We start from the raw sequence: 42,499 nt of genomic DNA, 5'->3' as shown, positions 1-42,499 counted from the left end.
GATCCCTCAGAGACGATGAGGTAGATAGGTCCGAGGTGGAAGCGTGGTGACACGTGGAGCTGACGGATACTAATCGATCGAGGACTTAACTATAACCCATCTAATCTGATTTCGTTGTTTGTGGATCTCTTATTTAGTTTTTAAGGTATAAAAAAAGTTATACCACAAATAATATGTCTGGTAGCAATAGCGGAGAGGTCACACCTGTTCCCATGCCGAACACAGCAGTTAAGCTCTCCAGCGCCGATGGTAGTTGGGGCATTGCCCCTGCAAGAGTAGGACGCCGCCAGGCAAATTTTTTGTATAATATTCTGTTAGTTGTTAAACTAAAATAAATATTTCTGATTGTTCCACAGTAGCTCAGTGGTAGAGCTATCGGCTGTTAACCGATCGGTCGTAGGTTCGAATCCTACCTGTGGAGCCATTTTTATGCTTCCATAGCTCAGCAGGTAGAGCACTTCCATGGTAAGGAAGGGGTCAGCAGTTCGAGTCTGCTTGGAAGCTTTGCCTTTAAACCTTGATGTAAAGAGATTCCCCTGATGATTCCGGGAGTCGCTTTATTCTTCGATTTTTACTAATTCGCCGACATTCTAACGGCAGAAGCTTGTTTTTCATTGATTTTTTGATGGTTCATCTTGCTTTGTAATTTTTCTATTTTAAAACCTGACTTTTGCAGTTAAAATGAAGTAAAAACAGCCTTGAACCCCTATGATTACTGGTTCTTTGGCTGTTTTTGTTTGTCAAAAAGTTGTAGTGTAAATCACCCTTTGGCCGCTCCTAAAATTTTTTATTTCTCCTAAAAAGTTTGACCAACACAGATGGTAAGAAGGTATTGATTATGCTATAACTCTTATAAGCGGTGTAATTCCGGGGTTTGGTCTAGTAAAAGATATTGACAATCACATTCAGCAAGATCGAATCGTTAAGGTATTACAAATGTTAAACGATAAAGATATTGATTTAGAACAATAGTTTAAAAAGATACAAAATGAACAAAATGATGAAAAGCCTTTTTATCTCCTTACTAAACTATGACAAAATGTGTAAAAAGTGGTGCTATATAAATCAAAAACAGAAATTCATCTTTCACTTCAGATTGGAAACAAAACTTTTAGGAGAACCGACTACATATACCCAAAAGAAAACGTTTGCTTTTTGGTTGTTTATGACTGAATTTGATGTTATTATCTTGACTTCTGCAGTAAAGTGAGTAAAAGAACGGCTGTACCCCTTGTTATGATTGGGATTATGGCCGTTTCACTTTGTCAAAAAGTTGTAGTGTAGAATCATCCATTTTTGGTGCATCCTAAATTTTTTTACTTATCCTTATAAAATGCACTTATGACAAGGGTTATACATCATTATTTTTAAATATTGAAGAAGTTCATCTTTTTAAAATTCATCATATATTTCTTTAGAATCTAATGTAAGTGCTATACCACGATTAACCATAAAAACCAGATTAATACTGCTTTAACCGCCAATAATATGACAAAAATAAAATGAAAAACACCAGGCAATATCATAGCGACAATGCTTCAGACTTACCTATTTGGAAAATGTGCTGCAAAACTAGGACTACATACATCCTCAAGAAAACGTTTGCTTTTTTGATTGATTTTGACTGAATTTGATGGCATAACCCGATTAAATATCTTTGCTTATGCTGCTTTACGAAAATTAAACATACCCTTAATAACTTGTTAACAGAGTTCTGCTATACTTATTTGTAATACATACAAGGAGGGAATTATCTTGCGCAAAGTGTATAAACCTGTTTTAATTCTTGTAATTGTAACAATGGTGATAGGAAGTTTTTCTGCAAAGGCATCAACTGTTTCAGCTTCAGGGAAAACATCTGGGGCAGATTTAGATGTCGGTTTAAAGGTGATGACATATAATTTGCGATATTTAAATGACAGCGACCCTTCCCCACATACTTGGGCTGAAAGACTTCCTGCCATAAAAAAGCTCATACGTAAAGAAAAACCGGGCATTTTTGGGACGCAGGAAGTTCTATATCAACAGTTGAAAGATTTGGAAGGTAGTTTACCAAAATATGAATGGATTGGTTTAGGGCGTGAAGGCGGAAGCAAGGGTGAATACTCGGCAATTTTTTATAACGAAAAACGTTATACCCCTTTAGAATATGATCACTTTTGGTTATCAGATACACCAAATGTGGTAGGTTCCAAAACATGGGGAAATTCAATAACACGTATGGTTACATGGGCAAAATTCGTCGATAAAAAAAGTAAGCAAAAATTCTATGTGGTGAACACTCATTTTGACCATGAATCTGCAAATGCTAGAGAAAAGAGTGCGGAATTAATTTTAGAAAAAGTAAATGAGTTTGATTCGGGACTTCCAATAGTATTAACGGGGGATTTCAATGCGGGTCCTGAAAGTGTTCCACACCAAACCTTAACAAGTGAGGGAGCATTTGATGATTTGTGGGAAGCTGCCGAGGTTAAAATAAATGCTGACCTTGGAACTGCCAATGGTTTTGAAGATCCGAATGGCGGTGGTCCGGAAAACCGAATTGATTGGATTCTTGCCAAAGGTGGTATTTCCGGACACTCAATTGAAATCTTAAATTATCGTAAAAATGGTCAATTCCCAAGCGATCATTATCCGGTTATAGCGAATATGACAATGTCACACTAGATACATATAATAGTAAAGTCTCCAATTAACGGAAGAAACAGGTGCTCTTAAGATTGGTACAGGTGGACTAGCTTGTACCGGTCTTTTTTGACTTCATGTCGGAATTCTACCATTTCTTTATCAGTTCAGTTGTAAAGGTTAATGGCCTAGATAATATGAGTGTATCGAAAGAACATTTTCACGAATTTTATGACCTTGTAAGGGCATCTGGTGTGACAGAGTTTGAAAAAATCAAATGGACGCTGCAGAACGGGCAGAAAGAAATCATGAACAGTTTTGGATTTGATCTAAACAATTGAAGGTATTAATAATCAAACAAAGATCTTAAAACAAAATCCATTTAGCCTTAAACGATTTGATCGATTTCGGCCGTGGGTATTATTACATCGCCAATATAAACAATTAGATGTCCGGGTTTAATAAGGAGTGAGCAAGGCGCTCACCCCAGCATTTAATTCTTCAAGTTCACTCACAGAAGCCAGTTCACCTATTATTTGTTAAGATTTCAAGAACGTTCGAGACAAAGATATCTTGATCAATTTCCAGGGCAATACGTGCACAATTTGGTCCAAAACAATTACTCGACTCTGGCCGGAAGTCAGCGATACTTTCCCCGTACGCAATGTCACCTTTGTGCCTCACTCTAACCTCTCGCTTTTTGTACCCATACAAACCATTGATGTCGAGAGCTGCCATCAAAGCGGCCAAATCGTGTTGTGGTGTTCCGGTTATACTTGGATCTCGTTGTTGATAATATTCATAATAGAAATCTAAGATCGGTTTGATTATCTTTTCTAAAGGTGAATCTGCACGAGTATCGATGAGATTGACAATCCCTGGGGTCAATATAGCATTCTTTGTCACGTTTAAAGGAACGATCGTTAGGTTAACTAGATTTTGACAAACGTAATCAGCGGCAATTGGATCACCGAAAAAGTTTGCTTCTGCTACTTCAGACGCATTGCCAGGTTCGAGGAATGCCCCACCCATTACATAGGTTGCTTTTACATCTTCCATCACTTCGGGACTTAAATAATGGGCGATGGCCAGAGAGGTACATCGTCCGACATTAACGATTATTACCTCATTCCGGTTTTCCTTGATCAACTGGAACAATTTACTGAAATTCGTCCGATTTGCATAGCGTTCCTCTGGAATTGGCGGATCGATCGGCCCCAGTCCTTCTATTCCATGAACTTCAGGAAAAAAGACAGGTTCTTCACCACTCAGGGGACGAGTGGCACCAGCAATAACAGGAATATCTGTACGGCCTGCCAGTTCCAATAAGTACTCGACATTCCTAAACGTTTTTTCCCGATCGACGTTACCGTAGCCACTTACAACACCAATCAGATCTATCTCAGGATTCTTCAGCGCGTAAGTCAATGCAATGGTATCGTCTATACCTGTATCGGCAAATAAGATTATTTTTGTCATTTTTTTCACCCCAACTTAGCTTATGAAAAAAAGACAGGCATGCTTGTATGTTTGTCCGAAGAACGTCTTCAAAAGAGCGGAAAATGGTTAAATGTAGTTGTCTCGCTAATGTGTTCCAGAACCAGAACCTAAAACGATAAATCTTTTTTATACAAACTAAACAGAACCCTTTCCATTTGTCGTACGGTCTTATCAATGTATTTAAAAGAATAGCTATGGATTTCAGCGGCGAATTTTGAAGTTTTTACATTGCCAATACCTTGTCTAACAACCGTTGATTTTCATGTCCATCCTCAATTAATGGCAGGTCTGGATCCAAATTGTGATAAGCAATGTATTCATAAACCTTGTCAATGAACGGAAAAAACGCGGGATAATAAGCACTGGCCTCTGTTGATAAATGCGATGGTATTTCATTAGCTGCTGGTGCGTCGACTACAATCAATTGTTCATTGGCTTTTCCATAGCATAATTGTTTATCACCAGTTAGCGTGATTGTTCCGGCACTGCCATATATTCGTAAAGAAGTGCCAAACCCATGTGTTATGCCGGATAATAATTGAATAGAGAAAGTGGCATGACGAGTTGTTTTTCCATGGATGAAAAATGCATCATCTGCGTTCCTTGTCTCTCCTGCACCTTGTGGGACATGGGTATGGACAAATCCGTTCATTTCCGTCATTTCATCGCCTGACAGCCATCTGATGCAATCAATCATGTGAGACCCAAGAGCTCCTAGCATCCCGCCGAAATTTTCCTTGCGCCCCATCCAGCCAATTATGTTGGAAGAGAGTCTTACATATTGCGGACTGGTTATATGATATTCATAATGAAGGGGCTCGCCAATTTTGTTTTCCTGGATCAGCTTTTTTATCTTTTGACGAACAGGCAAGTATCTCCATTCAAAATCAACGAATACCTCGGTCTGACATTCTTTGGAGAGCTCCACTAATGCCTGAGATTCCCGGCTATTCATGGTAAAGGGCTTCTCGCATACAACATGTATCCTTTTTAACAATGCATAGCGCACCATCTCATAATGGTGGATTGGTAGGGAGCTGACGAAACAAATATCCAGCTCTTCCCGAGCCAGCATTTCCTTCCAATCTTTGTAATGTTTCGGAGGGTTATTCCAGTTGTTTAATTCCTTTGGAAGCTGATGACGTGTAATAGTGCTGACAGCAGTTACCTCTATAGCTGGGTGTGTTTCGATAATTTGGGCTTGTACCCTTAGCCCAAATCCGCCTCCAATAATTCCGATTTTCACATGTATCACACTTTCGTTTTAGTTAGTACTTCTCCATCACCGGATGACCTAATTAAATCTGCACAATTAAAAATCCCATATATAATATTCGCTATATCAGTCACGAATCCTTTTTGTTTCAATTTGTTTATGTCATAATCAGGAACATTTCAATTAAATAAACAAAAAAAATCTCATCATATACATTTAAACATTTTTCTATTATGCCGATATAAGTAATGTATCATCAGGGAGGATGATTGTGCCATGGCATTAACGTTAGGAAGAAAAGCCGGTGAAAAAGTGTTTATCATAGATGAACACGGCAGGGAAATTGAGATTGAAGTGATGAAAGCAGAGGGGAACATTAAAAATGCTCTCAGACTGCGAATCACAGCTCCACAGGAATTTAAAGTTGTTCGTGGAGAGGTTTATGACGGTAGTAGCTCCTAATCTAGGGGATATTATAAACTCTAGCAAGTCACAAGGATAGGTCTTGCTAGTAAAACAATTAAACAAGGAGGTAGATTGATTATGATTATCAATCACAACATTGCGGCACTTAACACACATCGTCAATTAAGTGCAAACAATGGTGCAGTACAAAATTCTTTGGAGAAGCTTTCTTCAGGTCTTAAGATCAACAAAGCTGGCGACGATGCAGCAGGTTTGGCAATCTCTGAAAAAATGCGTGGGCAGATTCGCGGGTTGGAAATGGCGTCTAAAAACGCTCAAGACGGTATTTCTCTGATTCAAACTGCTGAAGGTGCTTTGAATGAAACACATTCTATCTTACAAAGAATGCGTGAATTAGCAGTACAGTCTTCAAACGACACGAATACAGATACAGACCGTGCTGAGCTTCAAAAAGAAGCAAATCAATTGGCTGAAGAGTTGACTCGGATTGCTGACAATACAGAATTTAATACGCAAAAATTATTAGATGGTAATTTTAAAGCAACTTTTCATATTGGTGCAAACGAAGGTCAAAACTTAAAAATTGATGTTGCTGCAATGGGGGCTAATGCTTTAGGTGTTGAAGGTAAACTAACAGAAGATACTATTGAGGCTGCTGGCGATGGCGAAAAGCCTGAACTAGTTATAGGTGGCGAGGAGTTTACTGGAAAAGTACTTAAAAATGGTGAATCCGTAGTTGCTGTTGAGGTAGAGGGTAAATATTATTCGATTTCTGATGTGGAAGTTGATAAGCCAGGGACTCCCGGAGGAGAAGACACCGATGGAAATCCTGTGGCAGCAGAGCCTGCAACATTTAAATTTAAAGACGGTGCAGTTGAATTAAAATTAGCAGATGGTGATGCTTATGGAAGCATCGATATTTCAACTCAAGAAACAGCAGATGCTGCAATCACTAAGTTTCAAACAGCGATTGATACGGTCTCAGCAGAACGATCTAAACTTGGTGCAGTACAAAACCGCCTAGAACATACAATTAACAACCTAGGCGCATCTGCAGAAAACCTAACTGCTGCAGAATCACGTATTCGTGACGTTGATTATGACTTAGCTGCCGCTTAGCAGCGACAGTCACAGTCGTCCTAACTGGTAACGGTTAGTGATTATGATCGGGTGAATTGCTGGAAAACCCTATAGAACTTTCTTCCCCACAACGCAGCTGGAAACAGCAAACGTGAAGGGTCGAAAAGAAGAAAGATTTGGGCAATCAGCAGCCAAGCGCCTGTGGCGAAAGCCTGGCGAAGGTCCAACGACTAGGATAGACCACCTAACCCCCAAGAAGATATGGTGATGAAATCCGTAGGGATCTGACAGCGCCGCAAAATCTGTCAGCAACCGAAGTGCCCGACCCCTACTAGATGCTAGAGGGTGAAGATATAGTCTAGTCATTTATGAAAGTAAATGTTCGCACGATGGCGAAAGAGATGATGGAGTTCACAAAGAACAACATCCTAACTCAGGCGGCACAAGCAATGTTGGCTCAAGCAAACCAGCAGCCACAGGGCGTTTTACAATTGCTTCGCTAATTGTTGTTTATACAATAGACTCTGGCTATTTGGAAGCTGGAGTCTTTTTGCATTTCTAAAAATCTTAAAATAGTAAAGTGGAGGAAGTACAATAAAGACAGCAGAAACGAAAGGCAATCTATGAATTTATTAATACCTACTGGTAGAGCTGATTTAGATTAAAGCATAGCTTGTTATAGCGACTAAAATGATGATGGATGAAAAAGAGGTCAATCTTTATAATACATAGTATAGGGATTAAAGGATTAAACTTTCCAGGAGGTGAGTTAATGTTAATAACTCTTGAGGAATTGAAAGATAGTAAAGATCATTGGTTTGAAATTGAACTTTTGAATTGGAATGGTGCACAATACCAACGAATAAAAAGTGAGGAGTGTAATTCATTTCAAGAAGTTCTTAGGTTCATCAATAATTTAGAAAGTGAAGGGAAAATGGCCTATTATGAATTAACTTTAGATTTTAATAACAAAAGGGTTAGAAATGTTCGTAATCTGAATGATTTATTGTCATCTATAACGAAAACCAGATCTATGATGATGAATTAACTTGTTAGGGAATAAAGGTGTTTTGAAGCTACTTAGTTGATATGGAAGGACATCTAATTTGGTAATGGATTGGAGCATAACTGAGTGAATTGCTGGAACTTCCTAAAGTGTTTTGCACTGCAACATATCCGGAAACGGTGACGAAAGTCTGTTGAAGGTCCTACAACTAGAATGTACTGCCTAAAGCTAAGCTTTAGCCATTGCAATGAGATTCGTAGGGTGATAACAAAATCATTCGAGGTGCCCAGCCCCTTTGAAACCAAAGGGTGAAGATATAGTCTATTCTATGATTGAAAGGGATAGCGGCAAAGCAAGCCAACCAACAACCACAAGAAGTTTTGCAACTTCTTCGATAAAATAGTAAAAATAAAGAAGCCCTCGGCAAATGCCGAGGGCTGTTACGTTAAAGAATTTATAATGTGTTTTTGCATCAGCACATTCTCATTCCATTCATCTACATTTATTTCCTGGCCCACACGCAGACTGTCAAAGAAATCATGACTTTCCATTATGTTGTTATACAATAATTGGTTTATTTTTCGGTTTAAGTACAACTCAAAAAGATTCTGGGTCAGACCATAACCAGTAGAAAATTTATGCAATAATTTATGCTGTTGGCTTTTAGCAAGTGTTTTCATTAATATTTCTTTAACATATTTATTTGCGGATAGAATATCCATGTTATTGACCTTATGGGATACCATTGACTCACCTTCTTTCATGGTCTTATTCTACCTTGATTGTACTATCAATTGCAAAGTCGCTTTGGAACACTGTCATTTGAAGTATAATGGTCTTATTATACAGGTTGTTGAATACAGACAGATAACTCTAACCTTTTAGATATTTTGTAGCATCCTTCAATAATTCCAAGGATATCTAAATGAAGACTACTATATCCCAAATGTCAATTCAGTTAACTTACTAGATGTTAATCCAGTTACTTCCTTTAAAAATAATAGTTTTTCCAGATTTTCTTTGGTAATAATGACTTGATAGGGTCTAGTAAAGTGTTGTTGTGGTACATTAGGATAATTCAAATAAAAAGTGCCTGTTTTATATTCTTTAATTAAAGCATCTAATTTGTGGAGGGCAAGATTAATTTCTAATGTCGGTCTTTCAAGATGAATATTCTCTGATAAATATAATGTTGTTCGTTTGGATTTTACTGCGAAAGTAATATGAAATTGGTTAATTGTTTTTCTAAACATACTGTTATGTATATAGGGATGTACCAAATGCAAAAAATAATAAATCTGGAATTGATTATACAAGATAAGTCGATTTTGTTTGTCGGTTTTGAAAGCTAATGAATATTTTCTTAAAAGAAGATTTGCAAGGAACTTATTCTCATTTTCAGTAAAACTCTCAGTTGACAATATAATTTTTTTCGGTTTATTGTTCTTTTGTTTTAAATGCCCATCATCCATATACCACCATGCTAGGCTCTCTGTTGAAAGGTATTCCTCAAGTAATTGAAAAGGGATTTGTTTTGTTAAATTTGGATACCAGGACTTCCACAAATATGTAATTAGGTCTGAAGTTCTTGACTGAGTATAATAGGACGTACTGAATCCAGTCTCTAGTCTTGAATCATATACTTTTTTATATTTCGGAGGATTTAATGGAATATAGTTTTTCAAGTTTTTATAGCAATAGAGATTCCACTCGTAATCCTTATCGCAATGGGTATACTGGAAACGTGGTTTTCTCCCCTTTTGCTGTGTTATGCTACCATCTCCAAGTAGCTTGCCGATAATCCTTGCTTTAAAGGAATGGGATGTGTCTTCCCAGGAGTATTTCATGAAAACAACTCCGATATAAGAATATTTTTTCGATTATATCATAAAAGTAGTAATAGGGTTAGTTATTCTTTTATTGGAATTTACAGGTTCTTTATTTTAACTTTTTAATTTTGTTAGTTTAAAACCCAACAAAAAATATTCCAAGGAAAGGATGCCAATTAGTTTCTTGAATAAATGGTGGGAAATTGATTGGGAGGCCTTATTTTATATGGAAGAAATGTGGGGTGAAGGGGCCGATAGTCAGCCCCACTCTCATCAAGAACATACCGCAGCCAGCACCTTCTGCATCGTATAAACACTATCATCATTCTTAAATTCCTTATCAATCACTGGCTGCTCAGCACCAGAAATCCATATTTTCAATTCAGCGTCCAAGTCGAAATGACCAGCTGTTTCGACACTAAAATGGGAAATGCTCCGGTATGGGATGGAATGGTATTCTGTCCTTTTGCCGGTGACTCCCTGCTTGTCAATCAGGATAAGCCGTTTGTCTGTGAAAACGATCAAATCCCGAATCAGCTTGAAAGCCACATCAATTTCTTCATTATCCGCGAGTAATTTGCCGATATCTTTTCGTACAGCTTCCTTATTTGCTGTCGATGCATTCCCGATAATACCGCTTAAAAAGCCCATCATAACCCCTCCGAGTCTTATAGATTAAAAAATTCTAATATTATCGTACCATTTGTTTACGAATAGGAAAGCTGTGACCTTCATATCCATCATCATAAGGTCCAAGATTATCCTCTATTAATTTCACTGTCCTTCCGTTCCGATCCTGTAAAGCACCAATGAATAAGCGGCAAATCCTAATTAATCCCACCCGAATAAAATAGTTTTCTCCGCTGCGTCACATCAAGATGCTTCAACGTTTCTCCCTTAAAGCGAATCCAAGTTTCATCGTCGCAAACGTTTTGCGAACAATTACCCATCCATTGTAGCTTGTTAATCCAAGCGCTGTTAACTGTACAGATTCGATGAGGAATTTAACTGTCTCACTCTAATTAATAGTAACGTAAAGAGGACGAGATCGTTTAGATACTAAATTCAGCGGCGACTATAACAACGGAAAATAAAACTCAACAGCAATATGTGCACTATAGAAAAAGAACTTGAAAAAATAGATAATGATAAAAGTCTGAGCCACGGTATGAAAGAAGCTTTAAAAGCAACAGTCAAAAGAACAGAAGGGATTAAATAGGGGGAGAGCTCGCCCCCCCCTGATTACCTTTTAAGCAGCAGCTTGTTTCTCTTTTTCTTTTTTAAAGATTCCCATGAATCCTGCAATACCGATAAGCACTGCCGAAATAAGGTAAAACATTGAAATACTTATAAGTCCGCCTACTGCTGATATTAGTAAAAGTATTCCTCCAGCTTTTGCTTTTGATTTGACTACTACTGAACCTACTATAGCTAACGCGGAGAATAAAAATGCTGCCCAACCCAATCCAGTTACTTCACTTGTGCCGTCACTACTGAAGGCAGCATCAACACCTCCAATGAATAATGCTAAAATAGCAGCAAAGAATCCAATTATGCCGCCAATAAGTCCTAAAACGAATTCTGTAGTTCTATTCATGTTACCCCTCCTTTCCTGATACAATTTTACTATATAAACGAAAAGTAGCGCTACCCTTTCGACATAATTAGACAATTAATTTACCCTATTCAGATAATCCGGGCGATACCAAGGCAACTAGTCTCGTACCAATAACATTTGTGATGAAGTGAATACAGAAAAACGTTGAATTTACATTCTCTGCTGTTCAAATAAAAACAAATATTTCTGATTTCGTTTTTGCTATTTATAAAAAATCAAGATAAACCGATATATTTAATTATAGGTCTATAGAACTGGATGTTTTGTGAAAAATCATAAAAACAGCAAATGAGATGTAGGTTTTAAGACCTTTATACGTGGAATGCCAAAAAGCTTTTATTTTGATGGCGAAAAATATTAACTGAAAATTTAAATGGAGGGCTAAGAGTAAAGTGGATAAGACATCAATAATTGGGGTCATATTAGGGATTATTGCAATTGGAACAGGAATGGTATTAAAAGGTGTCAGCCCCATCGCCTTATTAAACCCAGCAGCTTTATTGATAATCTTTTTAGGGACAGCTGCATCTGTATGCGTCGCATTTCCAATGAGTACCATTAAAAAGGTGCCTTCCTATTTTAAAATACTGTTTAAGGAAGCGGATCGTACGGATATGAAAGAAGTTATTGAAATGTTTTCAAACTGGGCAGACCTTACCCGAAGAGAAGGCATATTGTCATTGGAAAAACAGATGGATAGCGTAAAAGACCCTTTTCTATTATCAGGACTACAATTTATTGTAGATGGAAAATCACCTGATTTTATCCGAGAGGTGATGTTGGAGAAAATCAGTGCAATGGAGGAAAGACATCAAAGAGGGATAACCGTGTTTTCACAAGCTGGTACATACGCACCTACCCTGGGAGTGCTCGGAGCGGTCATTGGTTTAATTGCAGCTCTTAGCAATCTAAATGATATAGAGGCTTTAGGTCATGCTATTTCCGCGGCTTTCATCGCAACGTTATTTGGTATTTTTTCAGGCTATGTTCTCTGGCATCCTTTTGCAAATAAATTAAAGGAAAAATCTAAAGATGAGGCTGAAGTGAAACTAATTATGATAGAGGGAATTTTAGCGATAACCAACGGCGAATCAAAACAAGTAGTAAACGATAAGCTTGGTTCTTACTTATCACAAAAAGAGTTAGCGAAGATAGATCTGGAGGAAGCCGATGCAGCAGAAGAAACGGAGTAAAAATAGGGAACATAAAGTTGATGAATCATGGCTGTTACCCTATTCCGATTTATTAACACTTCTATTGGCGCTATTTATTGTCCTATTTGCCATGAGTGAGATAGACGCTGAAAAATATGAACAGCTTACCAGGGTTTTTAAAAGTGAATTTTCCGGCGGTACAGGGTTCCTTGACGATAGTGGTGCTCCAGCAGAGGTTCCAGGTGAAGCGGATAAGGATGCAAAAGAAACGAAAACGAAAGGGAATAGCAAAAATGAATGGACTCAATTAAAGGAGCTCCAAACAAAAGTTGATGACTATATTGCAAATAATAATTTGGAAAAAGTATTGGAGACGCAATTAACAGGGGAAGGGCTCTTAATCACGATACGAAACGATGTTACATTCGATTCGGGAAGTGCCATTGTTAAAAAAGATGGAAGGAAAATTGCAGCAGAAGTATCAAAGCTTTTGATTGCCGATCCGCCTCGTGAAGTTGTGATCAGTGGCCATGCAGATGATCGTCCCATTAACAATAGTGAATTCAGATCCAATTGGGAATTAAGTGTTATGCGTGCAGTCAATTTCATGAGCCTTATTCTGAAGAACAACAGCCTTGACCCAACTATGTTTAGTGCAAAGGGATTTGGTGAGCATCAACCGATTGTACCTAATTCAAGCGAAGAAAATCGGGCAAAAAATAGAAGGGTAGAAGTTCTTGTATTACCTAATACTGAAATTGATGTAAAGGACAGTGAAAAAGCTGATGAATAAAAAACTGGAGGTTAAAGGAGGGGATCGTGTTGTCAGTAACAATGGAGAAAAACTTAGCCATAACAGAGCTGCTTAATAGTTCTTTTTTGTCCATAAAAAATGTCGTTCCTGTAGATCACGAGATAAAGAAGCCGCGGCGATTGGAACATCCCTTACGGCTGCAATTTGGTGTACTGATCGGTATTACTGGTGATGTAAAGGGCAAATTAGTAATGGCAGGGGATTCAGGTCTTTTTAGCATGATCGGAGAAAAAATGTTTGGTATGCCACTAGAAGGTGAAATGCTTTCCTCCTTCAGTGGGGAATTAGGGAATATGATTGCCGGCGGGATGGCTACGATTGTCGTTGAGAAGGGGCTTCAGATTGATATTACCTCCCCAACAATCCTGCAAGGCGACACTATGTTAACCGGATATAAATTGGCCCTTCAAGTAACCACCGCATTTGACAAGATGGGGGAATTGGATATTAACCTATTACTGGATTGATGAACGAACTTTTACAAAGTGATCTTGCCGCTGCTATGTTACGATAAAGGCTGAAGAAGCTAATACAGAGGGAATATATATTCACCAATTAGGTTCGAAATCTTCTAACTGAGCATAAGAGCGGAAAGGGAAATCGAATTGATTAAAAAAATGGATATTACCAACCCTGATTTGGCAGAAAAGGTATTAAACGTTCAATTACCTTCCTACAGGGTAGAAGCAGAACTAATTGATTATGATGATATACCTCCATTAAAAGATACAGTTACTACGTTACAACAATGCGGAGAAACTTTTTATGGGTACTATTTGGATGGGGAATTAGCCGGGGTTATAGCCATAAAGATTGAACAAGGTGTAATGGATATACATCGGTTAATCGTACATCCTAACCATTTTAGAAAGGGAATTGCCAAGAGGCTGCTGCATTTCATTGAAGGTAAGGACGGGGTTGAAATAATAAAGGTTACGACTGGGTCCAGAAATTCCCCCGCAATAAATTTTTATGAAAAAAATGGGTTTTACAGTGTTGGCGTAATCAGAGTAAATCAGTATCTATCCCTCGCTTCCTTTGAAAAGAGAATTTAATTTTCACTTCAGTAAATTGGATTGATCCAGGTATAGGTTATAAGTAGAGTCCCTTTAGATGGGACTTCACTTTTAAAACCTCTGCGTTTCGAAAGTGTAAATACGACCTACGTCTTTCGTACTTTTTTGCACCAAAAATTTCCTATTCAAAAAATAGCCCCATGTGCGATAATGAATCGCTCTAACCTCCGTTCAAAACTTGATTTTAAGTTTCTCCATGCTTCAAAAGAGAGGACTTATTCCATAGTAGATAGTCCAAATCAATATTTTTACCAAATAAATACTCACCTTCATAATACCTTTTTAAACTTTCCTGTTTCCGCTGAAATAAACTTTTAAAGTTGAAACCAATGCAACACCAACATGGCAGTATTAATTGTGATCGAAAAAAGTCCAGTACAATAATTGGGTTTTTGTTTATAAATTGGACGCAATGAATGGATTGTCAAGTAAACGTAACACGCTTGTCATGTTTTTAAATAAACGATTCAAATCTTCTATAAATAGGTTTAGGTCAACCTTTCATTATTACAAAACCATTTCATAATTAGAAAACCACGAAAAATATTGGAAACTTTGCCTATCTGGTTGTTTTAAGAATGTGTCCAGATGGGTACATTCAAAAAAACACCTAAAGAAAGGAGAATGATGGCGTGGCTGTGCAAAAAAGTACGGATAGTTGCAGTCTTGCCGAGGTTATTGACCGAATCCTTGACAAAGGTATTGTTATTGATGCATTTGCAAGAGTCTCTCTGGTAGGTATTGAAATTATTACTGTGGAAGCCCGCGTAGTTATTGCCAGTGTCGATACCTGGCTAAGATATGCAAATGCCGTTGGGCTGCTTCGTGACGATGTGGAGGAGGAATCCCTTCCGCAACAACAGAATGAAAGGACACCACAATTTAGTGTTTAGCATGGATGGTAGAAATACGGGTTCATGATGTTTTCTATAAAGTGGAGAGACATACTTCAATTACCGGCAAAAGAAATGAAATGAGTAAGTAAGCCACATTTGAAAGGGTGATTTGTTGGCGGAAACAAATTCTGATAATCAAAGGTTAAAAAGAGCAACCATTGTCGGGGGATTAGCTGCCGGTACCGCTTCATTTATGATTCCCGTGATTCGGGAGAAAGCAAAGGAAGGGGTGAAAAAGGCAGCGTTTAATACCGCCAAAACAGTCATCAAACATGCCCCTTCTGAATTAAGAGAGAAGGTCAAGGATGAGGCAAAAGAGAAGGTGGCTGAGAAATTTCAGGACAGAGTCAAGCAACAGGTTCGATCCAAGATGAATGAAGCTTCTGGAAAACTGGCCGAAGCGAAGGAAAAGAACGCCAACAAGGTGCACGAAAAGGCTAAGAAGGCAAGTTATAAGTTACAAGACGTTTTGTTAGGTATTCGTGAAAAGGTGAAAAAGGCAAAAGAAACCGGCGAAGCATTCCAGGCAAATATATCATCCAATGATAAAAATGGTAGCAAAACGATTAAAGGGATTAACGACATCAAGAGTGTGAATCAAATTAACAGCTATACGGACGTAAAGACTTCAGAGAATATTAAAACATTAAAAGATAGGAAGACAATGAGTTCTTAACCGAATAATCAAAAGGAGGTTATTTTAAATGGCTGTGCAAAAGAGTACCGATAGTTCCAGTCTAGCAGAGGTGATTGATCGTATCTTGGACAAAGGAATCGTCATTGATGCGTTTGCGAGGGTCTCCGTTGTAGGTATTGAAATATTAACGGTAGAAGCAAGAGTAGTGATCGCCAGTGTCGATACATGGTTGCGTTACGCAGAAGCTGTCGGATTGTTACGGGATGAGGTGGAGGAACAAGGTTTGCCATCCCAATCCAACGAAAGAGACAAAGCATTCAGCATTTAGCTTTACGAACTTTAAGTTTAAAAATGACCATGACTACCTTTATACATGGAGGAAGACGATGGAAATCAAGGAAATCATGAATGTTGTGAAGGACTTTTTTACTGAAAATGTTGCCCCTCCACATAAAATTACTTCCCTGGAGAAAACCGATGATGAAGGGTGGAGGGTCATCATTGAAGTTATTGAGGAAAGGGAGTACATGAAGAAATATGCCAAAGACGAGATGCTAGGCATTTATGACGTACTAGTAAACAAGGAAAAAGAAGTGACTTCCTTTACAAGAAAGAATATTCGTTATCGTAGTGCCATCCAACAAGAAGAATAGGAATAGGGAGGTGACCGCCAGGAGGGATATTGAAAAATGACTTTTTTAAAGGAAAACATTATCCGGGAAACGACAGCTTTTTTTCAGGATGACGGCTTGGAGAACTTAATGTCACGCTCGCTAGATTACCTTGTTGCTGGTTATCCGGTTCATTTTACAGGTCCATCTGGAGCCGGAAAGACATCACTCGCGCTTGCTGTTGCCAAAAAACGAAAACGCCCTGTCATGTTGATGCATGGCAATCATGTATTATCAAATGAAGATCTAATTGGTGCGTTTACAGGTTATTCGAGCAAGAAGGTTGTCGATAATTATATTCATTCTGTTTACAAGAAAGAGGAGAATGTCAAAGAATTATGGCGTAATGGCAGATTACTTGAAGCCGTGAAAAAAGGTTATACATTAATTTACGACGAATTTACCCGTTCCAGGCCGTCAACCAATAATTTGTTTCTTTCTATACTGGAGGAAGGCGTTCTTCCATTATACGGAACGAAATATACAGAACCCTTTGTACGTGTCCATCCAGAATTTAACGTCATATTCACTAGTAATCCAGCTGAATATGCGGGAGTCTATCCGACACAGGATGCTTTATTGGATCGGCTGATAACTATTCCGCTCGGTTATAAAGATAATGAAACAGAAGCTGCTATTGTTCAGCGTAAAACAGGAGTTTCCGAAAACGAAGCGAAGGCTATTACTGCATTTGTTTCTCAACTTAGGAAGATTTGCAGTGGGGACGACAGCACTGGGCCAAGTCTCAGGGCTTCCATGATGATTGCACGGCTTGTCGAGGAAGCGGACATTTCAGTGGATGGTAGCGACAAGGAATTCCAGCAGTTATGCAGAGATATTTTATGGTATCCCGTTAGCCGTTGCCTCGCTCAAAAGGGTTTTGACGAAAAAGCGGATGACCTGATTATTAAGGAATGCAGGAAAGTGTCCGTTAAAGAAGAATAGCAAGGAGGGAGAATGGTGAGTCAATCACATGAAATGGGAATTTATATTTTTTGCGGTGTGCAAACGGAAGAAGATGAATGGTTTGGTGAAGTGGTTATTGAAGGAGAAAAACACCCTACGTTCACCATTCACTATAAGGATGCAGCCATAGTCGCGGCGAAAGTTCCCATGAAAATCTATCATCCGAATAAAGAAAACTTGCTGATGCATCAAGAGATTATTTCCTCTGTGATGGAGCAAAAGGATACCGTCATTCCGATTAGTTTTGGCAATGTATTTAAGACAGAAAAAGACGTAGAAGCATTGCTTAAGAATCTTTATCCGCAGTTTGAAAAATTGTTTCCGGAAATTAAAGGGAAGTTCGAGCTCGGCTTAAAAGTCATCGGGAAAAGAGAATGGCTTGAGACGGAAATTAACAAGCATCCTGAAGTAGAAGGGATGTCCAAAAAGGTACGTGGGAAATCGGAGGCTGCTGGATTTTATGATCGTATCAGGCTTGGCGGGATGGCCCAGAAGTTCTTTTCAAAGATACAGGATGACATACGGACTGATATCCTTGAGCCGTTGGAAACCGATGCTGAAGCGGCCAGGCAAAATGAGCCGACAAGTGAGCGAATGCTTTTGAATGCATCCTTTTTAGTTGATAAAGACAATGAGGAACCATTCGACAGAAAAGTGAATGAACTGCACGAAAAATGGAAGGACAGGGTAGAGTTTAACTATTCCGGTCCGTGGCCTGCCTATAACTTTATTAATCTTAGGTTGAAGGTAGAGGAGACCTAATGCTGCATAAATTGGCTACTGCACCGATAAATATTGTCATTAAAGTTGCCGAGAAAGTGCAAGAAGAGGCAGACAAGGAACTTTATAATCTCCCCGCGATTCAGCAAAAGCTGATTCAACTGCAAATGATGTATGAATTAAATGATATTTCTGAAGCGGTTTACAAAGAGCAGGAAGATGAGTTGATAGCCCGATATGAGATTGCTAAGCAACGGGAGATGGAACAATGGGAGAATTTAACGAAGCAGCAGAGGTGAAGGAAAATGGCTGAACTCGTTTATTTATACGGGGTTATCCCCGCTAAAGAGTTAGAGAAAGAAGCGTTTCCGGTCGTTAAGGGACTGGATCAACAACATAAGGTGTACCCGTTAGCAGTAAACAATACGCTGGCAGTTGTTTGCCATCTTGATGATCAGGACTATTCAGAGGAGTCCATCAAGGAAAAGATGAACAATGATATGGAATGGCTGCGGGAAAAGGCCTTTCATCACCATGAAATGCTGATTGCACTCAATGAACGATATAATGTCATTCCAATGAAATTCTGTACCATCTTTGCTAATGAAGAAAATTTGCGGGAAACTATTGAAAAAAACGAGGAGAAACTTTTACGCTCATTTTCATTAATTGATGGAAGCGAAGAATGGAATCTGAAAATTTACTGTGATGATACTGTGTTGAAAAGCTACATCAGTGCGAACAATGCAAATATAGAAGCAAAAAAAGAAGAAATCAGCCAGTTCCCTCCAGGGAAGCAGTACTTTGCGAAAAGGAAGATAGAGCAAATGGTAGATAAAGAGCTGGAAAAGGAAAAAGATAAGGTTTGTGAAAATGCTCATGCACAACTTCGTCAATTTTCTCTGCACGAGACAATAAAGAAAAATTGGAACAAGGACGTAACGGGCAGGGAAGATAATATGAGTTGGAATAGTGTTTACCTTGTCCCGGTTTCACATGTTACAGGTTTTTTGCAGAAAATCAATGAATTAAAAGATACGTGGGCTAATCTAGGTTGGAAATTCGAAGCAACCGGTCCATGGCCTGCTTATCATTTTGCTGGTTTATCTTGAAAGTGAGGGGGACAGCTGATGTCTACTCAGAGGGAAGGCCACGCCAACAAGGATATTTCACTGATTGATATTTTGGATGTCATTCTTGATAAAGGGGTGGCAATTAAGGGAGATTTAATGATTTCAATTGCCGGGATTGATTTGGTCTATCTTGATTTACGTGTCCTGATCGCTTCCGTTGAAACTCTTGTAAAAGCACAGGCTAATGAGCGGAAGGAGCTTTCATCCGAGCAATTTGATAAAGAAAGGGAGGAATTGGTTTATGCAACCGGCCAACCAGACAAATGGACGAATCAATTTGGATCCTGATAATGCAGAACATGGGTTAGCTCAACTTGTCATGACAGTTATCGAATTGTTAAGGCAAATTGTTGAGCGGCATGCGATACGCCGTGTCGATGGTGGGACGCTGACTGATGAACAAATTGAAGATCTCGGTGTGGCCCTCATGAATTTGGAGTCGAAGATGCATGAGTTGAAGGAGGTCTTCAACCTTGATGATGAAGATTTAAATATTGATCTTGGCCCGTTAGGAAGTTTGCTTTAGGCAAGTATTACCGATAAGAGGTGTGATAAACATGACAGTAGAACATCCGGTGAAAACAGACACGATTGTTGATGTTTTAGAGAAAATATTAGATAAGGGCGTTGTTATTGCCGGAGATATTACAGTTGGAATCGCTGATGTGGAGCTGCTGACGATAAAGATTCGCCTGATCGTTGCTTCCGTGGATAAGGCAAAGGAAATCGGGCTGGATTGGTGGGAGGCCGATCCCTATTTAAGCTCCAAGGCCTCGGAAACAAACAACAAAGCTTTGGAAGAGGAAAACAAGAAACTGAATGATCGGCTTCAGCGACTGGAACAAAAGCTGGATGTAAAAGAAAGCTTACCAGATAAGGCAACAACAGAAAATTATTAAAAAATGAAACGGAGGAATTGAAGATGATTGACAAAAAGAAGCAAGTAAAAAACCTAGTTACTGGCGGGTCTGTGAAAAGAACAATTGCAGGCGGGGTTCTCGGTGCAACGGCTGGATACTTTGCTAATCCTGAAAGAGCGAAAAAGCTATTGTCACGCCTTGACAAGGAAAATTAAAAAGAAAAGGGAGCTAATGTAGGGAAAGCTACAAAAGAAAAACTTACAGAATTTAAAGATACTGGAACAGTCAAAATGCAAGAGGCGAGATCCCATCTGCTGAAAAAGGATAAAGCTAACAATAGCGATGAAAGTGAGTCGAGGGAAAAACAAAAAACAAGTGAGGTTACGGACGAAGGAGAGGTGACCCTTGACGATTACCATGCTCTAGCTGCAGAAAACCAGAAATTAAATGAACGGCTTGGCAAGCTGGAGGAAAAGATGCAGAGTTTAAGCAAGGAGAATGAAGAAAAGTAAGAGGAAGACAACAAAACAAAAAAAGGCAGCAAAAAGAAAACAAAAGGTTCAAAAAAGATGGATGATAGGGAAGAGGACACGGCTGTTGCAAGAGAGGATGATACGGTTGCAAGTTAAATCATGGCGTGAAGGGGATGGTACTAATGAGTTCTGCAACCCAACCAAAAGATAATATACTGGAGTTTTTTGTAGAGGCTTCCAATAAATATGGTTTATCACTAGATATCACCTTGAATCTCAAGGGATTAGTCGTTACGGGGACAACAATCTCAGCTAAAGAATATTTCGAAAGCCTGAGCGAAAAATTCGAAGGCGGAAAGGATATTGCCCAAGAATTAAGCCAACAACTTGCTAAGGCGGGAGAAACGGCTGGCGAGAGTAATAACGAAGGGGCTAATTTCATCCATTTAAAGAACGCACGAATCTATTGCGGGGACAGTCATTCCACGCCATCAAAAGGAAAAATCATCTGGAGAGGGAAATTAGCTGAAGTCGATGGTTTTTTCCTCGGCAAAATACAAGAGACGAAAAGCAAAGGTGAAAAGAAATAAGCTTATTAACTTACCGGAAGCTAAAAAAGAGGGTTTGTCAAATAAAGTGTGTAAGTTAGAATTTACTCAAGAAGGTACCTGTTGTGTAGCAGGTGTCTTATTTTTTCCCGTCCAAATTCGTTACCATGTCTTTATGTAACATCCAAAGACCGTAACTAAAGGCTAATCTGTTGATCTAGGCAGCTATAAACCGGAATCACCCTCGGAAAAACGGGGAAATTACGGAAGATAGCAACCAAGTGGGGTTTCTTATTGGTCACTCTGCTCTTTCAAAACTACATATTAAGAAGTTAGACCAATAGTCTATTTAAATAGATTAGGAACATGATAAATGGTTCGCCTGTCTATGCTTCTGCTTCCAAACCATCCTCCTACAATTTACCACCCAATGGAACCCGGACTCAAAAGCTAAAATATACGTACTAAAATAGACGCTTGAAGGCAAGCGTCTATTTCATTTAGCCACCAATGATGTGATATCCCGAATCAACATGAAGAACTTCGCCGGTAATTCCTCTTGATAGTTCACTCATGAAGAATAATGTTGCATCGCCCACTTGATCTTGATCAATGTTACGGCGTAAAGGCGCTTTTTCCGTAATTACAGAGGTTTTTTCATTGAACCCGGATACACCTTTAGCGGATAATGTTCGAATTGGACCCGCAGAAACGGCATTTACCCGGATGCCATATTTTCCAACGTCCTCCGCCAAATACCGTACACTAGCCTCTAAGGATGCCTTTGCAACACCCATGACATTGTAGTTTTTAATAACTCGTTCTGCACCAAGGTAGGTTTGGGTAACAATACTGCCGCCCTCTGTCATGAGTTCTTTGGCAGCTTTTGTGACAGCTACAAGTGAATAAGCACTTATCTCCTGTGCCAATAAGAAGCCATCACGGGAAGTATCGGCATATTCGCCTTTTAATTCTTCTTTATTGGCAAAAGCAACAGAATGAACCAATCCATGAATAACGCCAACTTTATCCTTAATTTCACTGAAGGCAGATTGAATACTTTCGTCACTAGCAACATCACATGTGACAATTAATTTGGCTTCTATTCCGTTTTCCTCGAGCAGCTTGACTAATTTTTTATAGGAGCGTTCTTGTCTATTAGTGAAAATCAAATTTGCTCCCGCATTATGTAACGATTTGGTAATTCCCCAAGCAATGCTTCGCTGGTTTGCTACCCCCATTACAACGATATTTTTTCCTTTTAATAAATCGGACATTTGTTTACCTCCAATATATGAATACTGTACATATTATACCCCAAACCTTTCCGTTAAAGAAACCATAGTGTAAATGATGCTTAGCTGTTGATTAAATCAGGGGGCATTGCTGGAAGATGAGGAAATAACAACTTGGAAAGTGTGGATTTCGACCGGAAAAACAAGAACATCGACCGGAGAGCGGGAAGATCAACCGGAGGAGGAGAACATCGGCCGGAGAGCAGAAACATCGACCGGAAAGCGGAAACATCGGCGGAGGAGGAGAACATCGGCCGGAGAGCAGAAACATCAACCGGAGAGCAGAAACATCGGCCGGAAAGCGGAAACATCGACCGGAGAGCAGAAACATCGGCCGGAAAGCGGAAACATCGACCGGAGAGCAGAAACATCGGCCGGAGATCGGAAACATCAACCGGAAAATGCAAAATATCGGCGGTTGGAAAGGTTTTTCCGTTATAAAGTAAAAAAATATAAAAATCCTCTTTACAAAAATAGGTTATCTGTATATAATAAAATTCGTCGGTTTGCGACAAGGTTTTATTTTAATCGATGACAAAGCCGTTAAGGCCCGTTGGTCAAGTGGTTAAGACACCGCCCTTTCACGGCGGTAACACGGGTTCGAATCCCGTACGGGTCACCACTAAAGATAAAATGGCAATTTGGCGGACATGTTAAATAACGTTATGTCACAATACATGCACCACCACATCCTGTACATGGAGGATTAGCTCAGCTGGGAGAGCACCTGCCTTACAAGCAGGGGGTCGCAGGTTCGAGCCCTGCATCCTCCACCATCTTACCCGAGCAAAGCTGTAATGTTCCGGTTTTCCCGATCTTACTGAATAAGCTTCTGGAACGATGAGCATACTTAGGTAAGAAACTATAGGCCGGCCTAGCTCAATTGGTAGAGCAACTGACTTGTAATCAGTAGGTTGGGGGTTCAAGTCCTCTGGCCGGCACCATTTTTTTATGTATAAATCGTGAAATATGGTTAACAATACGGAGGGGTAGCGAAGTGGCTAAACGCGGCGGACTGTAAATCCGCTCCCTCAGGGTTCGGCAGTTCGAATCTGCCCCCCTCCACCATTATCAGATTGTTGGGCTATAGCCAAGCGGTAAGGCAGCGGGTTTTGATCCCGTCATTCCCAGGTTCGAATCCTGGTAGCCCAGCCATTTTTTTATTTTTTCAACCGTTTATTACATAAGGACTAGCAATTGCCAATATTGCTTTTGAGCCATTAGCTCAGTCGGTAGAGCATCTGACTTTTAATCAGAGGGTCGGAGGTTCGAATCCTCCATGGCTCACCATTTATTCCATTATTTAATAACAATTTATCCAAAAGAACTCTAGCATAAATGTCACTATCCATAGTATAATTAGAAAAAACAAGGTCGTACTGTTTATCAACAACCTTGTTTATTTGCATTTTACGCTGTTTTTTTACATAATAGAAAGAGTAAATTTTTTTCTAAAAACAAATCATACATGATATAAATATATTATACGGAAGGCAAAAGGATGAGTTGGTATGAAAACTTCCAGGATCCCCGGTTTTTACAATATGACTGTTGAAAAGCGGCGAGAGCTACTGGCATCTATGCAATTATTCAATGACGAACAACTAAATAATTTACGTAAAGCTGAGTCGTTACCATTAGGTACAGCGGATAATATGATTGAGAACGTTATTGGAACCTTTCCCTTGCCACTTGGATTAGGATTAAACTTTTTAATTAATGGCAAGGATTATGCTGTGCCAATGGCTATCGAGGAGCCATCTGTTGTAGCGTCTGCCAGTTATATTGCCAAAATTGTCCGGGATGCCGGTGGATTCACAACAGAATCGACAGGGCGAGTTATGATCGGGCAAATTCAGGTTGTCGGTTGCCCTGATATCGAAGGGGCTAAAAAGGCGATATTGGCGGAAAGGGACGCATTGCTAAATGATGCAAATGCTGCATATCCTAGTTTAGTCGCCAGGGGTGGCGGCGCAGAGGATCTGGAAGTTAGACTTTTAAATGAAGGTTCAGGATCAAAATATGGTAAAATGCTTGTAGTCCATGTATATATTAATACGTGCGATGCGATGGGTGCCAATATTATCAATACCATGGTGGAAGCATTGGCACCCTCAATAGAACAACTAACAAATGGGAAGGTGTATTTACGTATCCTTTCCAATTATGCAGATCGATGCCTGGCTAAAGCAAGCTGTGCCATCCCGCCTGAACTCTTAGGGTCGGATGATTTTGCCGGAGAAGCGGTGCGGGACGGGGTTGTACATGCTTATGAATTTGCTGCCTCGGATCCTTACCGGGCGGTTACACATAACAAAGGGATTATGAATGGAATTGATCCGGTTGTTATTGCTACCGGCAATGATTGGAGAGCAGTTGAGGCTGGGGCGCATGCATATGCAGCTCGTTATGGAAAATACAGCTCCATGACAACGTGGGCTGTTGATGATAACGGAAATTTGGTGGGAGAGCTTGAATTGCCAATGTCTGTAGGGACTGTTGGCGGTTCAATTCGTGTTCATCCCATGGCGCAAATTGCCCATACCATATTAGGGGTAGCGTCTGCCGAGGAACTGGCACAAATCATTGTAGCAGTTGGACTCGCGCAAAACCTTGGGGCACTAAAAGCCTTGGTTACGGATGGTATTCAAAAGGGACATATGGCCTTACATTCTCGGTCTGTTGCCATGGCAGCAGGAGCTACTGGGGAGATGATTGATATTATTGCAGAACAATTGATTCAGGAAAAAGAAATCCGTGTTGGAAAAGCTAAAGAATTGGTGGAAGAATATATAAAATGAGTGCAGAAAAGGCAACAACTTCAGAACAAACAGCTATCGGTTTAGCTCATAGTAAATTGATTTTAATTGGGGAACATGCAGTTGTGCACGGACAACCTGCAATCGCAATCCCTTTTCCTTTGGTTGGAGTGGAATCAGTGGTTGAAAACGTACCCGGAGCAGTCAAAATGGATAGTACGTTTTATCATGGCCCACTTGACTTGGCACCGGAGGCATTGGATGGAATCGTGAACTGTGTAAAAGCGGCTATAAAAAAGCTTGGTTTACCGTGTAAAGATTTGTTGATTCGTATAAAGTCATCGATACCACCTGGCAAGGGTCTGGGATCCAGTGCCTCGGTTGCTATTGCTGTAATACGTTCATTATTTGCATATGCAGATGAACCCTATACGGAGGAGGAATTGCTCAGTCTCGCTAATATTTCGGAGACTTATGCACATGGTGCGCCAAGCGGGATTGATACATTGACGATTACGTCGGGATCTCCTGTTTGGTATGAAAAGGGGAGACCGTTCTATTTTATTCAACCTAAAGCAGACTTCCATTTCGTCGTTGCTGACTCCGGGCGGATGGGGGATACAAAATCTGCGGTTGAATCAGTGGCACAGTTATTTAAATCCGCACCGAGGAGAATACAAGCCAGCCTTGATCGTATTGGGGAAATTACCCATCATGCCAGACGAGCACTTGAAAAGGCTAGTAAACATATTTTAGGCAAAACCTTGAATGAGGCACAAAAGGAATTGGAAGCTCTTGGTGTAAGTGATGCGGGGCTAAACAGACTAATTTATTTAGCCCGGAGTGAGGGTGCGTTAGGTGCAAAGCTAACCGGCGGCGGAAATGGCGGCTGTATTATTGCTTTAGCACGGAACGAGGCACATTCGCATTACCTGTCCGAGAAATTAAAAAGGTTCGGAGCGCATGCAGTTTGGCCTTTTGTATTACGAAAACAATTGTAACTATTTTACGAGTGTGTTCAAAAAAGAGGATAAAAAGGATCAAGGTCGGCTAACGTTTCAGGCGTCCTGTTGCATCGCCGACTACTGGCCCACGTGCGTGTAGGAGATCAAGGCGCGGCGGGAGCGAAAAGGAAGGCTTTCCGAATAGACATCGCAGGAAAAGCGCTAATATCCCAGGAGCGGGCTTGTACAAGACGTAGGGACTTCTGCTGTTGGCGATTGTGGTAAGGCAGTTTTAACGGAAGATCTCCCACTGCTACTTAGAAACATCGATGTGTCATTTTACCGGACTTTTTGAACGCCCTTACAGCTAAGATGAAATGAGGATATTGATGAAGGCAACAGCTAAAGCACATACAAACATTGCCCTGATAAAATACTGGGGGAAACGGGATGAATCCCTGATCCTGCCGATGAACAACAGTCTCTCATTGACACTGGACGTGTTCTATACGACAACTACGGTTACATTCCGTGAAGAGCTTTTCCAGGACGAGTTTCTTCTAAATGAGCAGGTTATTAGGGGTGAACAATATAATCGTGTTGCAGCGTTTCTTGATTTTATAAGAAGGGAAACGCAAGCAACAAGTTTACATGCTGAAGTCCGTTCGACCAATCATGTTCCAACCGCAGCAGGGTTTGCCTCATCAGCATCAGGATTTGCGGCATTAGCGGCAGCAACAACGAGAGCGCTTGATTTGTCGATTAGTGATCAGGAACTCTCGAGGTTGACCAGGCTGGGATCGGGATCGGCGTGCCGGTCTATTTTTGGCGGGTTTGTCGAATGGCATAAAGGAACGGAAAAGGATGGATCCGATTCCTATGCTGTTCAAGTGCAACCAGCGGAAGACTGGGATGTGAGGGTTGCAGCCGTGGTCTTATCGGAAACGACGAAAAAAATCTCCAGTCGGGAAGGTATGAAACGAACGGTTGACACATCGGTGTTTTATCCAGGTTGGTTAAAAAGTATTCCGCGTGATCTTGAGCAAATAAAGGACGGAATTAACCAACGCGATTTTGAGAAAGTTGGCAGCATCTCGGAGGCAAATTGCTTGAGAATGCATGCGACAACACTTGGAGCGAATCCGCCGTTTACGTATTGGCACGATGCAACACTTCGGGTAATGCAGGGAGTACAGGCGATGAGGGAGCGCGGGATTTCGGTATTTTTTACGATTGATGCTGGTCCGAATGTGAAAGTTCTCTATTTACCTGAAGATGAAACAATCGTGCAGGAAATGCTCCGTCAGATACCTGGTGTACATGATGTGATTGTCAGTCGATCAGGACAGGGAGTAACCTATTTATGAGACATTTGCCGAACGCATCCATGACGATTCAGGTACCAGGGAAGCTTATGGTAGCTGGAGAATTCGCTGTTCTGGAGCCATATCACCAATTAGTTGTCATGGCGGTTGATCGTTATGTTTATGCTACGTTAACCGAAAGCAGTGACAATTATTTATCTTTACTGGATTTCGAATTGACAAGGCTAGCGTGGAAATATGAGAATAGTGAAATCAGGATTGCTACAGATGATGGCCGTATCCGGTTTGTTAAAGATGCGATGACTGTTGCGATTACTTATTTAAAGGAACATGGGATTACGCCAGCTGCTTTTCATTTATCAATTAAAAGTGAGCTGGAAGACGCTTCAGGTGTAAAGTATGGACTAGGATCAAGTGCAGCTGTCGTGACTTCGGTTGTTGCCGCGATTTTGCACAAGTACTTACCTGCTCCTTCAGCAGAATTGATATTTAAACTGGCAGCTGTGGCGCATGTTAAAACACAAGGTAGTGGTTCTGGAGCTGATGTTGCTGCATCATCCTATGGCGGCATTCTTCGCTATAGCTCATTTCAAGCGGATTGGCTCCTTGAGAACTACCAAAAGACAAGTTCCCTCAGCGAACTGCTGGAAAGCGATTGGCGTTATTTTTCTGTTAAGCCAATCGTACTTCCGAAAAATGTGTATATCTGTATCGGGTGGACAGGGAAACCTGCATCAACTTCGAGGTTAATTCCGGAAATCCGTAAGCTTAATGGCGCTCAACCAAGGCTTTATAAGCAATTTTTACATGAGAGCGAACAGGCTGTTCATACCTTTTTAGAGGGATTTGAAAAAGAAAACTTGGATCTCTTGTTCAAAGGGGTCAGACAGAATCGGCATGCACTTGCTACTGTAGGAGAAAACGCTGGAGTTGATGTTGAAACACCTTTATTAAAAACATTGTGTGATCTGGCTGAACAACATGGTGGTGCAGGAAAGCCTTCAGGTGCTGGCGGTGGGGATTGCGGTATTGCGTTTATGCCAAGTAAGGAAAATGCCCAGCAATTATTGAAGGCCTGGCAGGATGCGGGAATAAAGCCGTTAACGATTAACCCCAATTCCGATGGGGCAAGGGTTGTGGAAACATTTCACGAATGATGATCAGGTAATGTCCTTCACGGGATTTATACCTGATTTTTTATATGATAAAGGTATAAATGGAAGGTGATCAAATGGGTTTTGTGAAAGGAATCAATCATTTGCTGTTTTCGGTGTCTGATCTGGAAAAGTCGATCGCATTTTATCAAGCGGTATTTGACGCAAAATTGCTCGTAAAAGGGCGAAAAACCGCTTATTTTGAAAGTAAAGAAAGTATATAAATTTAGGCTCTATTCTGCTTACGTCAGAGTTGGCCATGTCCAGCTCCAGCGCCCAGCAACTAGCAAACTTCACACTCCTTCACTACGATAAGTCAACATCGGTTCGCTTCCAGCTCACCGTGTTTCCTTTATCTCATTGCGGAGTGCTCCAGTTTGTACGTTGCTAAACGGGCGCTTCCGCTTTTCTTAACCTGGATGGATTATGGCTGGCGCTAAATGAGGAGACGGGTATTCCCCGAAAAGAAATTTGGGAGTCATATACACATACAGCTTTTTCTATCGAGGAAACAGATTTTGAATCCGTTTATCAGAAATTGCTGCAGCTTAATGCACATATTCTGCCGGGACGGGATCGTGATGAACGCGACCGGAAATCCATTTACTTTACGGATCCAGATGGGCATAAGTTTGAATTTCATACAGGAACGTTAAAGGATCGAATGGACTATTACAAAGCGGAGAAGCCGCATATGGAATTTTTTGATTAAGGAAAGCAAAGGTCTTTGATTGATGATCTTTGCCTTTTTATTAATTGTGTATTTTTTAACCATCTATCTGTTATCAATAAAATACCCACATCAAAAAAGCAGAAACAACGACAATGAAACGCCAATATCAACCGTGAAGAAAAAAACATCAGCGGAGTAACGCAAACATCAATCTGAACTACTATTACCTCCTGCATATATATACATATAAATGTCAAGTTGAGTCATTACCCTTATTTTAGCTAAAATAAAGACATGAGGAGGCAGATAGGATGAAAAAGGATATGTCTATCATCGGGGTACCGATGGATTTAGGACAAAATAGAAGAGGGGTTGATATGGGCCCAAGTGCAATGCGCTATGCAGGTGCTATTGAGAGATTACAACGTTTACAATATAATGTAAGCGATTTAGGGGATATCCCAATTAATCGGCCAGATGGAAAGGATGACAAGCGGGATGGAAACCTGCGTAACTTGCAACAAGTTGCTGAAGGGAATCAGGCATTAGCCGAAATGGTCGATCAGGAAATCGGCAAAAATCGGTTTCCGCTCATTTTTGGCGGGGATCATAGTATTGCGATTGGCAGTCTATCCGGAATTGCCAAGCATTATAAAAACCTGGGCGTCATTTGGTATGATGCTCATGGTGATTTGAATTGCGGAGAGACGTCACCATCAGGGAATATTCATGGCATGCCGCTTGCTGTCAGCCTTGGAATTGGGCATGAAAAACTAACAAATATGTTACATTACCAGCCTAAGGTCAAACCGGAAAACATCGTCATTGTCGGAGCGCGCTCACTCGACCCAGGTGAAAGAGAATTAATCAGAGAAAAAGGTATAAAAGTGTACACCATGCATGAAATTGATCGGATCGGTATGACGAAGGTGATGCAAGAAACAATTGACTATTTACAGGAGCGTACAGATGGTGTTCATCTTAGTCTTGATCTGGATGGACTGGATCCATCGGAAGCACCAGGCGTAGGGACTCCAGTCCTGGGTGGACTAACCTATCGCGAAAGTCATTTGGCGATGGAGATGCTTGCTGAAGCAGACATTCTTACATCTGCAGAATTTGTCGAAGTAAACCCGATATTGGATGACAAGAACAAGACGGCTACAGTTGCGGTCGGATTGATGGGGTCCTTATTTGGTGAAAAATTAAAATGAAAAATAGACTTTACAACTTTTATAAATAAGCGTAAGATAATGAGCATCATATTTTTACTTTTCATAACCGCTTAATTTCTAAATGAAAACGGGGGAACCATTTTTGTGATGTGATCATCACTAGGGGTGAATCCATATTAATGGTAGGGTGACTCTTAACACCCGAATCCGACAGCTAACCTCGTAAGCGTCCGTAAGAGGAGATACAGTGCTCATTACTGATCGAACCACAGGGCTCTGCCTCTGTGGTTTTTAGGTGACTGTAATGTGCATGTGGATTTATTTTCCTCGATATATAGCCAAAGAGGAGAAACAGCAGATGAATTTACGTAAAAGACGAATCAATCTTCACCCACCGCAATTTGTTATTTTAATTTTTAGTTGTTTTATTCTGATTGGTACTGTCCTGCTGAAGCTGCCATTTGCAACTACTGTATCGATTAGCTGGATTGATGCACTATTCACGAGTACATCAGCGATGACGGTTACGGGACTTGCTTCCGTTGACACAGGTACAACATTTACTTTATTTGGGCAAGTTGTTATTTTGGGGTTAATTCAAACGGGTGGTCTTGGTATTATGACCTTTGCTGTCCTGTTATTTATCATGCTTGGGAAGAAAATAGGTCTGAAGCAGCGCCTGATTATTCAACAAGCATTAAATCAGCCAAATCATGGTGGAGTGATTCGGCTGGTAAAGCAGCTATTCTTCTTTTCCATTACAATTGAAGCAATAGCTGTTATCATTCTGACGTTTCGCTGGGTGCCGGAATTTGGCTTACAAAAAGGAATTTATGTTAGTATATTTCATTCCATTTCCGCTTTTAACAATGCGGGTTTTTCTGTTTGGCCTGACAGCTTATCAGCTTATGTTGGCGATCCAATTGTTAATAGTGTGATTAGCCTATTATTTATTACTGGTGGAATTGGATTTACGGTTTTAACAGATATGTGGTATAACCGATCTTATAAGAAGTTTTCACTGCACACCAAATTAATGATCGTCGGTACAGTAGTGCTGAACGTTGCCGCTATGTTATTTATCTTTATTTTTGAGTTTAATAATGATGCAACATTAGGGACTTTATCATTTATGGATAAATTATATGGCTCGTATTTTCAAGCGGTAACGCCAAGAACGGCAGGGTTTAATTCGGTTGATATCGGTGGCCTGGAAGAACCTACTATATTACTGATGATGCTATTAATGTTCATTGGTGCAGGTAGTGCATCTACCGGAGGCGGGATCAAATTAACAACTTTTCTAATTATTGTATTTGCTGTTGTTAACTTCTTAAAAGGCAAGAAAGAAATTGTTATTAAACATAGACGAATTGACAATACACTAGTCGTCAAATCACTAGCCATCTTAACCATAAGCTTAACCTTTATTTTCCTGGCTATTTTGACATTGAGTATTACGGAACGTAGGCCCATTCTGCCAATTGTTTTTGAGGTGATTTCAGCGTTTGGAACAGTAGGATTGTCAATGGGGCTGACCGCCGATTTATCAGATGTTGGGAAGTGTATTATCATCTTTATGATGTTTATTGGCAAGCTGGGCCCGCTTACGTTAATGTTTTCATTAGCAAAAACCAAATTCGATAAGGTCCGTTATCCGAGTGAGGACGTTTTAACAGGATAAAAAAATCGAAACAAATAAAAAAGACATTGAATTCCGTGAAGAAATTTTGATGTCTTTTTTTACCCTTATTATTTTCTATTGTCATGATGAATTATATGTATTATCCAAGAAGTAAGCTGTTATGCACTTGCTGCTGCTTTAGTATGATATTCATTCAATAATTCATCCAATTGTTTACTGGATTTTACGACAATATCAGACGTTAATTCATACGAGCAACTTAACGTGATCATTTCATTACGACATTGTTCGATTTTTTTTAGTAAATTTTCCACACAACTATCCCCCTATCTAGTATACTATAATATGGAATTCCCTATATATTTGCAATAAAAAAGTTTTTATTTTTTTATAAGAAAAGTGAAACCTTTTGAGACTTGATTCGTAACACAATTTACCGCAGGCTAGCGGAGGTACTTGATAATGGACTTGATGATTAAAGAGAAAATAAAACAGGTAAAAAAAGGTGATCAAGCGGCTTTTGCCGATATCGTTACCTTTTTTCAGAATAAAATTTACCAGCATTGTTACAGGATGCTTGGTAATGCGCACGAGGCGGAGGATATAGCGCAAGAGGCTTTTATTCGGGCATATATCAATATCGATTCGTATGATGAAGGGCGGAAGTTCTCTACCTGGCTCTATCGAATTGCAACAAACTTGACGATCGATCGTTTACGAAAACGGAAACCGGATTATTATCTTGATGCTGATATAAAGGGTACAAAGGGATTGGATATGTATTCCCTGCTTCAGGCCGATAATCGATTGCCAGAAGAAGAAGTGGAAAATTTGGAATTACAGAGCTATATTCATCAGGAAATTTCCGAGTTGCCACCGAAATACCGATCCATTATTATGTTAAGGTATTTAGAGGAATTTTCCTTGAAAGAAATTAGTGAAATCCTGGACATTCCATTAGGGACGGTAAAAACGCGGATTCACCGAGGACGGGAAGCATTACGCAAAAAGCTTCGTCACGTGTAAAGGAGTGTGGACAGTTTGGGATGCAATCATGAAGCGATTGAGCTTATGCATAAATATTTAGATGGAGATTTAACGAAAACGGAAGAAGCGAACTTGCGCCTGCATTTGGAAAACTGTGAAAGCTGTCAACAGCACTTTCATGAATTAAAACGGACGATTACCTGGATTCAAAGTACCGAGCGTATAGAGGCGCCGCAAGACTTCACACAAAAGGTTATGGCGAAGCTGCCAAAGGAAAGAAAACGCGTCAGCTACAAGCGCTGGTTTAAGGCGCACCCAATCATTACTGCTGCTGCGATATTTTTTATTCTAATGTTTAGTGGAATATTCTCTGCCTGGAATCAGGATAACCAGCTAGTTGTCTCCAAACAGGAAAATTTAGTCATAGATGGAGACACCGTTATCGTTCCGGAGGGGGTAACGGTTTCTGGAGACCTGCTTGTTAAAAATGGCAATCTGAAAATTGACGGAACTGTTGACGGCAATGTTACTTTGATTAATGGAAAACTTATCGACAGTTCCATTGACGGGAAAGGACTAATGGCCTCGGTAGGGGAAGTTAACGGGGAATTTAAACAGGTTGATCAGGTTTTTGAATGGATTTGGTACCATTTAAAAAATATTTTTCGAAGCATTTTTTCATTCGGGGAATTATAATCCGGAAAATTGGAGGCGCTGGGCTGGACGTTGTTTATTATGACGCCCAGTTATCCGGCGCATAAATTGGGTCCACTTGCTGGCAACAGAAGATGGTCTAAAATTTCACCTGGGATATTTCCCGGGTTTTTTATTAGGTAAAAAGTATAAGAATATGGGCTCTATTCCGCTTATGTCAGGATAGGCCACGTCCGGCTCCAGCACCCAGCGGCTAGTATGCAACACCCGCCTCCGTACGATAAGTCAACATCGACTCCCTCTGGTCGTCGTGTTTCCTTTATCTCCTACGGCTCAGTCCAGCATATACGCCGCTAACCGGGTGCTTGCGCCTTTGTTCTTTTCATTGGGGAAATATGATATAATATATACTGTTATTAAGTATAGAATGGATGGAGTTTTATGATCAGAGGGAAGTGTAAGCATGCTTGATGGGGGATTTGACGTTTTAGACCTGCTTCGAATTGGCGTAGATATTGGTCTCGTCTGGTATGTATTATATAAATTAATCATGTTAATCAGAGGTACAAAGGCAATTCAGCTCTTGAAGGGAATTGCAGTCGTATTGATAGTTTGGCTTTTAAGTATTGTATTCGAGCTGCAAACAGTTCAATGGATAACCAATTACGCTATAACTTGGGGATTTTTGGTAATTGTGATTTTATTCCAGCCAGAACTTAGAAGGGCATTAGAGCAGCTTGGCCGTGGCAATTTTTTTTCCAGGGGAGCAAGGTCGGAGGAAGAGAGGATCGAACAGACAATTGAAGCGATTGTTCAATCGGCAAACTATATGGCCAAACGGCGTATCGGTGCACTTGTTTCGGTTGCTCGTGAAACAGGGATGGGTGACTATACAGAAACAGGTATCCAGATCAATGGAAAACTGACACACCAATTATTAACTAATATCTTTACCCCGAATACACCGTTGCATGATGGTGCTGTCATTATAAAAGGGGAGGAAATCGTAGCTGCAGCCTGTTACTTACCATTATCGGAAAGCCCGTTTATCTCAAAGGAGCTAGGAACAAGGCACCGGGCGGCAATGGGGATTAGTGAAGTGACAGATGCGTTGACGATCGTCGTATCGGAGGAAACAGGCTATATATCTTGTACAAAAAATGGTGAATTACATAGGAATTTGGACCAGGATGGGTTAAGAGACTTTTTACGAGAAAATTTAGCCTTAACATTGAAATCCCCTGAATCAAAGTCATGGATCAGGAGGGGGAAACGAAATGGATAATTGGTTTAAAAGTAAATGGTTTGTCCGAGCTGTTTCGTTGGCGTTTGCGGTATTGCTGTTCATATTTGTCAATGTGGAAATAAATGATAAAAGTGCTGAAAATCGATTTTTTGGTACGTCAAATGAAACACAGACGATCGATAATGTCCCCGTGGATATTCGAATTGATAAAAACTTTGTCGTAAGCGGTGTACCAGAGCATGTACGTATGTCACTCGAGGGACCGCAGAGTGTATTGGCACCGGCGGCAAAACAGCGGAATTTCGAAGTGTTTGTCGATTTGCGTGGTTTAGGCGAGGGAAAACACAAGGTAGAAATAAAATATGCCAATATCTCGGACGATTTGAAGGTCTATATCGAACCGAAGACGATTGATGTCGTTATTGAAGAGCGAGCATCAAAGGAATTTAATGTGGATGTTGATTTTATTAATGAAGATAAGCTGCCTAGTGGTTATGAGCTTGGAGATTTCATGGTCAATCCCCAAACCGTAACAATTAGAAGCTCAAAAAGCGTTGTAGATCAGATCGCCTCCGTAAAGGTGTTTGTCGATGTTGCGGAATTAACCGAATCGATTAATAGCCGAGAGGTTCCGGTCAAGGTTTATGACAGTCAGGGGAATGAATTAAATGTTGCGATTGACCCGGAAAATGTTGAAGTATCAGCAGAAATCAATAATCCAAGTAAAAAAGTACCGGTAAGTGTGAAGACAACCGGGAAATTGCCAGATGGTTACTCGCTTGTATCCATTACTCCTGAAGTTAATGAAATAGAGGTTTTTGGGACAAGCAATTCACTACAGGATCTTGAACAGGCTGCTACAAAAGAAATTGATTTATCCAAAATTACGGAGTCAGGGACAATTGATATTGGTTTTGCCTTGCCGGATGGTGTGAAAGCCCGTGATCAGGATTCATTAAATGTAACCATAGAACTTGAACAGACGAAGACGACGGAAACGACGAAAACAACGAAAACGACGAAAACAATTAACGATGTCCCTATTGAGGTAGAAAATCTGGGGAATGAACAAGAAGTGTCGTTTGTTGAGCCAAATAGTCCAAAAATGGATGTTACAGTTAATGGGAAACAGGAAGATATAGATAAACTCAAAAATGAAGATATTAAGCTATCCGTTAATGCGGATGGACTGGGTGAGGGAGAACATCAGGTTCCGGTAATGATTGAAGGACCTGAGGGCAATGAGTATACAGGTGAATTTGAAGAGGTAACCATTGAAATCACTTAGACACAGAAGTGGAAGTGACCGGTTCAATTAGTACTGCCGGTCTGTAGGATAAACGGGTAAGGTTTTATTAGCTAAAAGGGAATGTTTAACAGTTAAGAAGGATAGACAATTTTACTCTCACTTTGCAAGAGTTGGTTAATTGGAGAAAAGGAGAGGTACAGCATGGGAAATTATTTTGGAACAGACGGTGTCAGAGGAGTAGCAAATCTTGAATTGACACCAGAATTAGCATTTAAAATAGGACGCTTTGGCGGATATGTATTAACAAAGGAAACAGAAAAGCCGAGAGTCCTAATTGGACGTGACACCCGTATTTCCGGTCATATGCTGGAAGGGGCACTTGTTGCAGGGCTGTTATCGATTGGTGCTGAGGTAATGCGGTTAGGCGTTATTTCAACTCCGGGGGTTGCTTATTTAACAAAAGCAACGAGTGCACAGGCAGGGGTGATGATTTCTGCTTCGCATAATCCGGTCGAGGATAACGGGATCAAGTTTTTTGGACCGGATGGCTTTAAACTGTCGGATGAACAGGAGGATGAGATTGAGGCACTAATGGAAGGCGAGGATACCCTTCCACGCCCGGTTGGTGCTGATTTAGGAATTGTGAATGATTACTTTGAAGGTGGACAGAAATATCTTTCCTTCTTAAAAGAGTCGATTGATAATGATTTTGCCGGACTGGAAATCGCCTTGGATTGTGCGCATGGTGCAACCTCGGGACTGGCGACACATTTGTTTGCCGATTTGGAAGCAGATATTTTCACGATCGGTTCATCACCGGATGGCTTGAATATTAATGATGGGGTTGGTTCCACACACCCTGAGAGCTTGCAGGCCTTTGTTACCGAGAAAGGGGCAGATATTGGCCTTGCATTTGACGGAGACGGTGATCGTCTGATTGCCGTTGACGAAAAGGGAAATATTGTTGATGGCGATAAAATCATGTATATTTGTGGAAAATATATGAATGAAAAAGGTTTCCTGCGACATAAGACAGTTGTCTCCACGGTGATGAGCAATCTGGGTTTCTATAAGGCGCTAGAGAAGCATGGGATGCGCAGTGATAAAACTGCCGTTGGTGACCGTTATGTCATGGAAGAAATGCGTAAGGGCGGCTACAATCTGGGTGGTGAACAGTCTGGCCATATTATCTTCCTCGATTACAATACAACGGGCGATGGAATGTTATCAGCGCTTCAGTTAGTAAACGTGATGAAGGAAACGGGCAAGAAATTGTCGGAACTTGCTGATGAAATGGAAGTATATCCGCAAGTACTTAAAAATGTGAAGGTAACCGACAAGAAAAATGCTATGACCAATCCGCAGATAAAAGAGGCGATCGATGCAGTTGAACAGGAAATGGCCGGGGAAGGACGCGTGCTTGTCCGACCGTCAGGGACAGAGCCGCTTGTCCGGGTCATGGTGGAAGCGTCATCCAAGGAAGACTGTGAACGGTATGCGGATCGGGTTGTCAAAGTAATTGACGATTTACTGGGAATAAAATAATACAATTTGCCGAAACTGCTCTTATATAAGAGCAGTTTTTTTCGCCTTTGAAATTATTCACAGGGCCTGACGACATTTGCTTTCTAAAATTTGGCTGGTCAACGAAATTACTAATTGGAATTATAATGGGCCAAACAAAACGGTTATCATTAAGCAAACAGGTAAAGATTACTAGAGCAGATATTAAGGTGCAATTTATTACGCATTAACGGACTGTAATATCCCCACTAAATGAAGTTTCACTTTATCATAAAAGAATTTTAGAACATAGCCTGTTTAAACCGCGGAAATGAAGAATATATTCTATCAGCCCAAAACTGCCTCATAAAGGAATAATTGCAAGGATGAAATACGGAGTTACAAAAAACGAAAGTCGTAATGAAAACTTGCATCAATATAGTTCCTTAGTCCTACATAATGTAAGAAACACAGCCTTTTGTCACAAATCTATTATATTTGTAATACATTCTAGTAGATTTGGTAATGCTTGTAATAGAGTCTTAACGATTCTGTAACTGCATTGCCTCATTTCCTGTGATAGTATAGGCAATGTCAGAATTTGAAGGAGGGACTACCCTATGAAGAAAATGGTAGCAGCACTTGCTACAGGTGTCATGATTGCTGGCGCGGCTGTAACGAATGTTTCAGCAGAAGAATACAAAGTCCAAGAAGGAGATAGCCTCTGGGACATTGCAAATGAATACAACACTACCGTTGATGACTTAGTTGAAATAAACGAATTGAAATCTACCACTATTCACCCGAATCAAAAACTATTTATCAATGAGACATATAAGGTGGAAAAAGGTGATACATTAAGCGGTATCAGTAAAAAGTTTGATGTAGCGGTAGATGATATTAAGGAATGGAACGATTTAACATCTGACTTGATAGTAGCCGGCCAGAAATTAGAAATTAAAGGTGTAAACATTGTCCAGGAAGAGCAATCAACCAACGATGCTACTAACGTATCAAACGATGACGCTGTTGAATCATCATCAAACGATAATGAAAGCACGAATGAAAATACACAGAAGGCTTCTAAAACGGAACCTGCCAAAACGGTAAAAAAAGATGACACACCACAAGGTAAAACAGTTACGGTTAAAGCAACAGCTTATACATCCGATTGTGACGGATGCTCAGGGGTGACATCAACAGGGATTGACTTGAATGCAAATCCAGATGCAAAAGTAATCGCAGTTGATCCAGATCTAATCCCGTTAGGTTCAGAAGTTTATGTAGAAGGCTATGGGCATGCAACTGCAGCAGACGTTGGCAGTGCTATCAAAGGCAATAAAATTGATGTCCACGTTCCAAACAAAGACGATGCAACCCAATGGGGTGTACGTACAGTGGACGTAACGATCCTAAAATAAAATAAACATTTGAATTGTTGAATGTTAGCAAAGTATCAGGAAAACACCTTTATATTTGGTGTTTTCCTTTTTTTATGATAAAAAAAACATGGAATTACGATTGTATGGTTAAAGAAGCACGATTTTGGTCATTTGTATCAGCTGGCTTGGAAATAGTTTGTGTATAGCCAATAATACCAAATCCAAGGATTAACACCAAAAATAACGCGATTAAAACTTTTTTCATGTTATCTCCCCCGCCTTCACTTTTGCTGTCTAGGATTAGTATAATCAAAATTTGCCCTCCAAACCATTGATTTTCGTTACATTTTGGCGGTAATTCTTACAAAAATGAAAGAAACTGATTAGATATAGATGGAAGGAGGGGATAACTTAGGAGCATTACCGTTTAGACAGGTAACGCTCGCTCGTGCTGGATAAACACCAGGCACCTTTGCATCTACTTGCAGAAGGCCTTATTTCCGCATAATTATACGTTATGATCAGCAACATAATATCGTACACACAGCCATTAATAAACAAAAAGGAATAACTATGGTAAACTTATTTATGGAATAAGGTTATGCTCCGTTAATACGTTTACATATGAAGGAGGAAATTAAAATGACAAGCAAGGCACTGCAATCTTTTTTAGATGAAAATATTGCTGACTTAAAGGAACGTGGTTTATATAACGAAATTGATCCGGTTGAAGGTGCAAATGGGCCGGTTATCACGATCAACGGGAAAAAACTGATCAACCTGTCCTCGAATAACTATTTGGGGCTGGCAACTGATGATCGCCTGAAAAAGGTTGCAAAAGAAGTAGTCGATACTCATGGTGTTGGTGCGGGGGCTGTTCGAACCATTAACGGTACACTCGATCTGCATCTTGAATTGGAAAAGAAATTGGCGGAATTTAAAGGGACAGAAGCAGTTATTTCCTACCAATCTGGATTTAACTGTAACATGGCCGCTATTTCGGCCGTTATGGATAAACACGATGCTATTCTCTCTGATGAATTAAACCACGCTTCCATTATTGACGGCTGCCGCTTATCAAAGGCTAGAATTATCCGGTTCAACCATTCGGACATGGATGACCTCCGGCAAAAGGCGAAGGAAGCAGTCGAATCCGGGAACTACAATAAAATAATGGTGATTACCGATGGCGTATTTTCGATGGACGGAGATGTCGCGGATCTGCCGGGAATTGTTAAGGTGGCCGAGGAATTTGACCTGATTACATATGTTGATGATGCCCATGGATCCGGTGTTTTAGGAAAAGGCGCAGGAACCGTCAAACATTTCGGCTTACAGGACAAAATTGATTTCCAAATGGGGACACTTTCCAAGGCAATTGGTGTGATCGGTGGCTATGTAGCGGGCAAGGAAAATTTAATTGATTGGCTAAAAGTTCGCTCACGCCCATTTTTGTTCTCGACAGCAGTAACACCTGCCGACGCAGCAGCTGCAACCAAAGCAATTGAATTGTTAATGGAAAGTACGGCACTAAATGAAAAGCTTTGGGAAAATGGCGATTACCTGAAAGCGGGACTGAAAAAATTGGGCTTTGATATCGGCGACAGTGAAACGCCGATCACACCATGCATCATTGGTGAGGAAAAAGCTGCACAGGAATTCAGCAAGAAACTAATTGAAGCGGGTGTTTATGCAAAATCAATCGTTTTCCCGACCGTGCCAAGAGGAACAGGGCGTGTTCGTAATATGCCAACAGCTGCACACACGAAAGCGATGCTTGATGATGCATTGGCTATTTATGAAAAAACAGGGAAAGAAATGGGATTGATTTAGGTAGTGGGTAAGGCTGGGGATGAAGGAAATGACGCCGATTTTTCCGATATGATTCTCCGTTTTTTGGAAGCATAATGATAATGAACGATTAGAGGTCAGATGGCGGATTTGGTAGAAATTGATAAGCTAGCCAATTTCGCCATCTGGTACATCTATGACTTTATCACGCTTAACGGGCTATTACCTCTAGCTTTATGTGTGAGTAAACCAAAAGTGGGAAGATGGGAGCGAAACAGTCTTGATTCGTTCAAGGGGAGGAAGGGCAGGTTAAAACCGCCGCATGCCTTCACCTGCACGAGCACGTCCTGCGCGTCAGAACCCCAACTGAATAAAGTTTCACTTTATAACAAGGAGTAAAATGGAATGAAAAAGATTCTAGTCACTGGTGCTCTTGGACAGATCGGTTCAGAGCTTGTTACAAAACTTCGTAAAACATATGGTACGGAAAATGTAATTGGAACAGATATAAAGAAACAGGAAAAAAATGATGGTCCATTTGAAATTGTTGATGTAACGGACGGCGACCGATTGTTTTCGGTTGCCAAAGAACATCAGGTAGATACCATTATGCATTTAGCAGCATTATTATCGGCCAAAGCGGAAATAATCCCGAAAATGGCCTGGGACTTAAATATGGGTGGGCTAATCAATGCATTAGAGGTGGCGCGCGAGCTTAATTTGCAATTTTTCACCCCTAGTTCAATTGGAGCGTTTGGGCCGTCAACACCAAAAGATCATACACCACAAGATACAATCCAGCGCCCAACAACGATGTATGGCGTTAATAAGGTGGCTGGCGAACTACTTTGTGATTATTATTATCATCGATTCGGTGTTGATACGCGTGGGGTGAGGTATCCTGGATTAATTTCGCATGTGACATTGCCAGGCGGCGGCACAACTGATTATGCCGTGGAAATTTATTATGAGGCAATTAACAACAAAGCATATACCTCTTACATTGCTGAACATACTTATATGGATATGATGTACATGCCCGATGCGTTAAACGCCATTATGCAGCTGATGGAAGCAAATCCGGACAACCTGAAGCATCGCAATGCATTTAATATTTCAGCGATCTCCGCAGCACCAGAGGATTTTGCAAAAGAAATCAGAAAGCATATACCCGAATTTACGCTTTCGTATGATGTTGATCCAGTACGACAAAATATTGCTGAAAGCTGGCCAAATTCACTTGACTCTTCAGCGGCAGCAGATGAGTGGGGGTTTAAAGCGGAATATGATATTGGCAGGATGACTGAGGATATGTTGGAGAAAATTGCTGGGAAATGAATGATGGAGAGGCCTTTTCTTTTGAGAGAGGGCCTTTTTATAGGAGGGAGATTGTTGGGGGTGTGGAGGATTGAGCTAAGAATGCGGAGGTTTTGACCGGAGCATCAACAGTGAAATGGTGAGCATCGACA

Annotated in this window: 47 protein-coding genes, 8 tRNA genes, 2 rRNA genes, 3 pseudogenes and 1 riboswitch (1 of these 61 running past the window's edge); of the genes and pseudogenes, 51 read left to right on the top strand and 9 right to left on the bottom strand. The window is 40.4% G+C overall.

Annotated elements, in window-relative coordinates; all coding sequences use genetic code 11:
- The 5 genes from IEX12_RS05840 to IEX12_RS05820 all read left to right on the top strand — a co-directional run.
- A 23S ribosomal RNA gene (locus tag IEX12_RS05840) occupies positions 1-93 on the top strand; the annotation flags it as partial.
- A gap of 83 nt (positions 94-176) precedes the next feature.
- Positions 177-292, top strand: a 5S ribosomal RNA gene (gene rrf, locus IEX12_RS05835).
- A gap of 57 nt (positions 293-349) precedes the next feature.
- Positions 350-424: transfer RNA gene (locus IEX12_RS05830), tRNA-Asn, on the top strand.
- Between the two features lie 7 nt (positions 425-431).
- Positions 432-504 (top strand) — tRNA-Thr (locus IEX12_RS05825).
- A 1,260-nt stretch (positions 505-1,764) separates the two neighbouring features.
- On the top strand, positions 1,765-2,667 hold the full coding sequence (locus tag IEX12_RS05820) for an endonuclease/exonuclease/phosphatase family protein (protein ID WP_230856193.1): 903 nt from the start codon (positions 1,765-1,767) through the stop codon (positions 2,665-2,667).
- Positions 2,668-3,150: 483 nt separating this feature from the next.
- On the opposite strand, the gene IEX12_RS05815 is transcribed toward IEX12_RS05820, so the two are convergent.
- Positions 3,151-4,104: a nucleoside hydrolase gene (locus tag IEX12_RS05815; protein WP_088051979.1), complete on the bottom strand. Its 954-nt coding sequence runs from the start codon at positions 4,102-4,104 to the stop codon at positions 3,151-3,153.
- A 244-nt stretch (positions 4,105-4,348) separates the two neighbouring features.
- On the bottom strand, positions 4,349-5,371 hold the full coding sequence (locus IEX12_RS05810; protein WP_088051980.1) for a Gfo/Idh/MocA family protein: 1,023 nt from the start codon (positions 5,369-5,371) through the stop codon (positions 4,349-4,351).
- A gap of 246 nt (positions 5,372-5,617) precedes the next feature.
- Here IEX12_RS05810 and IEX12_RS05805 point away from each other — a divergent pair, with 246 nt between their 5' ends.
- The 4 genes and pseudogenes from IEX12_RS05805 (at position 5,618) to IEX12_RS05790 (ending at position 7,895) form a co-directional block, all read left to right on the top strand.
- Positions 5,618-5,803, top strand: coding sequence for a carbon storage regulator (locus tag IEX12_RS05805; RefSeq protein WP_088051981.1), 186 nt, complete (start codon positions 5,618-5,620; stop codon positions 5,801-5,803).
- Positions 5,804-5,884: 81 nt separating this feature from the next.
- A complete protein-coding gene (locus IEX12_RS05800) occupies positions 5,885-6,886 on the top strand; it encodes a flagellin N-terminal helical domain-containing protein (protein ID WP_088051983.1) in 1,002 nt (333 codons plus the stop codon).
- Positions 6,887-7,236: 350 nt separating this feature from the next.
- Positions 7,237-7,350: pseudogene (locus IEX12_RS05795) on the top strand (flagellin); the annotation flags it as partial.
- Positions 7,351-7,619: 269 nt separating this feature from the next.
- Complete coding sequence (locus tag IEX12_RS05790) at positions 7,620-7,895, top strand: hypothetical protein (RefSeq protein WP_088051986.1); 276 nt, start codon at positions 7,620-7,622, stop codon at positions 7,893-7,895.
- A 398-nt stretch (positions 7,896-8,293) separates the two neighbouring features.
- Here the strand turns inward: IEX12_RS05790 and IEX12_RS05785 are convergent, their stop codons facing one another.
- From IEX12_RS05785 to IEX12_RS05770, 4 genes are all read right to left on the bottom strand, one after another.
- Positions 8,294-8,617 (bottom strand): hypothetical protein, encoded by a 324-nt coding sequence (locus IEX12_RS05785; protein ID WP_102414371.1) that lies wholly within the window; start codon positions 8,615-8,617, stop codon positions 8,294-8,296.
- Between the two features lie 171 nt (positions 8,618-8,788).
- Positions 8,789-9,700, bottom strand: a complete 912-nt coding sequence (locus tag IEX12_RS05780; protein ID WP_155555311.1) for an endonuclease — start codon at positions 9,698-9,700, stop codon at positions 8,789-8,791.
- A 255-nt stretch (positions 9,701-9,955) separates the two neighbouring features.
- Positions 9,956-10,333 carry a PH domain-containing protein gene (locus tag IEX12_RS05775; RefSeq protein ID WP_088051991.1) on the bottom strand — a complete coding sequence of 126 codons (378 nt, stop codon included), beginning with the start codon at positions 10,331-10,333 and terminating at the stop codon, positions 9,956-9,958.
- A gap of 598 nt (positions 10,334-10,931) precedes the next feature.
- Entirely contained in the window at positions 10,932-11,279 is a 348-nt protein-coding gene (locus tag IEX12_RS05770) for a DUF4064 domain-containing protein (RefSeq protein WP_088051993.1), read from the bottom strand.
- Between the two features lie 413 nt (positions 11,280-11,692).
- Between IEX12_RS05770 and motA the strand changes: the two genes are divergently transcribed.
- From motA to gvpU, 18 genes are all read left to right on the top strand, one after another.
- Positions 11,693-12,493, top strand: coding sequence for a flagellar motor stator protein MotA (motA, locus tag IEX12_RS05765; RefSeq protein WP_088051994.1), 801 nt, complete (start codon positions 11,693-11,695; stop codon positions 12,491-12,493).
- Positions 12,471-13,247, top strand: a complete 777-nt coding sequence (gene motB / locus IEX12_RS05760) for a flagellar motor protein MotB (RefSeq protein WP_188724778.1) — start codon at positions 12,471-12,473, stop codon at positions 13,245-13,247. Before motA ends, motB begins: the two co-directional genes overlap by 23 nt.
- Positions 13,248-13,276: 29 nt before the next feature.
- A complete protein-coding gene (locus IEX12_RS05755; protein WP_250889891.1) occupies positions 13,277-13,735 on the top strand; it encodes a chemotaxis protein CheX in 459 nt (152 codons plus the stop codon).
- A gap of 138 nt (positions 13,736-13,873) precedes the next feature.
- Positions 13,874-14,323, top strand: a complete 450-nt coding sequence (locus IEX12_RS05750; protein ID WP_088051997.1) for a GNAT family N-acetyltransferase — start codon at positions 13,874-13,876, stop codon at positions 14,321-14,323.
- Between the two features lie 653 nt (positions 14,324-14,976).
- Entirely contained in the window at positions 14,977-15,237 is a 261-nt protein-coding gene (gvpA, locus tag IEX12_RS05745; protein WP_102414373.1) for a gas vesicle structural protein GvpA, read from the top strand.
- Positions 15,238-15,352: 115 nt separating this feature from the next.
- Positions 15,353-15,916 (top strand): gas vesicle protein GvpQ, encoded by a 564-nt coding sequence (gene gvpQ / locus IEX12_RS05740; RefSeq protein WP_102414374.1) that lies wholly within the window; start codon positions 15,353-15,355, stop codon positions 15,914-15,916.
- Positions 15,917-15,944: 28 nt separating this feature from the next.
- Complete coding sequence (gene gvpJ, locus IEX12_RS05735; RefSeq protein ID WP_088052001.1) at positions 15,945-16,205, top strand: gas vesicle protein GvpJ; 261 nt, start codon at positions 15,945-15,947, stop codon at positions 16,203-16,205.
- 58 nt (positions 16,206-16,263) lie between these two features.
- The gene (gene gvpO / locus IEX12_RS05730) at positions 16,264-16,530 is read left to right on the top strand and encodes a gas vesicle protein GvpO (protein ID WP_102414375.1); all 267 of its coding nucleotides are present in this window, start codon (positions 16,264-16,266) and stop codon (positions 16,528-16,530) included.
- Positions 16,531-16,566: 36 nt separating this feature from the next.
- Complete coding sequence (gvpN, locus tag IEX12_RS05725) at positions 16,567-17,493, top strand: gas vesicle protein GvpN (protein ID WP_102414376.1); 927 nt, start codon at positions 16,567-16,569, stop codon at positions 17,491-17,493.
- Between the two features lie 15 nt (positions 17,494-17,508).
- Positions 17,509-18,276: a GvpL/GvpF family gas vesicle protein gene (locus tag IEX12_RS05720; RefSeq protein ID WP_088052004.1), complete on the top strand. Its 768-nt coding sequence runs from the start codon at positions 17,509-17,511 to the stop codon at positions 18,274-18,276.
- The gene (locus IEX12_RS05715; RefSeq protein ID WP_088052006.1) at positions 18,276-18,533 is read left to right on the top strand and encodes a gas vesicle protein GvpG; all 258 of its coding nucleotides are present in this window, start codon (positions 18,276-18,278) and stop codon (positions 18,531-18,533) included. The genes IEX12_RS05720 and IEX12_RS05715 overlap by 1 nt, the downstream gene beginning before the upstream one ends.
- A gap of 6 nt (positions 18,534-18,539) precedes the next feature.
- Positions 18,540-19,346 carry a GvpL/GvpF family gas vesicle protein gene (locus IEX12_RS05710; protein WP_102414378.1) on the top strand — a complete coding sequence of 269 codons (807 nt, stop codon included), beginning with the start codon at positions 18,540-18,542 and terminating at the stop codon, positions 19,344-19,346.
- A gap of 18 nt (positions 19,347-19,364) precedes the next feature.
- Positions 19,365-19,655, top strand: a complete 291-nt coding sequence (locus tag IEX12_RS05705; RefSeq protein WP_088052009.1) for a gas vesicle protein — start codon at positions 19,365-19,367, stop codon at positions 19,653-19,655.
- Positions 19,609-19,893, top strand: a complete 285-nt coding sequence (locus IEX12_RS05700) for a gas vesicle protein K (protein WP_088052011.1) — start codon at positions 19,609-19,611, stop codon at positions 19,891-19,893. Before IEX12_RS05705 ends, IEX12_RS05700 begins: the two co-directional genes overlap by 47 nt.
- 31 nt (positions 19,894-19,924) lie before the next feature.
- Positions 19,925-20,266 carry a gas vesicle protein gene (locus IEX12_RS05695; RefSeq protein ID WP_088052012.1) on the top strand — a complete coding sequence of 114 codons (342 nt, stop codon included), beginning with the start codon at positions 19,925-19,927 and terminating at the stop codon, positions 20,264-20,266.
- Between the two features lie 23 nt (positions 20,267-20,289).
- Positions 20,290-20,442: a periplasmic substrate-binding domain-containing protein gene (locus tag IEX12_RS05690; protein ID WP_155555313.1), complete on the top strand. Its 153-nt coding sequence runs from the start codon at positions 20,290-20,292 to the stop codon at positions 20,440-20,442.
- 75 nt (positions 20,443-20,517) lie between these two features.
- Positions 20,518-20,739, top strand: a complete 222-nt coding sequence (locus IEX12_RS05685; protein ID WP_102414379.1) for a hypothetical protein — start codon at positions 20,518-20,520, stop codon at positions 20,737-20,739.
- Between the two features lie 143 nt (positions 20,740-20,882).
- Complete coding sequence (gene gvpU, locus IEX12_RS05680) at positions 20,883-21,290, top strand: gas vesicle accessory protein GvpU (RefSeq protein ID WP_088052015.1); 408 nt, start codon at positions 20,883-20,885, stop codon at positions 21,288-21,290.
- A gap of 458 nt (positions 21,291-21,748) precedes the next feature.
- Here the strand turns inward: gvpU and fabI are convergent, their stop codons facing one another.
- Positions 21,749-22,525 carry an enoyl-ACP reductase FabI gene (gene fabI / locus IEX12_RS05675; protein WP_088052016.1) on the bottom strand — a complete coding sequence of 259 codons (777 nt, stop codon included), beginning with the start codon at positions 22,523-22,525 and terminating at the stop codon, positions 21,749-21,751.
- Between the two features lie 132 nt (positions 22,526-22,657).
- On the opposite strand from fabI, the gene IEX12_RS05670 reads away from it, so the two are divergent.
- The 15 genes and pseudogenes from IEX12_RS05670 (at position 22,658) to IEX12_RS05600 (ending at position 32,257) form a co-directional block, all read left to right on the top strand.
- Entirely contained in the window at positions 22,658-22,984 is a 327-nt protein-coding gene (locus tag IEX12_RS05670) for a hypothetical protein (RefSeq protein ID WP_155555314.1), read from the top strand.
- A gap of 106 nt (positions 22,985-23,090) precedes the next feature.
- Positions 23,091-23,165: transfer RNA gene (locus IEX12_RS05665), tRNA-Glu, on the top strand.
- A 78-nt stretch (positions 23,166-23,243) separates the two neighbouring features.
- Positions 23,244-23,319, top strand: a tRNA-Val gene (locus IEX12_RS05660).
- A 92-nt stretch (positions 23,320-23,411) separates the two neighbouring features.
- A tRNA-Thr gene (locus IEX12_RS05655) sits at positions 23,412-23,487 on the top strand.
- Between the two features lie 39 nt (positions 23,488-23,526).
- Positions 23,527-23,611: transfer RNA gene (locus tag IEX12_RS05650), tRNA-Tyr, on the top strand.
- Positions 23,612-23,623: 12 nt separating this feature from the next.
- Positions 23,624-23,698, top strand: a tRNA-Gln gene (locus IEX12_RS05645).
- A 59-nt stretch (positions 23,699-23,757) separates the two neighbouring features.
- Positions 23,758-23,833 (top strand) — tRNA-Lys (locus IEX12_RS05640).
- Between the two features lie 221 nt (positions 23,834-24,054).
- A complete protein-coding gene (locus IEX12_RS05635) occupies positions 24,055-25,344 on the top strand; it encodes a hydroxymethylglutaryl-CoA reductase, degradative (RefSeq protein WP_088052018.1) in 1,290 nt (429 codons plus the stop codon).
- A pseudogene (mvk, locus tag IEX12_RS05630) lies at positions 25,341-26,201 on the top strand (mevalonate kinase); the annotation flags it as partial. The gene IEX12_RS05635 and the pseudogene mvk, both read left to right, overlap by 4 nt.
- Before the next feature lie 434 nt (positions 26,202-26,635).
- The gene (mvaD, locus tag IEX12_RS05625; RefSeq protein ID WP_188724777.1) at positions 26,636-27,613 is read left to right on the top strand and encodes a diphosphomevalonate decarboxylase; all 978 of its coding nucleotides are present in this window, start codon (positions 26,636-26,638) and stop codon (positions 27,611-27,613) included.
- Positions 27,610-28,728 carry a phosphomevalonate kinase gene (locus tag IEX12_RS05620; protein WP_286170945.1) on the top strand — a complete coding sequence of 373 codons (1,119 nt, stop codon included), beginning with the start codon at positions 27,610-27,612 and terminating at the stop codon, positions 28,726-28,728. Before mvaD ends, IEX12_RS05620 begins: the two co-directional genes overlap by 4 nt.
- A gap of 74 nt (positions 28,729-28,802) precedes the next feature.
- Entirely contained in the window at positions 28,803-28,949 is a 147-nt protein-coding gene (locus IEX12_RS05615) for a VOC family protein (RefSeq protein ID WP_371871275.1), read from the top strand.
- A 179-nt stretch (positions 28,950-29,128) separates the two neighbouring features.
- A pseudogene (locus tag IEX12_RS05610) lies at positions 29,129-29,437 on the top strand (VOC family protein); the annotation flags it as partial.
- Positions 29,438-29,709: 272 nt separating this feature from the next.
- Positions 29,710-30,612 carry an arginase gene (gene rocF / locus IEX12_RS05605; RefSeq protein ID WP_088052023.1) on the top strand — a complete coding sequence of 301 codons (903 nt, stop codon included), beginning with the start codon at positions 29,710-29,712 and terminating at the stop codon, positions 30,610-30,612.
- 58 nt (positions 30,613-30,670) lie between these two features.
- A riboswitch (cyclic di-AMP (ydaO/yuaA leader) is annotated at positions 30,671-30,817 on the top strand.
- A 114-nt stretch (positions 30,818-30,931) separates the two neighbouring features.
- Entirely contained in the window at positions 30,932-32,257 is a 1,326-nt protein-coding gene (locus IEX12_RS05600) for a TrkH family potassium uptake protein (RefSeq protein WP_088052024.1), read from the top strand.
- 119 nt (positions 32,258-32,376) lie between these two features.
- On the opposite strand, the gene IEX12_RS05595 is transcribed toward IEX12_RS05600, so the two are convergent.
- Positions 32,377-32,532 carry an aspartyl-phosphate phosphatase Spo0E family protein gene (locus IEX12_RS05595; RefSeq protein ID WP_230856196.1) on the bottom strand — a complete coding sequence of 52 codons (156 nt, stop codon included), beginning with the start codon at positions 32,530-32,532 and terminating at the stop codon, positions 32,377-32,379.
- A gap of 148 nt (positions 32,533-32,680) precedes the next feature.
- On the opposite strand from IEX12_RS05595, the gene sigW reads away from it, so the two are divergent.
- The 6 genes from sigW (at position 32,681) to IEX12_RS05565 (ending at position 39,278) form a co-directional block, all read left to right on the top strand.
- Positions 32,681-33,244: an RNA polymerase sigma factor SigW gene (gene sigW, locus IEX12_RS05590; RefSeq protein ID WP_188724776.1), complete on the top strand. Its 564-nt coding sequence runs from the start codon at positions 32,681-32,683 to the stop codon at positions 33,242-33,244.
- Between the two features lie 15 nt (positions 33,245-33,259).
- Positions 33,260-33,901, top strand: coding sequence for an anti-sigma-W factor RsiW (gene rsiW / locus IEX12_RS05585; RefSeq protein ID WP_088052027.1), 642 nt, complete (start codon positions 33,260-33,262; stop codon positions 33,899-33,901).
- Positions 33,902-34,322: 421 nt separating this feature from the next.
- Positions 34,323-35,144 (top strand): diadenylate cyclase CdaA, encoded by an 822-nt coding sequence (gene cdaA / locus IEX12_RS05580; protein ID WP_102414383.1) that lies wholly within the window; start codon positions 34,323-34,325, stop codon positions 35,142-35,144.
- Positions 35,137-36,393 (top strand): CdaR family protein, encoded by a 1,257-nt coding sequence (locus IEX12_RS05575; protein ID WP_155555316.1) that lies wholly within the window; start codon positions 35,137-35,139, stop codon positions 36,391-36,393. Before cdaA ends, IEX12_RS05575 begins: the two co-directional genes overlap by 8 nt.
- 162 nt (positions 36,394-36,555) lie before the next feature.
- Positions 36,556-37,899 (top strand): phosphoglucosamine mutase, encoded by a 1,344-nt coding sequence (glmM, locus tag IEX12_RS05570; RefSeq protein ID WP_088052032.1) that lies wholly within the window; start codon positions 36,556-36,558, stop codon positions 37,897-37,899.
- 578 nt (positions 37,900-38,477) lie between these two features.
- Entirely contained in the window at positions 38,478-39,278 is an 801-nt protein-coding gene (locus IEX12_RS05565) for a 3D domain-containing protein (RefSeq protein WP_102414385.1), read from the top strand.
- Between the two features lie 94 nt (positions 39,279-39,372).
- Here IEX12_RS05565 and IEX12_RS05560 read toward each other — a convergent pair whose 3' ends face one another.
- Positions 39,373-39,552 (bottom strand): hypothetical protein, encoded by a 180-nt coding sequence (locus IEX12_RS05560; RefSeq protein WP_088052036.1) that lies wholly within the window; start codon positions 39,550-39,552, stop codon positions 39,373-39,375.
- A gap of 329 nt (positions 39,553-39,881) precedes the next feature.
- Between IEX12_RS05560 and IEX12_RS05555 the strand changes: the two genes are divergently transcribed.
- The 3 genes from IEX12_RS05555 to IEX12_RS05545 all read left to right on the top strand — a co-directional run.
- The gene (locus IEX12_RS05555) at positions 39,882-41,072 is read left to right on the top strand and encodes a glycine C-acetyltransferase (protein ID WP_088052038.1); all 1,191 of its coding nucleotides are present in this window, start codon (positions 39,882-39,884) and stop codon (positions 41,070-41,072) included.
- A gap of 363 nt (positions 41,073-41,435) precedes the next feature.
- The gene (locus IEX12_RS05550) at positions 41,436-42,368 is read left to right on the top strand and encodes an L-threonine 3-dehydrogenase (protein WP_188724775.1); all 933 of its coding nucleotides are present in this window, start codon (positions 41,436-41,438) and stop codon (positions 42,366-42,368) included.
- 115 nt (positions 42,369-42,483) lie between these two features.
- Positions 42,484-42,499, top strand: the start of a protein-coding gene (locus tag IEX12_RS05545) for a hypothetical protein (RefSeq protein WP_188724774.1). The gene runs 266 nt beyond the window's last position; 16 of the gene's 282 nt are visible here — the first part of the coding sequence; it begins with the start codon at positions 42,484-42,486; the stop codon falls past the right edge of the window.

It is taken from the genome of Lentibacillus populi (assembly GCA_014642895.1).
Lineage (GTDB): Bacteria > Bacillota > Bacilli > Bacillales > Amphibacillaceae > Lentibacillus_C > Lentibacillus_C populi.
The sequence above is the reverse complement of the archived record's forward strand: the minus strand, read 5'-3'. Positions and strand labels throughout refer to the sequence as shown.

Coding starts and splice junctions, on each gene's coding strand:
- IEX12_RS05715 (WP_088052006.1), top strand. CDS start 18,276: ATGCTGCATAAATTGGCTACTGCACCGATAAATATTGTCATTAAAGTT.
- IEX12_RS05555 (WP_088052038.1), top strand. CDS start 39,882: ATGACAAGCAAGGCACTGCAATCTTTTTTAGATGAAAATATTGCTGAC.
- IEX12_RS05785 (WP_102414371.1), bottom strand. CDS start 8,617: ATGAAAGAAGGTGAGTCAATGGTATCCCATAAGGTCAATAACATGGAT.
- IEX12_RS05565 (WP_102414385.1), top strand. CDS start 38,478: ATGAAGAAAATGGTAGCAGCACTTGCTACAGGTGTCATGATTGCTGGC.
- rocF (WP_088052023.1), top strand. CDS start 29,710: ATGAAAAAGGATATGTCTATCATCGGGGTACCGATGGATTTAGGACAA.
- IEX12_RS05615 (WP_371871275.1), top strand. CDS start 28,803: ATGGGTTTTGTGAAAGGAATCAATCATTTGCTGTTTTCGGTGTCTGAT.
- cdaA (WP_102414383.1), top strand. CDS start 34,323: ATGCTTGATGGGGGATTTGACGTTTTAGACCTGCTTCGAATTGGCGTA.
- gvpN (WP_102414376.1), top strand. CDS start 16,567: ATGACTTTTTTAAAGGAAAACATTATCCGGGAAACGACAGCTTTTTTT.
- IEX12_RS05635 (WP_088052018.1), top strand. CDS start 24,055: ATGAAAACTTCCAGGATCCCCGGTTTTTACAATATGACTGTTGAAAAG.
- gvpO (WP_102414375.1), top strand. CDS start 16,264: ATGGAAATCAAGGAAATCATGAATGTTGTGAAGGACTTTTTTACTGAA.
- IEX12_RS05575 (WP_155555316.1), top strand. CDS start 35,137: ATGGATAATTGGTTTAAAAGTAAATGGTTTGTCCGAGCTGTTTCGTTG.
- IEX12_RS05815 (WP_088051979.1), bottom strand. CDS start 4,104: ATGACAAAAATAATCTTATTTGCCGATACAGGTATAGACGATACCATT.
- glmM (WP_088052032.1), top strand. CDS start 36,556: ATGGGAAATTATTTTGGAACAGACGGTGTCAGAGGAGTAGCAAATCTT.
- fabI (WP_088052016.1), bottom strand. CDS start 22,525: ATGTCCGATTTATTAAAAGGAAAAAATATCGTTGTAATGGGGGTAGCA.
- IEX12_RS05780 (WP_155555311.1), bottom strand. CDS start 9,700: ATGAAATACTCCTGGGAAGACACATCCCATTCCTTTAAAGCAAGGATT.
- IEX12_RS05770 (WP_088051993.1), bottom strand. CDS start 11,279: ATGAATAGAACTACAGAATTCGTTTTAGGACTTATTGGCGGCATAATT.
- IEX12_RS05620 (WP_286170945.1), top strand. CDS start 27,610: ATGAGACATTTGCCGAACGCATCCATGACGATTCAGGTACCAGGGAAG.
- gvpU (WP_088052015.1), top strand. CDS start 20,883: ATGAGTTCTGCAACCCAACCAAAAGATAATATACTGGAGTTTTTTGTA.
- IEX12_RS05710 (WP_102414378.1), top strand. CDS start 18,540: ATGGCTGAACTCGTTTATTTATACGGGGTTATCCCCGCTAAAGAGTTA.
- IEX12_RS05805 (WP_088051981.1), top strand. CDS start 5,618: ATGGCATTAACGTTAGGAAGAAAAGCCGGTGAAAAAGTGTTTATCATA.
- IEX12_RS05600 (WP_088052024.1), top strand. CDS start 30,932: ATGAATTTACGTAAAAGACGAATCAATCTTCACCCACCGCAATTTGTT.
- IEX12_RS05790 (WP_088051986.1), top strand. CDS start 7,620: ATGTTAATAACTCTTGAGGAATTGAAAGATAGTAAAGATCATTGGTTT.
- mvaD (WP_188724777.1), top strand. CDS start 26,636: ATGAAGGCAACAGCTAAAGCACATACAAACATTGCCCTGATAAAATAC.
- motB (WP_188724778.1), top strand. CDS start 12,471: ATGCAGCAGAAGAAACGGAGTAAAAATAGGGAACATAAAGTTGATGAA.
- IEX12_RS05550 (WP_188724775.1), top strand. CDS start 41,436: ATGAAAAAGATTCTAGTCACTGGTGCTCTTGGACAGATCGGTTCAGAG.
- IEX12_RS05775 (WP_088051991.1), bottom strand. CDS start 10,333: ATGGGCTTTTTAAGCGGTATTATCGGGAATGCATCGACAGCAAATAAG.
- IEX12_RS05800 (WP_088051983.1), top strand. CDS start 5,885: ATGATTATCAATCACAACATTGCGGCACTTAACACACATCGTCAATTA.
- IEX12_RS05690 (WP_155555313.1), top strand. CDS start 20,290: ATGATTGACAAAAAGAAGCAAGTAAAAAACCTAGTTACTGGCGGGTCT.
- IEX12_RS05685 (WP_102414379.1), top strand. CDS start 20,518: ATGCAAGAGGCGAGATCCCATCTGCTGAAAAAGGATAAAGCTAACAAT.
- IEX12_RS05700 (WP_088052011.1), top strand. CDS start 19,609: ATGCAACCGGCCAACCAGACAAATGGACGAATCAATTTGGATCCTGAT.
- gvpJ (WP_088052001.1), top strand. CDS start 15,945: ATGGCTGTGCAAAAGAGTACCGATAGTTCCAGTCTAGCAGAGGTGATT.
- IEX12_RS05705 (WP_088052009.1), top strand. CDS start 19,365: ATGTCTACTCAGAGGGAAGGCCACGCCAACAAGGATATTTCACTGATT.
- IEX12_RS05695 (WP_088052012.1), top strand. CDS start 19,925: ATGACAGTAGAACATCCGGTGAAAACAGACACGATTGTTGATGTTTTA.
- sigW (WP_188724776.1), top strand. CDS start 32,681: ATGGACTTGATGATTAAAGAGAAAATAAAACAGGTAAAAAAAGGTGAT.